This window comes from Pseudomonas sp. VEM90 (genome assembly GCF_054611535.1).
This window is the reverse complement of record NZ_JBTRAR010000018.1, coordinates 57,672-114,873: the sequence shown is the minus strand read 5'-3', so window position 1 is coordinate 114,873 and position 57,202 is coordinate 57,672. Positions and strand designations below refer to the sequence as shown.

Genomic DNA, 57,202 nt, shown 5'->3' with positions numbered 1-57,202 from the left:
GGTTGGCGACCAGTTGTACGGCTTGTTCAGTCAGTTGCTGGTGGTTGTCCGGGTACCAGCTGTCACTGCCCACCAGCACCCCCAGGCGCCCGGCCGGGGTCTGCACGACCTGCAGCGGGTGCTGGCGGCCGTCGTGGATGTAGCGGCGCATTTCACTGTCGGGATATTGCTGACGCTGCGGCTCGCCCAGCAGCGAGCCATCGCCGGCAAACACCACACTGCTGTTGAACAGTGGGCCACGGCCGGCATGCAGCACGCCCTGTTTCACATAGGGTTCGGGCAGCACGATCGAGCCGGCCACCAGGGTGACGCCAAATTCCTTTGCCAGGCTGCCAAACAGTTGCTGGTAGTCTGTGGCCATCTGTTCGGCCTTCATGCGCAAGTGCGCATCGGCACGCCAGTCGTCGCCCTCAGCGCCAAGAACCGCGAGGCCATAGCGAAGCGGGTTGCTCAGTTCCAGCCATTGCAGGGCCTCGCGGCTGTGGCTGACCTGGTACAGCTCGTTCTTCTCACCACGCGCCCACAGCCAGGTACCGATATGCTCCGGCAGTACCACCACGGTGCGCGGCCCCACCAGCCCCTGGGCACGGGCTTGCTCCAGATAAGCGGCGAGCTTGCGGTGCAAGCGCTGCAAGTTCTGATAGTCGCCTGGGAACAGCAGTGGTTCGACACCGAGCAGGTTGCCGTGCTCGCCCGGTACGCCATGGTTAAGCGCCAGTTCGATGCGCAGGTCGGACAGGTAGTGGCCTTCCGGGCGCTGTTGGGTCCAGAAACCGTAGCCGCAGACGGCGGCGATCATCACCAGCGCCAGGGCGCTTGCCAGGAGTTTTCGCATCAAGCGTGGGTATTCGCTAAAAGTGGAGTGGCCATGCGGAGCGATGAAGCCGCAATCTCGCGCCTTTTGATCGGTCTGAGCAGCGCACTGCATTGATCCATGCACAATCGACTTTTGATCATACCAAAGGAATGGCGGTGGGCGTGCAACGAACCCCGGGCATTGAGGCCCGGGGTTGTGTAGGCAAGGTCAGGCGGCCAGCGTCGCCAGGGCGAGGCGTTTGTCCTGGATGCAGAACTTTTCGAGCAACTTGAGCGAGCCACCGAATATCAGCGCACCGGAGTAGGTGATGTCGGTCAGGACAAAGGCATCCGGTTCACTGAATGGCCATTTGACCTGGTTCGCCGCCACTTTGACCATGGGCGCTATGGACGGAATGTTGTTGGTTACCCCACCCGCCACCACGCGCTCGATGATCACGTGGATGACGATGCTGACAATGGCCACCACCAACGCTGCGATGATGCCGACGATCAACGCCATCACCTTGCCGCCCACACCACCAGCCACCGCAGTGGCCACGGCGGCAATCGCGCCTAGAATGGCTTCGGTGACGACCACCCAGGTGGCGATGTCTGTTGTGTTTTGGACATCCGGGTCTCCGACCATGGCATATACCATCACCTGTTCGCCCTTGTCGTTGACGCCCAGTTGTAGCGTCTGCTTGGTGACGATGCGGGTATAGGCCACGATACCGGGTGAGATGTCGGTGCGTACCTTGCATTCGGTACGGATATAAGACTCGTCGAAGTTGATATCGAACTTTTCGGCCACGGGATGATAGGTGATGGCCCCAAACTTGACGCTGTCGAGCTTCAGGTCGTTGGCAGTGATGGATGTGCCCGCCGCATCCAGGGCGAAGTTGGCCTCGGTGGTACCCTCGAAGATGAACGGCAATGCCGCCAGCAACTGGTACTTGACGAAGATCTCCCGGCTGATGAGGAAGTTGGCATTGTTGTCCGCAGCCAGCATCACGGCAGGCAACTGGTTCGGCAACCCGGTGGAGTCACGCTCGTTGGTCATGGCCAGCACCCCGAAGATGCTGCTTTCCTCACTGTTCTTGTCGGTATAGGCATAGCTCATGGAGGTGGCCCGCAGCCATTTGAATTCCTCGCTTTCCTTGCCCATGTTGTTGATCAGGACGGTACTGAACAGGGTGTCGAACTTCTTCAGGTTCTCGGGCTGGTTCAGCCAGTCTTCGAGTACGCCGCGCATCACGCTCTGGTCAATGCCGCTCAAGACGTTGTCCGGGTCCCTCAGGGCAATCACCGCAGCGATCGGGTCGTCCGGGTCCGTTGCCTGGGTGTTGACTTGCAGTTCATACGTGCCGTCTGAAGCCGATACTGGATTGGGCGCCGGGAAGTAGCTGAGCTTGACGTAGACGTCCGCAGACATCCCCTGGACCTGGTAGGTTTTGCCGTTCAGGCCTTTGTATGTCCCTGAGCCGAAGGGGATGCGTACCTTGACGTTGCGTCCGTCGCCGCCGGTGGTAATCGACCAGGCGTCGAAGTCGGCCTTGAGCGAGAAGCTGTCGACCCCGGCGTCGATGTTGGTGGGGTAGGTTTTTTCCAGGGCGATGCGCTGGTTGAGCGCAGAGACCCGGCAGATGCTCACGGTATCCCAGCCATTGGTCGTGACCGTACTGGCCAGCGTTCCGGCATTGGTCAGTAGCTGCGCGGCGCGCAAGGTGTCTTCGGAACTGTGTACAAGCGCCGCGTTGCGGTACAGCGGCGATTCGCGCAGGGTCTGGCGCGCGGTTTCATTGAGGTGATCGAGGCGCAGCGAGATGGGCTGGGCAAACCCGGCCAGCATGACCTTGCTTTCATTGCTCATGATACGGCTCCTTGTGTTGGTGGGGTCACACGTAGTTGATGACAAGGGCCTCGGCGAGGTAGCTCGACGAAGCGGTATGCGTGTCGTTGCTCCAGGACACGCAATCGATGGTGTCGGCCTTGACCGAGCCGCCACGCGCCGCGATGGCGCTGATCAGGTCATCGGAGATCACAGCAGTGACGATGTGGGTGATCAGGCTGACGATGGGCGAGAGCCAGGCCAGGTACCAGGGAATATGCACTTCCTTTCTGAAGTCGGACGACTGCTTGACGAAGGTGATGGTGTTGCCATCGAGCACCAGCTTCATCCTCAGCCAGCCGTTCCACTTCATGTCGATGCCTGCGTGCAGGTCGCAGTCGCCCTGATAGTCGACGGTGATGAAGTCACCGAGCATTCGTGCAGGGTTGCAGCCGGCGAAGACAACGGGGGTGTACCAGATCGCCCCTGATTTGATGGCCTTCATACGCAAGGTCGGTATGTTGACCATTTGCGTATTGTCGACGCGGTAGTCCTGCGCCGTGGCGCCCTGGTAAAGCTGAAGCAGCCCGGGCAGTACCAGGTGCTCCAGTACCAGGCGTGGAGACAGCACGTAGCTCGACTGCCCACCCTGGCTGATGCCTGACACATCGATATCCAGTGGCAGCTCACTGATGTCGCGCTCGGTACATACGGCCATGATCGCCAGGAAACCCGAATCGAGGTAGGCATAGGTGCATTTGCGTGGTCTGGCCCATTCCGGGGCGGTGGCTTTGCTGAAGTTGATGGTCGCGAAGGTGTGGGTGAACTGTAGGGGATGCTCGACCAGGTAGTTGCAGATACAGTCCAGCACCACGGTGGCGAAAGGGCCTAGCGAGCCGTCGGGGTCTTGCAGGGTGATGCCGCGTAGCCAGCCACCTTCGTTGTCCTGAAGGGGTTGAGTGGCTCCGGCCTTGCGCAGGAAGGCCGACTTCAACTGCATCTGGCCGTCGCCTTGTGGCAACAGCGACAGGGTGACCTCGATGATGGCAACCGCGCTGGCCAGCGAGCGGCTGGTGCCACTGGCCTCGAAAAAGCCTGAGCGTATAGGCATGCGCAGGCGCAGCAAGCGACCGCCGCCACCGTTGACGACCGACCAGCAGTCGAACACCCCGTGGCAGGCGTAGCCTTCATCCGAGGTATAGGAAAATTCGTGGTCGAGGCTGTTCCAGCTGGCTGCCAGGTCACTGTTCACGCTCTCTTGGCGAACGATGCTGATGGTGTCCCATCCTTTTGTCAGCATGAGCGAACCCTCCGGGCGCACTGAGTAGGCGCCACGTTCCATGGGTGGATGATCAAACGTGCTTGAAGAGTCTGGCAGAGCCGCGTTGTCTGGCAAATGCGCGGGGAGACTGTTTGGCGATCAAGCCAGGCGAACCTTATAGCGCTGAAGATCTGGAGCCTTCCCGACAGGTGCTGACTCTGCTGTTCATAATGATCATTAACTTGTCAGTTTTGATCATTGAGGCAATTCAAACGGCTGTTTAATGTCGCAGGCAGACAAACGACGGGGCCCGCCACCCAGTGAGGTGCCCGCATTCCGTGATCACGCCATCAGGGGACCTTTCCATGGCCGCCGACCGTTACCCGCACCTGCTTGCCCCGCTGGACCTGGGCTTTACCACCTTGCGCAACCGCACCCTGATGGGCTCGATGCACACCGGCCTCGAAGAGCGCCCCGGCGGCTTCGAGCGCATGGCTGCATACTTTGCCGAGCGCGCCCGCGGTGGCGTTGGCCTGATGGTCACTGGCGGCATTGCGCCCAATGATGAAGGCGGGGTGTATTCTGGTGCGGCAAAGCTCAGCACCGAGGAAGAGGCCGACAAGCACCGCATCGTCACCGAGGCGGTGCACGCCGCCGGTGGCAAGATCTGCCTGCAGATCCTGCATGCCGGGCGCTACGCCTACAGCCCACGCCAGGTGGCACCTAGCGCGGTCCAGGCGCCGATCAACCCGTTCAAGCCCAAGGCGCTGGACGAGGAGGGTATCGAGAAGCAGATTGCCGACTTCGTCAATTGTGCGGTGCTGGCCCAGCGTGCCGGTTACGACGGTGTCGAAATCATGGGGTCGGAAGGTTACTTCATCAACCAGTTCCTCGCCGCGCACACCAACCATCGCACCGACCGCTGGGGTGGCAGTTATGAAAACCGCATGCGCCTGGCAGTGGAAATCGTCAGCCGGGTGCGTGGCGCGGTAGGGCCGAACTTCATCATCATCTTCCGCCTGTCGATGCTCGACCTGGTCGAGGGGGGCAGCACCTGGGACGAGATCGAGCTGCTGGCCAAGGCCATCGAGCAGGCCGGCGCTACCTTGATCAACACCGGAATCGGTTGGCACGAGGCGCGCATCCCGACCATCGCCACCAAAGTGCCGCGTGCGGCCTTCAGCAAAGTCACCGCCAAGTTGCGCGGCGTGGTGAGCATTCCGCTGATCACCACCAATCGCATCAACACCCCGGAAGTGGCCGAGGCGGTGCTGGCCGAGGGCGATGCCGACATGGTCTCGATGGCCCGACCGTTTCTCTCCGACCCAGACTTCGTCAACAAGGCCGCTGCCGGTCGCGCGGATGAAATCAACACCTGCATCGGCTGCAACCAGGCCTGCCTGGACCACACCTTCGGCGGCAAACTGACCAGTTGCCTGGTCAACCCGCGGGCCTGCCACGAGACCGAACTCAACTACCTGCCTGTACGTGCGGTGAAGCGCATTGCCGTGGTCGGCGCCGGCCCGGCTGGCCTGGCGGCGGCCACCGTGGCGGCTGAGCGGGGCCACGCGGTGACCCTGTTTGACGCCGCCAGCGAAATCGGTGGCCAGTTCAACGTGGCCAAGCGGGTGCCGGGCAAGGAAGAATTCTTTGAAACGCTGCGTTACTTCCGCAACAAGGTCAACAGCACAGGTGTCGACCTGCGCCTGAATACCCGCGTCGATGTGCAAGCACTGGTGGGGGGCGGCTTTGATGAAATCATCCTGGCTACCGGCATCGCCCCGCGTACCCCGGCCATTGCGGGCGTGGAGCATGCCAAGGTGCTCAGCTACCTGGACGTGCTGCTCGAGCGCAAGCCGGTGGGCAAGTCGGTGGCCGTGATTGGCGCGGGAGGTATCGGCTTCGATGTGTCCGAGTACCTGGTGCATCAGGGCGTGGCCACCAGTCAGGATCGAGGGGCATTCTGGAAAGAGTGGGGCATCGATACCCATCTTCAGGCGCGAGGTGGCGTGGCCGGGATCAAGGCCGAGCCGCACGCCCCGGCACGGCAGGTGTACCTGCTGCAGCGCAAGAAATCCAAGGTGGGTGACGGGCTCGGCAAGACGACTGGCTGGATTCACCGCACCGGGTTGAAAAACAAAGGGGTGCAGATGCTCAACAGCGTCGAGTACCTGAGTATCGACGATGCTGGCTTGCACATTCGTGTGGACGGCGGCGAGCCGCAGGTGCTGGCAGTGGATAACGTGGTGATCTGTGCCGGGCAAGATCCGCTGCGCGAACTGCAGGAAGGGCTGGCGGCGGCGGGGCAGTCGGTGCACCTGATCGGCGGCGCGGATGTGGCGGCCGAGCTGGATGCCAAACGGGCGATCAACCAAGGCTCGCGGTTGGCGGCCGAACTCTGAGGGCGTCGAGGCTGCGTGAGCCCGATACCTGCACGGTAAACGGAGGGAGCGGGCATGCCCGCGAATTCGATGGCGGTGGCAACGGTGAACGGCGAGTGGAGATTGGCCAGCAGGCCCGGCCCTTTCGCGGGTGAACCCGCTCCTACGACGGTCTGTACCGGGCCGTCGATGCCTGTGTCGAACCACTGATGCGCGTCCACCCTGGCACTGTAATGCCCTGGCGGGGCGAGTTCATCGATTACAAGCGCTTGCGGGATTACCCTGTAAACTGCGATCCATGCATGTATTCGACCTCCCCCAAGCCCCGCTGCAATTTCTGGACTTGCCCTGGCTGAATCAAGCCCAGGTCCAGGCCGCCATTCTGCGCCTGGACCTGATCGACCCACTGATCAGCGGCAACAAGTGGTTCAAACTACGCCACCACCTGCAACAGGCTGGCGCCAGCAATGCCCCGGGCCTGATCAGCCTCGGCGGCAACCATTCCAATCACCTGCACGCCTTGGCCGCTGCCGGCAAGCGTTTCGGCTTCGCCACCGTCGGCCTGTTACGCGGCCATGCCCAGGACACGCCAACCGTGCGTGACCTGCAGGCGCTGGGCATGGAACTGCATTGGCTAGGCTACGGCGGCTACCGTGCACGCAACGAACCCGGCTTCTGGGAACCTTGGCAAGCGCGCTATCCAGGCTGGCACTGCATCCCTGAAGGGGGCGGCGGGCTGGCCGGTGCGCAGGGCTGCGCACTGATCATGCAGCAGGCGCGCGCGCAGATCGCGGGATTGGGCTGGTCAGACCATGACGCCTGGTGGCTGGCTGCCGGAACGGGGACTACCTTGGCCGGCCTTGTACTGGCCGAGGTGGGTGCACATGCCGTACATGGTGCGCTGGCAGTGCCCAGGGATCATGGGGTGCCAGAGACGGTGGCAGCACTGGCCGGCACGCACGGCTACCAGCTACACGACGCCTGCCGTGGCGGTTTCGGAAAATTCGACGATGAGCTACTGACCTTCATCGCCGACTGCGAGCGGCGCACTGGCGTGCCGCTCGAAGCCCTCTATACCGGCAAGGCTCTGCTGGCCTTGCGTGATCAGGTTGCTGCCGGGCTGTTCAAGCCCGGCAGCAACCTGATCTTCGTGCACACGGGTGGCCTGCAGGGCCGACGCGGTTACTTGTAGGGCAGCATGCGCAACAGCGTGTTGTCGCGCTGCACATAGTGGTGGTAAAGCCCGGCCAGTGCATGCAGGCCGATCAGCCAGTAGCCCCAGCTGCCAATACGCTCATGCCACCCTTTGATGAACTTGGCCTGGTCCGGGTTCGGGCCGATCAGATGTGGCAGCTCCAGGCCGAAGAACGGCACCGGTTTGTCGGCGGCGCTGAGGATCAACCAACCGGCCAGCGGCAGACCGATCATCAGCAGGTAAAGCGCCAGGTGCATCAGGTGCGCCAGGCCGGTCTGCCAGGCTGGTGGTTTTGGCACGATGGGCGGAGTCGGACGGCTAAGGCGCATGGCCAGACGCAGCCAGACCAGCACGAACACGCTCAGCCCCAGCATGAAGTGCAGGTCCTTCATCAGGTTGCGTTCGGCGCTGTCCTTGGGGAACAGGCCACGCAGTTCGATAAGGGCATAGACAGCAGCCAGCAACACCAGCATCAGCCAATGCAGGGCGATGGACAGGCGCGCGTAATGGGTCGCGGGGTTGGATGAAACCATGATCGGTCCTCGTCATCAGGTCGGAAAGGCGCTCTTGCTGGCGCTCAGGTGCCATTGTAATGGTTACCAGAAACGAATCTTTGCGCTGGGTCTGTGAAAATTGTGTTGCCAGCCACCGGCCCCTTCGCGGGCACGCCCGCTCCCACAGGTATGGACTGCCCCCAAGAAGTTGGACACCAATCCACCCCTTGGGGGGCAGTCCAGGCACTGCACAGTCTTCAAAGACTGTGCAGTGCCTGTGGGAGATCACCCAGCCCTTCCGGGCTGCGCTGTCGCGCAGCAAACATGAGGTGTACGGCTTTAGATCCGCAGCGACGCTGACATGTTGAAAAAGAAAAGGCGGTTGGCCCGGTAGGGCCAGCCGCCTTTTGCTTTGTTAGGGTTCGTGTGCGCGGGACAGAGATCGTAGCCAGCACTGGTGTGTGTGCGCACACCCGCGTGGGAGAGTGATCCGCACGGTATCGGCGTGAAGTCCCTGTAGGCATCAGCTGATTCAGCTGTGACCACGTATGAGAGAGTGAACCCTTTCGCCACCGTGTGCCCCGCGCGCCCTCTATCCTGCGAGGATTCATCATGGCGCGCAAGCCTTCCAAGCAACGCTTTACCGTCGTCCATCCCGATTGCGCGGCGATCGATGTCGGTGGTCGAGAGCATTTCGTGGCGGTCGATCCCCGGCACGAAAATCCCGTCCAGTCGTTCACGTCCTTTACGGACGACCTGCTCAAGATGGCTAACTGGCTTGAAAGCCTGGGGATCAAGGTCGTTGCCATGGAATCCACGGGAGTTTATTGGATTCCAATTTACGAGATTCTCAGCGAGCGCGGTTTTGAGGTTTATCTCGTCAATGCCAGAGCAACTCGACAAATCACGGGCCGTAAATCAGATGTGCTGGATTGCCAGTGGATTTGGCAGCTGATGACTCATGGACTGCTCAGAGGCGCATTCCGCCCCGATGATCTGACCTGCTGCGTCCGGTCATTGGTCAGGCAGCGTGCTTCCAAAGTGAAAGACCAGGCGCAGACGCTGAACCGGATGCAAAAGGCCATGAGCCAAATGAACATCCAGCTGGCCAATGTCATCAGTGATATTTCCGGCGTAACTGGCATGAAGATTTTGCGAGCCATCTGCGCAGGTGAACGGGACCCAGTGCAACTGGCTGAACTGACCGACCGCCGCATCAAGGCAGGCAAGGAGGCTGTCGCTCGGAGTCTTCATGGCAATTGGCGGCGCGAGCATTTGCATGCGCTAACTCAGGAATTGGCTGCCTATGACTTCCTGGAGCAGCAAATTGCTGATTGTGACGACGCCATAAAAGCCGCGTTAGAGCAGTTACCGGTGCTGCAAAACAAGCCAGAGCCATCCAATAAGCCTTTACGGAGCCCACACCGAAACGGTGCCCGACAGACTGAATTGCATCAGACATTGTGGAAAGTTCTTGGCGTGGACCTAACCGCAATTCCAACCATTGGGGTGGACACTGCATTAGTGCTGGCAGGGGAGATCGGTACAGATCTATCACGCTTCCCGTCCTCACAGCACTTCTGCTCTTGGTTGGGACTGTCTCCCCCTACCCGAATTTCCGGCGGTCATCGACTGGCAGGTGGCGGGCCAAAAATAGTCAATCGAGCAGCTCAAGCACTCAAGCAGGCTGCATCCAATGCCCGTAACGACAAGGGTTTCATTGGTGCATCGCACCGAGCCAGGCTGACTCGAATGGATACCAGCTGCGCCATCAAGGCCACTGCGCATCAGTTGGCACGTCTGGTGTACAACCTTTTAACCAAGAAGCAGGCTTATGTTGAAAAAGGTCTTGAGGAGTTCGAAACCAGAAGCCAAGACCGGCAGGTCCGGGCTTTGCTCCGCAAAGCCCGGAAACTGGGGTATCAGCTGGTGGCCGCTTGAGTGCTTAGAAAACAGTGGGTTGCATTTTGTTTGATGGGAGCGGGCGTGCCCGCGAAGGGGCCGGAACAGGTGACATCAGTTACCGGGCAGATACGGCCAGTCATCAGCCACAAGAAACACCCGCTCCACCTCCTGCCAGGCGCCATCGGACTCCTGCTCCAGTCGCACCAGCAACTGCGCCGGTGCCTGCTGCTCCAGCATATGCAACCAGGCTGCAAACTGCTCCGCCAGCCAGCATTCGCCTGCCTCGAACCGCGCAGGTGCCAGCCAGGCATGCCGTTGCAGCGGCTGCCACCGTTCACTTTCAGCCAGCACCCAGTCCTGCCGTCGCACCCAGCGCCCGTGCAAATGCTGCGGGTTGGCGCCGGTGGGTGGCTTGGCATGGCCCGGCCACGGGTAGAAAAGATAGCCGCCCAGCCACACATGTGCCTGTACCTGCTCAATCCCCAGCTTGGCCAGCATCTCGCGGCTGTGCGCGCCCTTGGACATGGGCAACTGGTGCCCTGCCAGGTGCGCAAGCTTGGTCCCCAGCCGATCATGGCAACCAGGCCCCAGCCAGGCATGCGGGTCGTGCCCGGCGTCTTCCGGGCCCAGGTACAGCTTGATCGCCAGTTCCAGGTGGTGCACGCCGTCGTGGTCGCGCAGCACCACGTCGAGCTCGCCCAGGGTGCGCCCGCCGTCGCGAATCGCCAGGTTGGCGGCCAGCAGCTCGATGCCTGGCGCCTGGCCCAAGGCAAACTGCCACAGGCGTTCGTAGTAATGCCCCAGGCGCCGGCTGCCCAATTGCGCCAGCCACGCGCGCAACGGTCGGTCATCGGCATCCAGGGCCCGCAACCATTGTTCAAGGCGTTGCGGCTGCTGCGCCCACAGGCTGCCCGCCAGCGGGTGTCGCTGGGGGCAGGGCGGGTCGCTGAGCAGGGGCGGTGACAACAGGGTCCATGCCAGGTCACGCACGGTGGCGCGCTGCAATTGTCGGGGCAGGTCGTGGAGCTGGGCGAATGGCGTCATCCTGCGAGCATAGCCGGTTTGCCGCTGCCCGGTGGTTTCGCCCATAATCGGCGCATCGTCACCCGCCGCAAAGCCTTGCAGGAGCCCCATGGAGCAATTTCGCAATATCGGTATCATCGGTCGCCTTGGCAGCTCGCAGGTGCTCGACACCATTCGCCGACTTAAAAAATTCCTCCTCGATCGCCACCTGCACGTGATCCTCGAGGACACCATTGCCGAAGTGCTGCCCGGCCATGGCTTGCAAACGTCCACCCGCAAGCTGCTGGGCGAGGTCTGCGACCTGGTCATCGTGGTCGGCGGCGACGGCAGCCTGCTGGGCGCAGCCCGCGCGCTGGCCCGGCACAACATTCCGGTGCTGGGTATCAACCGTGGCAACCTGGGTTTTCTCACCGACATCCGCCCCGACGAGCTGGAGCAGAAGGTCGCCGAAGTGCTCGACGGCCACTACCTGGTGGAAAACCGTTTCCTGCTGCAGGCCGAGGTGCGCCGCCACCACGAGGCCATCGGCCAGGGCGATGCGCTGAACGACGTGGTGCTGCACCCGGGCAAGTCCACGCGCATGATCGAGTTCGAGATCTACATCGACGGCCAGTTCGTCTGCAGCCAGAAAGCCGACGGCCTGATCGTCGCCACCCCCACCGGCTCCACCGCCTATGCGCTGTCGGCCGGTGGCCCGATCATGCACCCCAAGCTCGATGCCATCGTCATCGTGCCGATGTACCCGCACACCTTGTCGGGCCGGCCGATCGTGGTCGACGGCAACAGCGAGCTGAAGATCGTGGTGTCCAAGGACCTGCAGATCTACCCGCAGGTGTCCTGTGACGGCCAGAACCATTTTACCTGTGCCCCCGGCGACACCATCACGGTCAGCAAGAAGCCGCAGAAACTGCGTCTGATCCACCCGCTGGACCACAATTACTACGAGGTCTGCCGCACCAAGCTGGGTTGGGGCAGCCGCCTGGGGAGCAGTGACGACTGATGCTCGATCCGGCGCGAAGTTTTGACATCATCGGCGACGTGCACGGCTGTGCGCTGACCCTTGAACGCCTGCTCGACGCCCTCGGATACAAGCGCGTGGCCGGCGTGTGGCGCCACCCGCGACGTCAGGTGCTGTTCCTTGGCGATATCGTCGACCGCGGGCCACGCATTCGTGAGGCGCTGCACATCGTTCACGACATGGTCGAAGCCGGCCAGGCGTTCTGCATCATGGGCAACCACGAATACAACGCCCTGGGTTGGGTCACCCCGGCGCTGCCTGGCAGCGGCAAGGCCTATGTACGCGAACACACGCCGCGGCATGCCCGTCTGATCGACGAAACCCTGACCCAGTTTGCCCAGCACCCTGGCGACTGGCACGATTTCGTCAACTGGTTCTACCAGCTGCCGCTGTTCGTCGACGCCGGCCGTTTCCGTCTGGTGCACGCCTGCTGGGACCCGCGGCTGATCGAGCCGCTGCGCCAGCAATACCCCGACGGACGCATCGATGAACACTTCATCCAGGCCTCGGCCGTGAGTGGCAGTTTTGCCGACACGGTGTGCAACCGCCTGTTGCGCGGAACCGACATGCGCCTGCCGGACGGGCTGACGCTGACCGGCGGCGACGGCCTGACCCGCGCGTTCTTCCGCACCAAGTTCTGGGAAGAAGACCCGAAGACCTACGGTGACATCGTCTTCCAGCCCGATGCCTTGCCCGAAGAAGTGGCCAGTACCCCGCTCAGCCACAGCCAGAAGAACGCCTTGCTGCGATATGACGAAGACCAGCCTCTGCTGTTCGTCGGTCATTACTGGCGCAGCGGCCGCCCGGCGCCAATCCGCGCCAACCTGGCCTGCCTGGACTACAGCGCCGTGCTCTACGGCAAGCTGGTCGCCTACCGGCTGGATGATGAAACCCGCATCGACCCACACAAGTTCGTTTGGGTCGACGTTGACCGCCCACAGGCCAACCAATGAACATAATCGAAGTGATGCGCCTGCCGCTGTCGGTCGACCTCAGCGGCTTCGTCCAGCTGTTGCAGCGCCTGCAGGTGCCGCACCGGGTCAGCGAGGAGGGTGATGCCCAGGTCCTCTGGGCCCCCGACACCTTGGCCGAAGATGTGCTGCAGCTCTACCAGCGCTACCCCGACGGCAACGCCGACCTGCCGGCGAGCGCCGACCCTGTAGGGGCGGTTTCACCCGCGAATGCCCCCACACAGCCTTCTCTGGCAGCCCAGGCCAAGGCCTGCAAAATCACCACCCTCACCCTGCTGCTGTGCTTCATCGTCGCCGGCCTGACGGGGCTTGGTGACAACTTCACCACCATCAGCTGGTTCACCTTCCTCGACTTCCGTGTCCAGGGCGACTACCTGTACTTCACCTCGCTGGCGCAAACCCTCGACCAAGGTCAGTGGTGGCGACTGGTGTCGCCCATGCTGCTGCATTTCGGTGTGCTGCACCTGGCCATGAACAGCCTGTGGTACTGGGAGCTGGGCAAACGCATCGAACTGCGCCAGGGCCCGTGGGCGTTGCTGTGCCTGACCCTGCTGTTCAGCCTGGTGTCCAACCTGGCCCAGCACTACACCAGCGGGCCGAGCCTGTTTGGCGGCCTGTCCGGCGTGCTGTACGGCCTGCTCGGGCACATCTGGCTGTACCAGTGGCTGGCGCCCGACCGTTACTTCACCCTGCCCAAGGGCGTGCTGGTGATGATGCTGATCTGGCTGGTGGTGTGCCTGACCGGCGTGGTCGGCACCCTCGGCCTTGGCCAGATCGCCAATGCCGCCCACGTCGGCGGGCTGCTCATCGGATGCCTGACCGGGCTCTTGGGTGGGGCGCTGGCCCGGCGTAAACTGTCGGCTTGAATCAGGAGACACTATGTCCACTTTCGCGCAAATGATTGAAAACATCACCCCGGAAATCTACCAGAGCCTGAAACTGGCGGTGGAAATCGGCAAATGGTCCGACGGCCGCAAGCTCACGGCCGAGCAGAAAGAACTGTCGCTGCAGGCGGTCATCGCCTGGGAGATGAAGAACCTGCCCGAAGACCAGCGCACCGGCTACATGGGCCCACAGGAATGCGCGTCGAAGTCCGCGCCCATCGCCAACATTCTGTTCAAGTCGGACTCGGTACATTGATCGAACTCGCTCGTGGCTCGTTGAGCAAAATGGCCGTCAGCCTGCAGGCACCGGTGGTGCAGTACAGCTTCCGCCTGGATGACACGCAGGTGCCGGTCAACCCCATGATCGGCCAGCGCCTGCGCCTGGAATACCTCGGCGCCATTCATTGCAGCCATTGCGGCAAGCGCACCAAGACCAGCTTCAGCCAGGGTTACTGCTACCCGTGCATGACCAAGCTGGCCCAGTGCGATGTGTGCATCATGGCCCCGGAAAAATGCCACTACGACGCCGGCACCTGCCGGGAGCCGTCGTGGGGGGAACAGTTCTGCATGACCGACCACATCGTGTACCTGGCCAATTCGTCGGGGATCAAGGTCGGCATTACCCGTGCCACCCAGCTGCCCACCCGCTGGCTCGACCAGGGTGCCAGTCAGGCGTTGCCGATCATGCGCGTGGCCACCCGGCAGCAATCGGGCCTGGTCGAAGACGTGCTGCGCAGCCAGGTGCCGGACCGTACCAACTGGCGCGCGCTGCTCAAGAGCGATGCCGAGGTGCTCGACCTGCCGGCCATCCGGGAGCAGGTCTTCGAAGCCTGCGCCGACGGCCTGCGCGAGATGCAGGGGCGCTTCGGCCTGCAGGCGATCCAGCCGCTGCCGGACGCCGAAGTGGTGCAGATGAACTACCCGGTCGAGGCGTACCCCAAGAAGATTGTCAGCTTCAACCTCGACAAGGACCCGGTGGCCGAGGGCACGCTGCTGGGCATCAAGGGCCAGTACCTGATCTTCGACACCGGTGTGATCAATATTCGCAAGTACACGGCCTACCAGTTGGCCGTGCTCCAGTAAAAAGGACCTGCACATGCGTACCGAACAACCGCAAGTGATCTACCTCAAGGACTACCAGGCGCCGGAGTACCTGATCGACGAGACGCACCTGACCTTCGAGCTGTTCGAGGACCACACGCTGGTTCACGCGCAACTGGTCATGCGCCGCAACCCGGCACGCGGTGCCGGCCTGCCGCCACTGGAACTCGATGGCCAGCAGCTGGAACTGCTGCGCGCCTCGCTGGATGACCAGGAACTGCAGCCAGGCGACTACCAGCTCGACGCCGACAGCCTGACCGTACAGCCCAAGGCCGAGCGCTTCACCCTCGACACCAGCGTGAAGATCCACCCGGAAAGCAACACCGCCCTGGAAGGCCTGTACAAGTCGGGCAAGATGTTCTGCACCCAGTGCGAGGCCGAGGGCTTCCGCAAGATCACCTACTACCTCGACCGCCCGGACGTGATGAGCACCTTCACCACCACGGTCATCGCCGAGCAGCATCGCTACCCGGTATTGTTGTCGAACGGCAACCCGATCGGCAGCGGGCCGACCGAAGATGGCCGCCACTGGGCGACCTGGGAAGACCCGTTCATGAAGCCGGCCTACTTGTTCGCTCTGGTGGCCGGTGACCTGTGGTGCGTTGAAGACAGCTTCACCCGTCAGTCCGGCCGTGATGTGACCCTGCGCATCTACGTCGAGCCCGAGAACATCGACAAGTGCGACCACGCCATGGTCAGCCTGAAAAAGTCCATGCGCTGGGACGAAGAAGTCTATGGCCGCGAGTACGACCTGGACATCTTCATGATTGTTGCGGTCAATGACTTCAACATGGGCGCCATGGAAAACAAGGGCCTGAACATCTTCAACTCCAGCTGTGTGCTGGCCCGTGCCGAAACCGCCACCGATGCTGCGCACCAGCGCGTCGAAGGCGTGGTCGCCCACGAGTACTTCCACAACTGGTCGGGCAACCGCGTTACCTGCCGTGACTGGTTCCAGTTGTCGCTGAAGGAAGGCCTCACAGTATTCCGCGATGCCGAGTTCAGTGCCGACATGAACTCGCGCACGGTCAAGCGCATCGAAGACGTCGCCTACCTGCGCACCCACCAGTTCGCCGAAGACGCCGGCCCCATGGCCCACCCGGTGCGCCCGGACAGCTTCATCGAAATATCCAACTTCTACACCCTGACCGTCTACGAGAAGGGCGCCGAAGTGGTGCGCATGGTCCGTACCCTGCTGGGTAGCGAAGGCTTCCGTAAAGGCAGCGACCTGTATTTTGAGCGTCATGATGGCCAGGCGGTAACCACCGACGACTTCATCAAGGCCATGGAAGACGCCAACGGCGTCGACTTCACCCAGTTCAAGCGCTGGTACAGCCAGGCGGGCACCCCACGCCTGGAGGTCAGCGAAGCGTATGACGACGCCGCGCAGACCTACAGCCTGACGTTCCGCCAGAGCTGCCCGCAGACCCCGGAAAAGGCCGAGAAACTGCCGTTCGTGATCCCGGTGGAACTGGGCCTGCTGGATGCCGCCGGCAACGACCTGCCGCTGCAACTGGCTGGTGAAGACGCCGCTCAAGGGACCAGCCGCGTGCTGTCGGTGACCGAGGCCGAGCAAACCTTCACCTTCCAGGGTATCCAGGCCAAACCGCTGCCGTCGCTGCTGCGTGGCTTCAGCGCCCCGGTGAAGCTGAGCTTCCCGTATGGCCGCGACCAGCTGATGTTCCTGATGCAGCACGACAGCGACGGCTTCAACCGCTGGGAAGCGGGCCAGCAGCTGTCGGTGCAGGTACTGCAGGAACTGATCGGCCAGCATCAACGCGGCGAAGCCCTGAAGCTCGACCAGCGCCTGATTACCGCCTTGGGCACTGTGCTGGGCAATGCATCGCTGGACCCGGCCATGGTGGCCGAAATGCTCTCGCTGCCAGGTGAGGCGTACCTTACCGAGATCAGCCAGGTGGCCGACGTCGACGCCATCCACGCCGCCCGCGAGTTCGCACGCCAGCAGATCGCCGAACACCTGTTCGACGCCCTGTGGGCGCGTTACCAGGCCAACCGTGAGGTGTCGCGCAGCACTGCCTATGCGGCCGAGGCCAAGCACTTTGCCCGCCGCAGCCTGCAGAACATCGCCCTGTCGTACCTGATGCAGAGTGGCAAGCAACAGGTGCTGGAGGCGACCCTGGAGCAGTTCGAGCACTGCGACAACATGACCGAGCGCCTTACCGCGCTGGCGGTACTGGTCAACTCGCCGTTCGAGGCCGAGCGCGCGAAAGCGCTGGAGGCGTTTGCCGAGCACTTCAAGGACAACCCGTTGGTCATGGACCAATGGTTCAGCGTGCAGGCGGCCAGCACGCTGCCGGGCGGGCTGGCGCGGGTCAAGGCATTGATGCAGCACCCGGCCTTCACCCTGAAGAACCCGAACAAGGTGCGTGCGCTGATCGGTGCCTTTGCCGGGCAGAACCTGGTCAACTTCCATGCTGCCGATGGCTCGGGGTATCGCTTCCTGGCGGACCTGGTGATCGAGCTGAATGCACTGAATCCGCAGATTGCATCGCGGCAACTGGCGCCGCTGACCCGCTGGCGCAAGTATGACGATGCGCGTCAGGCGCTGATGAAGGGTGAGCTGGAGCGCATTCTGGCTTCGGGTGAGTTGTCCAGTGATGTGTATGAGGTTGTGAGCAAGAGTCTGGCGTAATTCTTGTGAATTGGGGCTGCTTTGCAGCCCTTCGCGGGTGAACCCGCTCCTACAGGGGGATGAAACCTTTGCAGGAGCGGGTTTACCCGCGAAGGGCCGCCCAACGGCCCCGGCTTTCCCCGGCCGACAACAAAACATAACACCCCGCCCGTTGTACTCCCGCAAACATCCCCGCTACGATCCCCTCAAGCTATTGCAGGCCTCTAGATCAGGCGTTCGCAAAGCCTGCAATGCATTGACCCACCAAAAAGAACACAACAAGGGGGCAGTCATGAGGGAACAGTTACGTACGCCAGCCAGGCGTGGTGCCTGGCCATGGGCAGCCAGCGCGATGCTGGCACTGGCATTGGGGGTGTGGGCCGACAGCGCCCAGGCCGCGGCAGCCGACGAATACTCCACCGAATCGGCCAAGGCCAGTGAAAGCCTGTTGATCGACACCACCCATGCCGGCAAGCGCCTGGTGGTGGTCGGTGATCGCGGCCACATTCTGTTCTCCGACGACCAGGGCAGCACCTGGACCCAGGCCCGGGTACCCACCCGGCAATTGCTCACTGCCGTGTTTTTCCTCGACGACAAGCGTGGCTGGGCCGTCGGCCATGACGCGCAGATCCTCACCAGCAGCGACGGCGGCGCTACCTGGAGCAAGCAGTTCGAAGACCTGGCCCGTGAAGCGCCCTTGCTCGATGTGACCTTCCTCGACGCCCAGCACGGGTTTGCCGTGGGGGCCTATGGCGCCTTGCTGGAAACCACCGATGGCGGGCAGCACTGGCAGGACGTGGCCGAGCGGCTGGACAACCCGGATCAGTTGCACCTGAACGGTATCGCCCAAGTGCGCGATGCCGGCCTGTTCATCGTGGGTGAGCAGGGCGGTATGTACCGCTCCGCCGACAAGGGCCAGACCTGGGCCAAGGTCCAGGGCCCCTACGAGGGCTCGCTGTTCGGCGTGATCGGCACCGCCAGGCCGCAGACCCTGCTGGCCTACGGCCTTCGCGGCAACCTGTTCCGCTCCAGCGACTTCGGTGACAGCTGGCAGCCGATCGAACTCAAGGCCGCGCGCGGTACGCTGGAGTTCGGCCTGGCAGGCGCTACGCTTGTCGATGATGGCACTCTGGTGCTGGTCGGCAATGGTGGCAGCGTGCTGCGCAGCACGGACGACGGCCAGACTTTCAGCGTGTACAACCGTGCCGACCGCCTCGCCCTGGCCGGCGTCAGTGGCCTGGCCAACGGCGGCCTGCTGCTGGTAGGGCAGGGTGGTGTGCACCTGACCAGCGCCGAAGGGGCTGATCAGGCTGCCCGGGAGGTGCGTCCATGACCAGCAGGGAGAGCATTGCCATGCACCCGCATCATCAGGATCAAGCCACGCTGCTCGAACGCCTGATCTTCAATAACCGCCCAGTGGTCATCGCCCTGTGCGTGCTGGTCAGCATTTTCCTGTTCTGGCAGGCCACGCAGATTCGCCCGTCCACCAGCTTCGAGAAGATGATCCCGCTGCAGCACCCGTTCATCGAGCAGATGATGGAGCACCGCAACGACCTGGCCAACCTCGGCAACACCGTGCGCATCTCGGTGGAGGCGGTGAACGGTGACATCTTCGACAAGGACTACATGGAGACCTTGCGTCAGATCCATGACGAGGTGTTCTACATTCCCGGTGTCGACCGGGCCGGGTTGAAGTCACTGTGGAGCCCCAGCGTGCGCTGGAGCGAGGTCACCGAGGAGGGCTTTTCCGGTGGCGAAGTAATCCCTAACACCTACAACGGTTCGCAGGACAGCCTCGATAGCTTGCGCGACAACGTGCTCAAGTCAGGCCAGGTGGGGCGCCTGGTAGGCAACAACTTCAAGTCCAGCATCGTCGACGTACCGCTGCTGGAGAGCTACCCGGACCCGCAGGACCCTGGCAAACAGGTGAAGCTGGACTACCAGCAGTTCTCTCACCTGCTGGAAGAGAAGATCCGCGACAAGTTCCAGGCGCAGAACCCCAATGTAAAAATCCACATCGTCGGCTTTGCCAAGAAGGTCGGTGACCTGATCGATGGCCTGGTGATGGTGGCGATGTTCTTCGGCGTCGCCCTGGCGATCACCTTGGTGTTGTTGTACTGGTTTACCTGGTGCATCCGCAGCACTGTCGCCGTGCTCATTACCACGCTGGTGGCGGTGGTCTGGCAGTTGGGGCTGATGCATGCGGTGGGCTTTGGCCTGGACCCGTACTCGATGCTGGTGCCGTTCCTGATCTTCGCCATCGGCATTTCCCACGGGGTGCAGAAGATCAACGGTATCGCGCTGCAGTCGAGTGATGCCGACAATGCCCTAACCGCTGCCCGGCGCACATTCCGTCAGTTGTTCCTGCCGGGAATGATCGCCATTCTTGCCGACGCAGTGGGCTTCATCACCCTGCTCATCATCGACATCGGGGTGATTCGCGAACTGGCCATCGGCGCCTCCATCGGTGTGGCGGTGATCGTGTTCACCAACCTGATCATGTTGCCGGTGGCCATCTCCTACGTCGGCATCAGCAAGAAGGCCATCGAGCGCAGCAAGAAAGACGCGACCCGCGAGCACCCGTTCTGGCGCCTGTTGTCGAACTTCGCCAGTGCCAAGGTGGCGCCGGTGTCGGTGGTGCTGGCACTGCTCGCCTTCGCCGGCGGCCTGTGGTACAGCCAGAACCTGAAGATCGGTGACCTCGACCAGGGTGCACCGGAGCTGCGCCCCGACTCGCGCTACAACCAGGACAACAACTTCATCATCAGCAACTACTCGACCAGTTCCGATGTGCTGGTGATCATGGTCAAGACGCCGTCGGAGAAGTGCTCGGTCCACTCGACCATGGCGCCGATCGACGAGCTGATGTGGACCATGGAAAACACCCCTGGCGTGCAGTCGGCGATTTCCCTGGTCACCGTTTCCAAACAGGTGATCAAGGGCATGAACGAGGGCAGCCTGAAATGGGAAACCCTGTCGCGCAACCCGGACATCCTCAACAACTCTATCGCCCGAGCCGATGGCCTTTACAACGGCGACTGCTCATTGGCACCCGTGCTGGTGTTCCTCAATGATCACAAGGCTGAAACGCTGGAGCGCGTCACCGCCGTGGCCAAGGCGTTTGCCGACAGCCATGACAAGGAAGGCCTGCAGTTCCTGCTGGCGGCGGGCAACGCGGGCATCGAGGCCGCGACCAACGAGGTGATCAAGTCGGCCGAGCTGACCATCCTGATCCTGGTGTACATCTGCGTGGCCGTGATGTGCCTGATCACCTTCCGCTCGTTCGCCGCCACGCTGTGCATCGTGCTGCCCCTGGTGCTGACCTCGGTGCTGGGCAACGCGCTGATGGCCTACATGGGCATCGGGGTGAAAGTGGCGACCTTGCCGGTGGTGGCGCTGGGTGTGGGGATTGGTGTGGACTATGGCATCTATATCTACAGCCGCCTGGAAAGCTTCCTGCGTGCCGGTTTGCCGTTGCAGGAAGCGTATTACCAGACCCTGCGCTCGACCGGCAAAGCGGTGCTGTTCACCGGGCTGTGCCTGGCCATTGGGGTATGCACCTGGATTTTCTCGGCGATCAAGTTCCAGGCGGACATGGGTCTGATGCTGACCTTCATGCTGCTTTGGAACATGTTTGGTGCGTTGTGGCTGCTACCGGCATTGGCGCGGTTCCTGATCAAGCCTGAGAAGATGGTGGGCAAGGAGGGTGGGTCGATCTTTGCCCATTGATTGAAGGGGCCGCAATGCGGCCCCAAGGTTATACTGCCAATCCATTTCAGATTGGTACCCCTATGTCCCCCCTCGCTACCGCCCTGCAGGCCTGCGATATGCTTCTGATCGACGGCCTGCACGCCTTCGACTTCACCGCCGATGAAGCCGGCCTCACTGTCGAATGCATGGACGGCCGCCAATTGCGCCGCTGGTCGTTCACGCCTGAGCAAATCGCTGCCGCCATCGCCACCGGAGACGAGTGGCAACTCGACGATGCCAACGGCGCGCATCGACTAGTCTGTATGAGTGCCTTTCGCGCCCCGGATGATGAGCAAGATGAACCGCACCTGGACTAACCTGCTGACCGCTAGCCTGATGAGCCTGACTATCCACGCCCACGCCTCGACGTTGCTGGTGGGCAGCTACACCGATGGCGCCAGCCAGGGTATCTACCGCTACCAGTTCGACGACAAGGCCGGCCGCATCGACCCCACACCGCAACAAGTGGTCAAGAACGTCAACCCTTCCTGGCTTGTGCTGTCGGCCGACCAGCGTCAGCTGTTCGTGGTCAATGAAACCCCGGGTGGCCATGCCAGTAGTTTCAGCGTCAGCACCAAGGGCGAAATCAAGCCGCTCAACCAGATGGTCACCCAAGGTGACGAACCGACTCACGCCAGCCTCAGTCGTGACCAGCGTTATCTGTTCGTGGCCAACTACGCGGTCAAGCCTGACCCCGGCGGCAGCCTGGTGGTCATCCCGGTGGCCAGGGACGGCAAACTCGAGCCCGCGGTGCAACAGGCCCGGCACAAGGCGAGTGGCGTCAACCCCGAGCGCCAGGCCGGTGCCCATGTGCATGCACTGGTGCTGTCGCCCGATGGCCAGCATGTCTATGCCTGCGACCTGGGCGCGGACAAGGTATTCATCTACCGCTACGACGGCGCCAGTGTGGACAAGCCGTTGAGCCCGGCAATCCCGGCCTCGGTGGCCTTGCCGCCAGGCAGTGGGCCCCGTCACCTGCTGTTCGACGCCAAGGGCCAGCATGCTTACCTGACGTTGGAGATGAGTGGCGAAGTGGTGATGTTCGACGTCGAGGACGCTGCTTTGCTTGAGCGTCAACGCCTGCCGCTGACCGAGCAGCAGGATGCAGCGGCCAAGGCAGCGGGAGGCCTGCACCTGTCGGCGGACGGCCGCTTCCTGTACGTGAGCAACCGTGGCACGGCGAATGAAATCCTGGTGTTTGCGGTTGGCAAGAATGACGGCCAGTTGACGTTCGTGCAGCGCCGCTCCGTGGAAGGCGATCACCCCCGTGAATTTGCCCTGGACCCTAGCGGCAATTTCCTGCTGGTAGCCAACCAGAAGAGCAACCAGATCGTGGTCATGCGCCGTGATCTCTTGACTGGCAAGTTGGGGGAGACCGTGCAGACCATGGCGCAGGACGCGCCTTCGGACCTGAAGTTCATCGATTAAGAGGTTGGGAGGGTTCGCTCATAGGTGAACTGGCCAGACACACCGTGCAAGAAGTGGATTTACCCGCGAAAGGGCCGGCCCTGCTGGCCAATTGTCACGCGCCGTTCACCGTTGCCGCCGCCACCGTATTCGCGGGTAAACCCGCGCCTACACGCAGATCGGTGGTGGACACAGGCCGTCGTAGGAGCGGGTTCACCCGCGAAAGGGCCGGCCCTGCTGGCCAATTGTCACGCGCCGTTCACTGTTGCCGCCGCCACCGTATTCGCGGGTAAACCCGCGCCTACACGCAGATGGTGGTGGACACAGGCCGTCGTAGGAGCGGGTTCACCCGCGAAAGGGCCGGCCCTGCTGGCCAAATTTCCACCCTGTTCAGCGAACCATGATCGCTTTGAACAGCTCCGAAGCCAGCCACCCCTCCAGCCAGCTCCGCACCCGCGGATAAGCCGCCTCGGCGAACCACTGCGGTTCGACCCCGGCAAACTGGCGCATCAGGGGCAGCAACGCGGCATCGGCCATGCTCGGGTGGTCGGCCAGCAGGTAAGCCCGCCCCACCAGCAAGCCTTCGAGCTCCGCCAGCCAGGCCTCGGCCTGCTGGCGGTAATGTTCGCGGGAATGCTCCGGGTAACGTTCGGCATACTTGTACAGGTTCACGTGCGCCTTGAACGTGGTGTCATTGCGCGCAATCAGCGTTTCAGCCTGCTGTGCAGCCACAGGGTTGGCCTGTAGCCGCCAGTCCTGCGGGTCGTTTTGCGTCAGCGCCCAGCGCATGATGTCCAGGCTCTCTTCCAGTACCCCGGCACCGGTGTCCAGCACCGGTACCGTGCCCTTGGGCGACAAGGCCAGCAGCTCCGCCGGCTTGTTCTTCATCGCCACTTCGCAGATCTCCACCTCGCAGCCGGCATAGCGCAGGGCCAGGCGCGCGCGCATGGCCCACGGGCAGCGGCGGAACGAGTAGAGGATCACCCGCACACCTCCACGTCACTCAGGCCATTACCCTGGCGCCGTACCTGGATCTGTACCGGAATGCGCTCGTGCATTTCCTGTACGTGGGAAATCACCGCCACTTTGCGGCCCTGGGCTTGCAAGCCGTCGAGGGCGTCCATTGCCAACTGCAGTGACTCGGGGTCGAGGCTGCCGAAGCCTTCGTCAATGAACAACGATTCGATACGCAGGGTACTGGAAGCCATCGACGCCAGGCCCAAGGCCAGGGCCAGCGACACCAGGAAGGTTTCCCCGCCCGACAACGAGTGCACCGAACGCAGTTCGTCGCCCATCTCGGTGTCCAGCACCAGCAGGCCAAGGGCACTGCCGCCGCGCTTCAGGCGGTAGCGGCGGGCCAGCTGACGCAGTTGGGCGTTGGCGTGGTGCAGCAGCAGGTCGAGGTTGTAGCCCTGGGCGATCTTGCGGAACACATCGCCCGAGGCCGAACCGATCAGGGCATTGAGGCGGGCCCAGCGTTGCCACTGCTGGTGGGCCTGTTCGATTTCTGCCGTCAGCGCCTGGTGGGCCTGCTGCCGGCGCTGGTCGTCGGCCTGTTGCGCGCGCAGTTCGGCGCACTGCTGCTCATGGTTGGCCAGGCGCCCGCGCAGTTCGGCCAGGGCCTGCTCCAGGGCTTCGGCCGAGGTGTCCACGGTCATTTGTGCGGCGTGTTGTTGCAGGCGCTGCTCACGTTCCTGCAGCAGCACGCGGCCTTGTTCAATGGCCTTCTCGGCGCCTTGCACGCGCTGACGCAGTTCGTTCACCTGGGCGTCATCCATGGCCAGCAGGCGATCCAGCCCGGCGTCGTCCAGTTCCGGATGCTGGCTGCGCCATTGTGCGATCTGGCCTTGCAGTTGCTGACACTCGCTGTCCAGCGCTTGTTGCTGCTGAGCATTGGCCTTAAGTTCGCTGGCCAGTTGTACGCCCTGGGTGCGCAGCGCCTGCAGGCGCTGGGCGGTGTCGGCGTCAAGGGCGCGGGCGTGTTCCAGCGCGGTGTCCATGTGCTGTTGCCAGGCTTCGGCACTGGCATGTTCGCCGAGCAGTTCGCCGAGTGAGGCCAGGGCTTGCTGGCGTTGATCGTCGAGGGTGGCCAGTTTCTGCTGCAACTGCTGCAGGCCTTCCACGCGCGCCTGTTGTTGGTCACGCAGTTTGTCCAGCTGGGTTTGGCGGGCTTGCTGTTCTTCCAGTTCGTCCTTGCGCTGTTCCAGTTGCTGCAGGCGCTGGGCAATCTGCTGGTCGAGGGCGAGGAAGGCATTGGCCGGGTCTTCGTTCAGGGCCTTGAGGGCTTCCTTGGGCAAGACGCCGGCCAGGTCGTCAAGGCCTTGCTGCAACTGTTGCTCATCGTTGGCCAGGGCCTGGTGCTGTTGCTCCAGATGGCGCTGGGCCTGTTGCTGGGCGTCGTGGGCCGCCTGCAATTGCTGGTTCAGGCGGGCGGCGTCTTTTTGCAGGGCCAGCAGAGCGCTCTGGCGTTTCTCGTCCTGGCTGATTTCTTCATCCAGGCGACGCAGCTGGCTGTCGAGCCAGGCGCGACGGGCCTTGTCGTCCTGCGGGGCGAGGGCTGGCCACAGGCTGTGTGCCTGTACCTGAGCCACCAGCGGTTGCAACTGTTCGCCCAGTTGCTGCTGTTGCTGCTGGAAGTCCTTGAGCTGGGCATTGACCACACCCAGTTGGGTACGCAGTTCCACCAGCTTGCTGTTGAGCGTTTCGACCTGCTTCTGCGCGGCGTGCTCTTCGGCCTGGTCATGGCGACCCAGGCTCTGCAGCAGCGCTTCTGGCTGATGGAACGGGTGTTCGGCGCTGCCACAGACCGGGCAGGGCTCGCCGTCACGCAGTTGGCCACGCAGTTCTTCGACGCTGGTGTTGCGTGCCAGACGTTGCCGTTCCAGCAGTTGACGGGTGAGCGTCAACGCCTGTTCGGCGGCCTCCAGCTCGGCCTTGGCGGCGGTGCCTTCGGTAATCAGTTGCTGGCGTTGCAACATGGCCTGCTGCTGCCGTTCACGCAGGTCATCCAGCTGCTGGCGCAGCTCCTGTTCACGGCCGTGCAGGCGTGACATTTCCTCTACGGCGCGCTGCTGTTTGCGGTTGTCCTGCAGCATACCGCCGAGCAGGTCGATCTGCTCGGCAAGGGCCTGGGGTTCGGCCTTGGCTTCACGGAACAACAGGTCGTAGGCGTCGCGCTCGGCCTGCAGGTGCGCATTGGCCTGGCTGGCCCGGGCCTGCAGGCCGGGTAACTCTTCTCGGCCCTTGGTCAGGCGGCCACCGATCAGCATTACCTGCTTCAGTTGCGGCAGGTAGGCGTGCCAGGCATTGGCCAGGCCCGCCAGGTGCTGGCTGTCGGCAAGCGCGGTTTCGATCTGCGCCAGTTGCTGCACGCTGCGCTGCTGGTTGTCTTCCAGCTGCTGCAGTTGCTGCTGGCCGTCAGCGAGCTGCTGTTGCGCCTGCTGGCTGATGTTGCGCTCGGCGGCCAGTTCCTGGTCCAGGCGTGCCAGACTGTCCTGCGCGGCAAAAGCCTGGCGCAGGCGCGGCGCGTTCTCGACGTGCTGGGCCTGGCGCTCGGCAAGCGCTTGGCGCGCATGGTCCAGCGCCTGTTCGAGCTCGCGGGTACGCACCTGCAGTTCGGCTTGTTGCTGTTGCTGCTCGGCAATTTTTGCCGCCACTGGCGCCAGCTGTGCGCTCAGTGCCTGTCGGCGGTGGAACTGGTGACGCTGTGGGGCCAGGCGCTCCAGGCGTGCCAGGTCCAGGCGTGGTTCGGCCAGTTGTTGCCAGTCCAGTTCGGCGGCCTGCAGCGTGGTGCTGGCTTCGGTGTGTTGGGCCTGTAGCTGGCGTTGCTCATTCAGCCAACTGCGTTGCTGCTCCAGCTGACGCTCGCCGGCCTGGTCGGCCTTGAACTGCTGCTGCGCCTGCTCCAGGCGCTGGTCGAGCTCGGCACGGGCCTCGGCAGCCATCGGCAGCAGGTGGCTGGCGCGTTCTTTCAGGGCGTTGTGTGCCTCGCCGGCTTCGCGTGCCTTGCTGAAGGCACGCTGGCCCAGGCGGGTGTAGATGGCAGTGTTGGTGAGCTTTTCCAGCAGCTCGCTGCGGTCTTTGTCATCGGCCTTGAGGAACGCGCCGAACTCGCTCTGGGCCAGCATCACCGCACGGGTGAACTGTTCGAAGTTCAGGCCCAGGCGGGCTTCGACCAGTTGCTTGTATTCGTTCTTGCCACTGCCGAGCACCTGCTCGCTGTCGAGGTCGTAGAAGCTCTGGCGGCTGTGCTGCAGTTTGCCGTTGGCCTTGTCGCGGGCACGGTTGGCTTCCCAGCGGGCGCGGTAGCGGCGGCCGTCGATGCCGACGAAATCGACCTCGGCAAAACCGCTGCCGGTGCCACGGCGCAGCAGGTTGCGCGGGTCGGAAGTGGGGATTTCGCCGTCGGCGTCTGGCACCTTGGCCTCACGGCCAATGTCATTGAGGCGCGGCACGGTGCCAAACAGCGCCAGGCACAGGGCGTCGAGCAGGGTGCTCTTGCCGGCGCCGGTAGGCCCGGTGATGGCGAACAGGCCAGCGCTGGCCAACGGTTCTGCGGTGAAATCGATGTCGATCGGACCGGCCAGCGATGCCAGGTTCTTCAGGCGGATGGCGAGAATTTTCATGGCTGTTCCTCCTCCTGCAGCACGTCCTGCAACAGCAGGGCGAAGTCGGCCAGGGTCTGCTCGTCGGCGGGGTTGCCGTAGGCTTGCTCCCAGGCGCGACTGAACAGGTCTTGCGGGGTCATCTGGGCCAGCTCGACAAAGGCCAGGCCATCGTCTTCGGCGTTGTTGCGGCCAGCGTATTCGGCGCTGATGCGGATCAACCGTACCGCCTTGCCTTCAAGCGCGGTTTCGATCTGCTGGCGCAGGTCGGGTTGCGGCTCGTCGAGCATCACCCGCACCTCCAGCCAGGGCTGGCGGTTGGGGTCTTCAAGCAGGTCGATCACTGGCAGGTCGGCCAGTTGCTGCAACAGCTCGCCCAGCGGTGCCGGGCCCACCCGTTGCAGGGCCACGGCGCGTGGTACGGGGCGTGGCTCGACGCTGACCAGGCCGTTGCCGTCCAACTCCACTTCCAGGACCTGGTGCGGGTAGTTGATTTCGGCGAACGACAGCGGGATTGGCGAGCCGCTGTAGCGGATGCGTTCTTCGCGGTTGACCTTCTGCGGCTTGTGCAGATGGCCCAGGGCGACGTAGCTGATAGCCTTGTCGAACAGCTTGGCCGGCAGCGCCTCGGCGTTGCCGATGATCAGGCTGCGTTCGGAGTCTTCCGACACCGCGCCACCTGCCATGTGAGCATGGCTGATGGCAATCAGCGCCTGGTCTTTCTTGCGCTTCTTCTGCGCGGCGGCGATCAGTTGCTGGTGCACCTGGGTGATGCCTTGCAGGTAGTCGTCACCCAACTGCGGGCCGGTCACTTCGGCCGGGCGCAGGAACGGCAGGGCCAGGCACCAGGCGGCCACCTTGCCACGGCCGTTGGTCAGCGGAATCAGCAGGCGCTCGGCATCCAGCTGGCCCTCGTCCAGCCAGTGCACACGGCCCAGGGCATGGGTGCGCAGGCGGCGCATGAGCGCGGCGGGCAGCTCGATGCGCGAACCGGAGTCGTGGTTGCCGGCGATCATCACGATGTCCAGCTTGGGCTGCTGCTCGTGGGCCTGGACGATGAAGTCGTAGAGGCGTTCCTGGGCTTTGACGGGCGGGTTGACGGTGTCGAAGATGTCGCCCGCAATCAGCAGCGCATCCGGCTGGCGCAGGTGTAGCTGGCCGAGCAGCCAGTCGAGGAAGCAGGCGTGTTCGAAATCGCGTTCCTGGCCGTGCAGGCTTTGGCCCAGGTGCCAGTCGGAGGTATGAAACAGACGCATGGATGACCTGTTGGTGTCGAGTCGAGCAAGCGAGGGCTTGGCTTGGGTGATGGGTGTTGCGCAAGGGCGGTATGGTAACCCATGCACGGGGCCGCTGTGCGGCCCGAAAGTTCAGCGCTTGATCTCATGGGCGCACGGTGCTGGTTGTCCTGCAGGCAAGCCCGCGCATTGAACCCCTTGTTCATGGATGGCATTGGCTTATCGCAGTAGCGTCCTGCGACTCCAGGCGTTGACGCGGGTTGCCACGTTGGTTCCATGAAAAGCTGACATTGATAGCAGGGTGTCGCGCATCTCGGTTTGCCCCACGGACGTGTCGCGGCAAAGCATCGAGCACACGCTCGGCGACTTCCGCCTTGAACGTTCTGTGAGCTGGCTCTCGCTTTGCACCAGGGATCAAGCTTGCCCTCAAAAGTATGCTGATTTACCCTCCGAAACGGCCATGATCACGGCTATTCGAAACCCACGGACGACAATCACAGGAGTCACCAATGGAAGGCATCCCTCAGACCCAATCTTCCCCGGATAACCTCAAGCCAAAATGGCGGGAGCGTTTCGCCTTCTTCGATCAGTACGGCGCCCCCACCTCCGAGTCATACAAAGCCGCATTCCGCGCCTTGCCGTTCGGGAAGAAGTTGCTGATCAACAACAATTTCATAGCCTTTTTCTTCGGCCCGATCTATTGGTTCGTGCTGGGGCTGTGGAAGAAGAACCTGGTCATGCTGGCCATCATCATCGGCATCGGGCTGCTGCTGAGCGTCTATGAGGTCGCGACGGGCAGCGAAATCCCGCGTCCTCTGGATAACGGTATCAGCATGGGGTTTGCGTTTTTGTACAGCTTCCTGACCAACCGGGCCTATTACCTGAAGCAGGGCAAAGGGCAGCAGAGCTGGAACCCGTTCGAGGGGCAGCGGTTCATCTGACTCGGCTGGTACATTCGGCAAGTGCTGTCAGGGGCGGCCATGAGCTGAAAATTCGCAACCAGCCACTGCGCATCACTTGGGGTAGAGCGGCGGCAAACTGCCGTTCTCACCCGCCGGCAGCAATACCTGCTCCGCCGGCGGAATGGTACCAATCGCCCGCCACAAATCCTCCCCCTGCCAATACTGCCCGCTCTCGCTGTACAACGCCCCGTTCAAACCATCCAGCGCATCCGACAACGGTACGAAGCGCGCCGCCATCTCGGCCAGGGTTTCCGGTTGTTGCCGGGCCCAGGCATCTAGCGCCTGGCGCGTAGCCTGAGGGTCGTTGGCCTGGCACGCGCGCTTGAGGTCGTCCAGCAAGGTGCGTGGGCTTGGCCCGTTCTGCGCCGTGCGCAGCACCGCTGGCCGCGACCGGGCGCGCCACCACAGGGCAAAGCCCAGCACGGTGGTCAGGGCGAACACCAGTGTGGACAGCTGCCAGGGCCACAGCAGGGTGCTGGCGCTGCTGTTGTCGCCCACCGGGGTGTCGGCGCTCAGTGCCGGGTTGTCCTGCACGTTCAGCGTGCGTGCCGGCAGGCTGCTGTGTTCCAGGTGGTCTTCGCGGGTGTTCCACCAGGCCACTTCCAGCGCCGGCAAGGCCAGCGTGCCGCTGTGGGTCGGCACCAGGGCCTCGCGCTCTTCGCGGTTGGCGGTCATGCCCCGTTCGCTGATTTCGTTGCGCAGCAGTGGCTGGTCAGGGTAGCGGCGCAGGCCGATGATTTCTGTGGCCGGCAGCGGTGGCAGTTGGGTGCTGGACAAGCCTTCGGCACGCAAGGTGATGCTGCGCGTCAGCGAGTCGCCAATCTGCACCTGCTGGCTGCCGGGGTCGGGGCTCCAGTGCTCTTCCAGGGTCAGGCTGCTGGTTGGCAACCACGGCAAGCCAGCCGGCCAGGCTGCCGGAATCGGCCGTACGTTAAGGCGCAAGGGCAGCGAGCTGACCTGGACCTGATGGCCGGCGCGGGCCGCGCCATTGGCCTGCGCTGCTGCGTCGTTGCTGGCGGCTGCCGTGGCGGTGAATGTCAGTGGCGGGATGTCGAGGGTACCGCTTTGCTGGGCATACACCGCATAGCGGGTTTCGATCACGCCATGACGCACGCCGTTGATTTCCTTTTCATACGTGCGCGACTCGCCCAGCGGCTCGACCTTGGCGTTCTCCAGTTGCAGGGGGCTGAGGCTGCTGTCGTCGTACAGCGCGACCGAGTGATAGATGCGCAGGGTCAGCACGGCTTGGGCCTGGACATAGACGTCGTGGTTGTCGAGGGTCGCTTCGATGAATACCTGAGCGTTTTCCTGGCGGCTGTCATCGGCCTGCAGCACTTGCAGTTCGATGGCCTGGCTGTGCGACTGGCCCAGTTGCAGCTCGGGGATGCGCAGGCTACCGCTGCGCCGTGGCAGCAGGGTAATGATCCAGCGGGTGCTGGCGCGGGTTTCGCCGTCGAGGGTGTGCAGGCTGTTCAGCTGGCGCGTGCCCCGCACTTCGAAGTCACCTTCCAGGGCGCGCAGGTCGGGCTTGCCGAACTGGGTGACGTCCTGGCTTTCCAGGGTCAGTTCCAGGCTTTCGCCAGCTTCCAGGCGGGTGCGGTCGACACTGGCCTGCAGCAGCGGCTCGGCCTGGGCCAGCACGGCCCACAGCAGGGTGAGGAGAAAGACGCCGAAGCGACTCATCGTGATTTTTCCTGATGCAATTGCTGTTCATACCAGAATTTGCGTCGCAGCAGCTCTGCCGGGTTGTCGGGGATTTCCCGCAGCCATTGTTCCAGGGCTTGGCGCTGTTCGCCGTCGAGGCTGGTCGACACTGGGCGCTGGGGCGGCTGGATGACGCTGTCGTCGCCCCCGGCCTGGTTGCCGGGGGCGGCCTGGCTGTTGCTGCTGCTTTCGCCGGGTTGTTCGGGGCTGGCCTGTTGGTCGTTGCCGGGTGTGCCTTGGGCCGGGCTGCTGGCCGAGCTGCTGTTGCCTTCGGTTTCGCTGCCGGGCGGGTCTTGGGCATCGCTGCCGGGTGGCTGTTCCTCGGCCTTGGCTTCACGCTGCTGCAGCAGTTGCTGCACCAGCGCCTGGTTGTCCAGCGCGGCTTGCAGGTCGGGCTGGCGCTCCAGGGCTTGTTCGTACGCATCCAGGGCGGCTTCCAGCTCGCCACCATGGGCCAGGGCATTGCCCCGATTGTAGTGGGCTGCTGCTGTGTCGCCTTGGGAAAATGCCTCGGCAGCACCGGCGTAGTCGCCGGCCTGGTACAGGGCCATGCCGCGCCATTGCGGGTTCTGGAAGTGACGCGCAGCGCTGGCCGGGCGGTTTTGCTCCAGCAGCTTCTGGCCTTGCTGGTCGGGGCGCAGCCACAGGTCGTTGAACTCGAAAGCGTGGCCGGGCTGCGGCAATGCCAGCAGCAGTGGCAGGCAGAACAGCCAGCCGCGCCGGCCTGCGCAGGCGGCCAGCAGCAACAACGGAATCAGCAGCCAGTAACCTTGGTCGGCCCAGCTGTCCAGTTGCAGGGTCTGGCCGTCATTGCGCCCGCTCCGCGGGTTGTCGAACAGGCCCAGGCCACGCAGGTCGAGGTCGTCGATGCGGGCGTGCCGGTAGCGACCACCCGTGCCGCTGATAAAACCTTTCAGGCTGGCACTGTCCAGGCGAGGCAAGAGGATGCCGCCCTGGTCGTCTTTAAGGTATTCGCCATTGGCCTGGCGCACAGGGGCGCCTTCGCGGCTGCCGATGCCCAGCATCAGCAGGCTGGGGCCCTGGCGGCCGAGGGCCTGGGTGATGCCCTGGCGCTCGGCGTCGCTGAGCGCCGAGCCTACCAGCAGCAGGCGGCCTTGGCCGAGGCCGCTCTGGGCCAGCAGCGCCAGGCCTTTTTGCACAGCCAGGTCGGCACGCTGGCCGGGTTTTGGCATGATCGACGGGTCGATGGCCTCGAGCAAATTGCGGGTGGTGGCCAGGTCGTCAGACAGCGGCACCAGGGTGTGCGCGGAGCCGGCATACACCACCAGCGCCGTCTGGCTGTCGCGGCGGTGTTCAAGCAGGTCGAGGATCTTGCGCCGCGCCTGTTCCAGGCGGTTGGGCGGGCTGTCCTCGGCTAGCATTTGCGGGGTCAGTTCGAGCAGGATCACCAGGGGGTCGGCCGGGCGCTGACGGCTTTCTTCCAGGCGCTGCCAGCTGGGCCCGAGCAGCGCCAGGACCACCAGCAACCAGGCAAGGCCCAATGCCACCCACGGCAGTTTGCTGGTGCTGCCGCTGCCGCCACCCAGCAGTACGCCATGGAAGGCTGGCGGCAGAATCATCTGCCAGCGCCCGGCACGTTTGCGCCGGTGCCACAGCTTGTACAGCAGCCAGCCGAGCACGGGAACTGCCAGCAGCCAGAGTGGGCGCAGCCATTGGGGCCACAAGTCGATCATCGCCGCCTCCTTAAACGCAAACGCTTCAAGCGTTGGCGCCATTCCGGGTGCGGCTGCAGGAAGCGCGGCTTGCGCAGCACGCGTTGCAACAGGTTGTCGGGCCACTGCACGGCCACCACCAGCAGCACGCTGAGCAGCAGCGCCAGCGCCAGGGGCCAGGCGTAAAGAGCCTGGGCTGTGCGTGCCTGGGTCGGTTGCTGGGCCACGGGCTCCAGTTGGTCGAGGGTATCGCCGATAGCGTCCAGTTCGGCGCCGTCATGGGCGCGAAAGTAGGCGCCGTGGGTGATGTCGGCAATTTCCTTGAGCGCGGCTTCGTCCAGGTCCAGGCTCGGGTTGAGGCCGAGCAGGCCTGGGGTGCCACTGGCTTCGGGGTTGGCGCCGATACCGATGGTGTAGATGCGTACGCCTTCCTGGGCCGCCAGGCGGGCGGCTGTCAGCGGGTGAATCTGCCCGCCGTTGTTGGCGCCGTCGGTGATCAGCACCAGCACCCGGCTTTGTGCCGGGCGCTCGCGCAGGCGTTTGACCGCCAGGCCAATGGCGTCGCCGATGGCGGTGTTCTTGCCGGCGATGCCGATCTGCGCCTCGATGAGGAAGGTGCGCACGGTGCGCCGGTCAAAGGTGAGCGGCGCCTGCAGGTAGGCCTGGCTGCCGAACAGGATCAGGCCCACGCGGTCGCCTTCACGGTCTTGCAGGAAGTCGCCCATCAGCGCCTTGACCAGATCGAGGCGGCTGATGTCCTCGTTCTTCCACTGCATGTCGGGGAAGTCCATCGACCCGGACACGTCCACCGCCACCAGCAGGTCGCGGCCGCTGGCGGCGATCGGCACCGGTTCGCCCAGCCATTGCGGGCGAGCGGCGGCGCACAGCAGCAACAGCCAGATGACGACGAACGGTGCCTGCTGGCGCCAGGTGGGCAGATTGAGCCGCGCGCGGCGCCCGGCCAGGCCTTCCAGCTCGCTGAGGAAACCCACCCTGAGCACCGGTTCACCGCTATCGGCTGCAGGCAGCAGCAGGCGCGCCAGCCATGGCAGCGGCAACAGGGCGAAGACCCACGGCCAGGCCAGTTCAAACATGCTTGCGGATCCAGGTTTCGACGGCTTGGCTGAGCCCGGCGATGGCCTTGTCGTCGAGCTTGCACTCGGGTTTATAGGCGCCTTCGACCAGTACCATCCAGCGGGTCAGGCCGGCGGCCGGGCAGCGGTTGTCGAGAAAGGCCAGCCACTGGCGGCCGTTGAGGGTGTGGCTGTTGGCGCCTGGGTAGTGGTTGCGGCACAGGCGCTTGAGCAGGGCGTTGATCTGTTGCAGCCAGGCGCCTGCCGGGGCGCCGTCATACGGACGTGGCAGGCGTGCCAGCTCGGCCAAGGCCTCCAGGCGCACCGGGTCCAGGGGTTGTTCGGCGCGCACGATGCGGCGTTTGCCAGGGCGCCAGCGGCGCAGCCGCCACAAGCCCCAGCCCAGTAGCGGCAGGACGGCCAGCAGCAGCCACCAGCCCGGTGCGGGAGGCCACAGGCTGACCGGTGCCGGGGCGATCAGTGGGTGCAACTGGTCGAGCGGGTTCATGACGCGCTCCGTGGCCGCTGGGCGCTCAGGTACTCGCGCAATTGTTCGACCATTTCGCTTTGCGTGCTCAGTGGCATCAGTACCACCCTCAGCTTTTGCGCCATCAGCTCCCAGCGCTCGATTCGGGCTTCAGCCTGCTGTCGGTAGGCCTGGCGCAGGTTGGCGTCGAGGGTATCGAGCTCCAGCTGGGCGCTGCGCTGAGCGAAGCGCAGCAGGCCGGCGGCGGGCAATGCGTGGTCGAGCGGGTCGGATACCGGCAGTAATAGCAGGTCGCAATGCCGTGAGAGCATGGCCAGGTGCTGTTCCACCTGGGCGCTGAGCGAGCGTTCATCGCAGATCACGATCGCCAGGCTGCCGGGGCGCAGCACTTCGCGGGCGCGGCGCAGGGCCAGGCCGAGGCTATCGGCCCCCGGTACGGCTTCGGTGTGCAGTGACTGGTTGACCTTTGCCAAGCGGTTGAGCAGTTGCAGCAGGCTCTGTTTGCTGCGCCGGGGTTTGACTTCGTGGTGTTCGTTGTCGCCGAACACCAGGCCACCGATGCGGTCGTTGTGGCCCAGCGCTGCCCAGCCGAACAGCGCCGCCGCCTGGGCCGCCAAAACGGACTTGAACATCAGCCCCGAGCCGAAGAAAAGCCTTTGGCTTTGTTCGACGAGGATGAAGATCGGCCGCTCGCGTTCTTCGTGGAACAGCTTGGTGTGCGGCTCCTGGGTCCGCGCAGTGACACGCCAGTCGATGTTGCGCACATCATCGCCGGCCTGGTAAACGCGCACCTGGTCGAAGTCGACGCCGCGCCCGCGCAGCCTCGAATGGTGCAGGCCAACCAGCGGGCTGCGTTGGCCGGGCTTGGAAAACAGCTGGATTTCGCGCACGCGGTGGCGCATGTCGATCAGATCGGCAAGGTCAATGCGGATGCCATGTTCGGCCAGCTGCGCAGTGGGCATGGGCTCAGGCAACGGCGACGACGTCAAGGATGCGCTGGATCACGCGGTCCTGGTCGATCCCTGCCGCCTCGGCCTCGAACGAGAGGATGATACGGTGGCGCAGTACGTCGAACAGCACGGCCTGGATGTCTTCGGGGCTGACGAAGTCGCGCCCGGCCAGCCAGGCGTGGGCGCGCGCGCAGCGGTCCAGCGAGATGGAGCCGCGCGGGCTGGCGCCGTAGGCGATCCAGTCGGCCAGCTCGGTGTCGAACTTGGCCGGAGTGCGGGTGGCCATGACCAGCTGCACCAGGTATTCCTCCACTGCGTCGGCCATGTACAGGCCAAGGATTTCCTTGCGCGCGGCGAAGATGGCCTGCTGGCTGACCCGGCGCTCAGGCTTGGTTTCGCCGCCCAGAGCTTCACCCCGGGCCTGCGCCAGGATACGCCGCTCTACGGCGGCATCGGGGAAACCGATTTTTACATGCATCAGGAAGCGGTCGAGCTGGGCTTCGGGCAGCGGGTAGGTGCCTTCCTGCTCGATCGGGTTCTGCGTGGCCATGACCAGAAACAGCGGCGACAGGTCGTAGGTGCTGCGGCCCACGCTGACCTGGCGCTCGGCCATGGCTTCGAGCAGCGCCGACTGCACCTTGGCCGGCGCGCGGTTGATTTCGTCGGCCAGCACCAGGTTATGGAAGATAGGCCCCTGCTGGAACACGAAGCTGCCGGTTTCCGGGCGGTAAATCTCCGTGCCGGTGATGTCGGCCGGGAGCAGGTCGGGGGTGAACTGGATGCGATGGAACTGCGCTTCGATGCCTTCTGCGAGTTCTTTGATGGCTTTGGTCTTGGCCAGGCCAGGTGCCCCTTCGACCAGCATGTGGCCGTCGGCCAGCAGCACGATCAACAGCCGTTCGACCAGTTTTTCCTGGCCTAGGATCTGGGTAGAAAGAAAAGTGCGCAGCGCGATCAGCGCTTCACGGTGTTCCATCGGCGACGGTTCCTGGTAGGGGGCCTGAGGCGGCGTGAGGCAGCAGCCTTGGCAAGGGGTGATACTTTAATCTATCCGGGGGGGCGGCGACCAATGGCGGCGGGTAAATTTATCGTTGCAGTCGGGCATGCGGGTAAAGAAATGTCCCACGTATGGCTGGCCATTGCCTGATGTTCCGTGACGGCGTGCTGGCGCCTGCTTGTGCTTTTTGGACAAGCAGAAGGCACGATGATGAAAATGAGCAGCGGCAGCACGCCAAACCTTACGCCGGTCACCCTGCGTTTTGGCGTGTTCTTCGATGGCACCGGTAACAACCTGCACAATGCCACGACGGTGGGTGAGCAGGAGGACAAAGGCGGCAGCTATGGCAACGCCTTGAGCAATGTGGCCCTGTTGCATGCGCTGTATCCGGCTGATGCGGTCAGTGCCGACGGGGCCCAGGCGTTCTTGAAGCGCTATGTGGAAGGCGTGGGCACGTTGGCGGGTGAAGCCGACCATGTCTACGCCTCGGCCACCGGGCATGGGCGCACGGGTGCCGAGGCGCGGGTGGCCGAGGCGTTGCAGGGGATGGCCGAGCAACTGCAGGCGTGGCGCCGGGTGCATCCGCAGGCAACGCTGGAAGGGGTCGAGTTCGACCTTTTCGGTTTCAGCCGCGGCGCGGCAGCGGTGCGGCATCTGGCCAACCTGCTGCACGATGGCGCGGGCGGGCTGTTGTCGGTGGCGTGCGAAACCTCGATCAACTTTATTGGCCTGTTCGACACCGTGGCGGCAATCGTCGCGCCCCTACAGGGTGACTTCGACCCTGCAGACGACCGCCACGGTGGCCTGCGCCTGGGCCTGGGTGCGGATATTGCCCGGCACGTGGTGCAGTTGGTGGCCGAGGACGAGCGGCGGCATAACTTCCCGCTGGTGCGCAGTGGCCACGACATCGTGCTGCCGGGCGTGCACTCGAACATTGGTGGTGGTTACCCGGAGACCCTCCTGGAGCAGGTGCTGCTGTGCAAGCCGCAGTCCCAGCGGGTGCCCGCAGGCATGTGCGTCGAGCAGTGCCGCGTACATGCCAAGGTGAGTGCCTTGCTGGCTTCGGCGTTTGCCGACATGGGCGAACCCAGGCCGCGCGTGATGACCTGGGAGGAGCCGATTGCCGGTGGGCGGCGGGACGAGGCGCAAAAGCAGGTCTATGCGGCGGTGTACCGGGAGCGGCAAGTGGCGGGGCACCTGTCCCGGGTGTACTTGAGCGTGATGCGGGCGTTGGCGGTGCGCGCTGGCGTGCCGTTTGCGCCGTTGGGGGCGCAGGCTGAGCATCGGCTGCCGGAAGAGTTGTCGGGCATCAGCCGAAAACTGCATGCCTTCGCCTTGGGGGAAACTGGCCAGGTGGGGTTGAGCGAGGAAGAACAGCGGCTGTTGCGCGACAGATACGTGCATACGTCAGCGAACTGGAATGCACTGAAGGGCTTGCGCAACAGTGTGCTGGATGTGCTGTTCGTCAATCGGCCGGGGGCAGGCGGGCGCGTGGTGCATGCCAACCCGGCGCAATGAATGACTGATCCTGGCCTGGCAATGCTGCACCGGGCCTACAGGGCGCGCGCCAGCTGTTCAGTCGCGCGCCTTCTGGCTGAATACATCTCCTGTGCCAGGGTCAGCAGCACCGTCAGCAGCATGAACACCACCGATGCGACGAAAATCCCGTTGGGCAGGCGCTGATCGAGCATCCAGCCGAACGCCACCGGCCCGATGGCACCGCCGACGTTGAACCCGGTCGACACCAGGCCGAAGGTTTTGCCCTCGGCCCCGGGTGGCGCCGCCGCCTTGACCAGCATGTCCCGTGATGGGGCGATGACCCCGGTGAGCAAGCCGATGGCACCCAGTACGGCCACCAATGCCCAGCCCTGCAGCAGCCCCAGCGCCACCAGTGCAGTCAGCGCAGCCGCCAGCGCGAAGGCCAGTGCCGCCACCAGGCCGTGGCGCCGGGTACGGTCGGCCAAAGCGCCCCCGCATAGCACGCCGGCTGCGCTGCTCAGCAGGAAAGCGGTGAGCGCGGCGTTGGCCCAGGCCAGTGTCAGGCCTTGGCCCTGGACCAGGGCCGCTACGGAGAACTTCTCGATGGCACTGGTGCTCAGGTTGAGCAGGATGAACAGCACCGTCAGCACGCCGATCATGGGGGTGAACAAGCGTACGCGGCCTGTAGCTGCGGCCGGGCCTGCGCCTTGTTGGTTGGCAGGCCTGGCGACCCGGTAAACGCCACTGCCTGGTATCGATATCAGCAGCAGCGCGGCTACCCCGAATACTGCGCCCGCCGCCAGGGCTGCCCGCGTGCCCAACGCTGCGGCGATGCCGAGAAATACGGCTGGGGTAACGGCCGAACCGAGGAAACCGGCAAAGGTATGAATAGAGAACGACCGCCCCAGGCGTGCTGGCTCGATGCCGTTGGCCAGCAGCGCATAGTCGGCCGGGTGATACACACCATTGGCCAGGCCAGCCATGGCCATCGCCACCAGCAATACCGCGTAACCGGGGCTGGCCGCCAGCAGCACAAAGCTGAGGCTGCCCAACAGCAGCCCGGCCTTGAGCATTTTACGTGCACCGTAGTGGTCGACGGCGTAACCCAGCGGGGCCTGCACCAGCGCGGAGACGATGTTGAACACTGCCAGGGCTGCGCCGAGCTCTACGAAGCCCACGCCCAGCAGGCCGGGCAGCACCGGCAGTAGCGCCGGGATCAGCATGATGTGCACATGGCTGACGAAATGCACGGCAGCAATTTGGGTCAGCAGTTTGGGGCCAGGGTGGGGCATGTCGATACCTGTTGAGCGGTATGCGCCATTGGCGCACTACAAAGTGGTGGAGAGCTCGCTTAGCGGGAGGTGCCCCTCAAACCGGGCAGGCGACCGTTCAGTACAACATGGGCCAGCAGACCAATGACCAGGCCCCAGAAAGCCCCGCCAATGCCGAACAGGCTGATGTTGGCCGCCGCCGCCAGGAAGGTGATCAGTGCTGACTCGCGTGAACGGGCATCGGCCATGGCGCTGGCCAGGCTGGCGCCGATGGTGCCCAGCAGGGCAAGGCCCGCCAGGGTGGTGATAAAGGTGCCCGGCAGGGCCATGAAGACACTCGCCAGCGTGACCCCGAACACCCCGACGAGGATGTAGCAGACACCGGCAGCGATGCCCGCTACCCAGCGCTTGTCCGGGTCTTCATGGGCTTCCTTGCCGGTGCAGATGGCCGCGGTGATGGCGGCGATGTTGAACGCGTGTGAACCGAAGGGCGCCATCAGCAACGAGCCGATGCCGGTGACGGCGACAATCGGGTTGGCGCTGGTCTTGAAACCATCGTTGCGCAGCACCAGCATGCCGGGCATGTACTGGCCGGTGAGGGTGATCAGGAACAAGGGTAGGGCCACGCTGAGGGCCGCGTTGAGGGAGAAGGTGGGCGCAGTGAAAACCGGTGAGGCGAATTCCAGCCGCAACGTCGTCAGGCCCACTTGCCCCTGCAGCAACAGGTAGCCCAGGCCCAGCAGCAGTATGGCGACCACGGCGTAACGGGCGGTGAAGCGTTTGAAGGCCACATAGGCTGCAATCAGCAGCCCGGCGAGGACGGGGTCGACCGACAGGCTGGCAAAGGCACCGATGCCGAACTGCAGCAGGATGCCGGCCAGCAGGCCGGCGGCAATGCCGCCGGGCACGACGCGCACCAGGCGCTCGAAGCACCCGCTAAGCCCCAGCACCACGAAGCCGGCGGCCGACAGCAGGTAGGCACCTATGGCCTCGCTGTAGGGCACGCTGGCAAGCGCGGTGACCAGGAACGCGGCGGCTGGCGTGGACCAGGCTGTGATGACCGGCTCGCGGGTGTACCAGGACAGTGCCAGGCCGCTGAGGCCGACGCCGATCGACACCGCCCAGACCCACGATGACGTCAGCTCCGGGCTCAGCCCGGCCACTTTGGCCGCCTGGAACACCAGGATGAACGTGCCGCCGTAGTTGACGATCACCGAAACGAGTCCGGCAATCACCGGGTGAAGGATGTCTGTCAGCCTGAGCGGGGTTGCAGAGCTTTGAGCAGGCGCGTCCATGGTTGCCTCTGGTAATGGTCAGATGAGGAGCAGTTTTGTGCGGCGAAGGGGTAAACCGACTGCAGCGTCATTGGCCCTTTCGCAGCCCAAGGCTGTTCCTGAAGAAAAAGGCTGCCCGACAGCGACAGGCTGCCGGGCAGGTTTGTGCATCAGTTGGTCAGCGTCACCAGCAGGTTTTTCAGGTGGTTGCTGCCTTGCGCATCCAGCGGCTGCAGGGGCAGGCGTGGGGCGCCGACATCCTGGCCGAGCATTTTCAGGCCGGCCTTGATGGTGGTCGGCAGGCCACGGCGGGTGATGTACTCCAGCAGCTCGTACTGGCGGTAGAACAACGCACGGGCTTCGGCCAGATCGCCTTGTTGTACGGCGTCCCACAGCGCCAGGTTGAGTGCCGGGATCAGGTTGGGCGCGGCGGTACACCAGCCCGTGGCACCGGCCACCAAGGCTTCCAGGGTCAGCGGGTTGCAACCGTTGTAGAACGCCACCTGCCCATCCGTAGCCTTGAACAGGCGGTGCATGCGCTGGATGTCACCGGTGCTTTCCTTGACCATGGTCACATTGGGCACCTCGCCGAGGATACGCAGGATCAGCTCGACCGACAGGTCGGTGCCGCTGGTGCCCGGGTTGTTGTAGAGCATGATCGGAATGTCGATGGCGGCGCCGACCGCCTTGTAGTGGGCGACCACTTCGGCTTCGGTGAGTTTCCAGTAAGAGATGGGTAGCACCATCACCGCCGTAGCGCCGCAGGCCTGTGCCAGGCGGGCACGCTGCACGGTGCGGGCGGTGGTCAGGTCGGAGACGCTGACCACGCTGGGTACGCGCCCGGCAATGCGTGCCTGGCTGAAGCGCACCACGGTTTCCCATTCGCTATCGGACAGATAAGCCCCTTCGCCGGTGCTGCCCAATGGCGCGATGGCGTGCACGCCGTCTGCGATCAGGCTATCGATGGACGTGCCCAGGGCATCCAGGTCGAGTGTGCCGTCTGCCGTGAAGGGGGTGATGGTGTAGCCGATAACGCCGCGAATTACAGATGTAGACATGACCAGGCACCTTTGCCGTTGTTGAGGAAAGAGTACAGCTTCGATCAGCCCAGGCAGTCGCCATGGGCACGCAAGGCACGGCGCGCGTAGTAGCTGAAGGCGGCGCCGTGACGTTTGGGGGTGGAAATCCAGTCGTGGGCTTCTTTGCCCAAGGCTTCGGGGATGGGGCGGATGTCACCGGCGCCCATGGCCAGCAGTTGCATCTTTGCTGCGCGCTCGAACAGCAGGGCGAGCACGCAGGCTTCCTCGATCGAACGGCCAGCGATCAGCAGGCCATGATGGGAAAGCAGGATTGCGCGCTTGTCGCCAATCGCCTTCGCGATGATTTCGCCTTCTTCGTTGCCCACCGGCACACCGGGCCATTCCTTGAGGAATGCACAGTCGTCGAACAGTGGGCACAGGTCCATGTGCGAGATGGCCAGCGGAACTTCCAGCATCGACAAGGCGGCGCTGTGCAGCGGGTGGGTGTGGATGATGCAGTTGACGTCGGGGCGGGCGCGGTACAGCCAGCTGTGGAAGCGGTTGGCCGGGTTGGCCATGCCACGGCCTTGCAGCACCGTCAGGTCTTCGTCCACCACCAGCAGGTTGGAGGCGGCGATTTCGTCGAAGCCAAGCCCCAGTTGTTGGGTGTAGTAGGTGCCAGGTTCCTGCGCGCGGGCAGTGATCTGCCCGGCCAGGCCTGAGTCGTGGCCGCCGTCGAACAGGATACGGCAGGTGAGGGCGAGCTTTTGTCGCGCGGTGTAGGTGTTGTCGGCCAGCGCCGTCAGCATCTGTTGCTGGGCGAGTTTGACAAGCTGGTCCTTGGGGGTGTGCATGGTGGTCGTCATGGGCGGTACCTGCTTGAGGAAAAGATGAAGTGACATCGGGATGTCGTCAGGACACTTGGCGATCATAATGACACTTTGTGTCATGTTCAAGCGTGGCGTGACACAAAAGCGCGACGCCTTTGCAGCATCTCGCTCGCCGGGTATTCATCTCTCGTGTGCAGGGGGCAGCGTTGAACAAGTGGAAGCGGCTTTAGCCGCGAAGCATCCAACTCGGTGGATGGCACCGGCTACGCCGGTGTTCGCTGCTAAAGCCGCTCCTGAAGGGGTTTAGGCAGGCGTGCGGGTTTTGCGCAAGGCCGTTCTGCTCCATCGATGGCTCATGCGCCTATACAAAGGCCGTCCAGATTGGTTGCCGGATCTCTTCGCGGGTACTGCCGGAAGGCATCTGAAATTGCAGTGATCAGTTGTGCGTCACGTATCGGGTGCAACCCTGGAAAGCCTTTACCATTGCAGTTGCCGTCATGGGTAAGCACGGCCTCGACACTGGCATCGTGGTCTAGATAAACCTGCCTGATCGCCTGAGCTTCCTGATCCTTGTCGTCTTCGCATCGCAGGGCATGGTGAATGGCCAGGGCTGCGCCAAACGCCAGGGCCGGGGTTGCAATACCGTGCTTGCGGGCAAGGTCGATGCTGCTGAGGATGCGTTCGTTGCGTTGCAGCTTGCGCAAGGGGTCGCGGCCTACCCGGGCGCACGGGTCTTTGAACGAGGTTTTGCAGCGTTCGAGGAATGCCTCGGCAAAGCGGCTGACCACCTCGGCCATCTGTGGGTATTCGGCCACCAGTGCGGGCGCGACCTCCTGGCGAATCAGGCGCTCGGCCAGTTCACTCACTCGCGTATCGCCCATGCCCTGGCCGACCCAGGCATGGCCCAGCAGGCTGGCGTACCAGGCCACGATGGCGTGCGGGCCGTTCCACAGGCGGTTCTTGATGATCTGGATCTGGGCAATGTCTGGGACTGTCTTCACCTGGCGCAGGCGTTCGAGCAGATCGCTGCCGCGCTCGGCGTAAAGCGGCATGTCGGCTTCGCTGTTGAACAGCACCAGATGCAGCTGGCTCATGGCGCTGCTGGGCTGTGCAAAGGGCCTGAAGTGGCCGATCAGCCGTTCGTACTCTGGTAGCGGCGCCGAGGGCTTGCGGGTGCTTGCAGGCTCGTCTTCCAGGCTGTTCTGGAACATCTGCGACTTGATGCGCAGTTGCCTTACCAGCGCGTCGTTGCCCAGTTTGGACACGATACGGCTGACCACCGTTTCGGCGAAATGGGTCTTCTGCAAAACCTGCTCGCTGATCGCAGGCGGGCACAGTAATGCCAACTCGGCTTGCACATGACGCCGCACGAACGCCGCACCGCCAACCTTGTTCAGCACGATCAACAGGGTCAGCTCGCGGCCTCGGCGCTCGAAGCGTTGCAGCAGGCCTTGGGCGATCACCCTGGCCTGGCTTCTGATGGCCTGCTCGGGCAGGCTCAGGCCAATGATTTCGGCAGTGGTGTACATGCCGATGACGGCGTCGTCATCGTCCATGTCGATCATGCGCACGTTGTCGATGGTCTGGTCGAACGACGTGGCACCGTAGCGCACGCTGTAGCGGCCGAAGGCGCTGACGCTTTCGCGCAGCATGCGCGAGCGGGTTGCGGCAATGATTTCACGCGGTCGGGTGTAGCCGTCCCAATGGGAAAATACCTGTGTCAGGTAACCGCCGCCGATGGCGCCGAAACCATGAATGCCCACGCTGAACTGGTTCATCGAGGCCGGAAACGGCTCGCTCAATGCAGGCATGCCCAGGTCGGGTACGCACTCGCTCAGGTCGGCGAGAAATTCATGCATGCTGCGGTAGGCTTTTAGCGCGCCCGCCTTGATTTCCGGCGCAGGCGGCTTGATGTCCTCGATCAGGATCGCCTGCCCTTCAGCACGCATCGCCGACAGCATGCCGTTTTCCGAGTCCTCGACCATGAAGCACTGGCCTGGCTCGCAATTGAGCGCGCGGGCGGCTTTCAGGAAAATCTCGGGGTGGGGTTTGCCTTGGCTGACTTCATCGCCACAAACGGTGATGTCGAAGTACTTCAGCACGTTGGCGTTGATCAGGTACTCCTCGGCAATGGCACGGCGGCTGGAGGTGGCCACCGCCATGGTCAGGCCCGACTTGCGCAGGCGCTCCAGCACCTCCAGCAGGCCGGCCTTGATCGGTACGCCGTGATTGCGCACGTACTCCAGTTCAAGTTGATCGGCGCGTTGGCGGATTTCGGCGTACGGGAAGTCTTCGCCGTTATGCGCCTTGGCAAGGGCCTCGGCCTTCTTTGCGCTCAGGCCCAGCGAGCCAATCAGGGTGTGCTCGCTCAGCGCTTTGCCGAAGATTTCCAGAGACGCTTGCTTGAGTGTCTTGAAGCGCAGGCGCTCGGTGTCGAAGAGGGTGCCATCCATATCGAAGATGGCGCTGAAAATGTGTTTACCGTGAAAGAAAAGCATTGGCTGTTGCCCCTTGTCGTTGCGTCAGGCACTCCGCCTGCAACAGGCGAGTACGGTGTGTGAGCTGCAGAGGAGGCAGTCAGGTCGGGGGCACACGTTCGACAGCGGGACGCTCAGGGGTGACACAGAGGTAAGGCGGGGCGGAGCGGGGGGTGCAGAGAAGGTTGGCAACCTTCGAGGCGAGGCGGGTGGCGCGTTTGGCCTTGAGTTCACGCCCACTGGCTGCGGTCGGTTTCGCAGGCAGTGGGCGCAAATAGCGATGGATACGTGTGATTCCAAGCATGAGGTGCTTTGCTTCCTTTTCGTCATGGGTGATCCCTTTTTAGCCTTGCACGTCTGCGCAACCCGATGCAAGGACAAGGCTGTCGTTACCGAGCCGAGTAATGACTCGAGCTGTCAGCAAGGCTCCCCCATGACCTCGCCGTTCCTGCGTACAATGCGGGCAAGGCAGGGGCATCGAGAGGTCAATGTGGAGTTACGCCAGTTTCGCTACTTTTTAAGTGTGTTGGAGCACGGCAGCCTTGGCAGGGCCGCGCTCGAGCTTGGCGTGGGCGCCTCCGCCCTGAGCCAGCAACTGTCGAAGCTGGAAAACGAGCTCAGCACCCGGCTGTTGACGCGCTCGAGTACCGGCGTCGTCCCGACAGCGGCAGGTCTGGCCTTCGAGTACCATGCCCGGCTGGCGCTGCGTCAGGCCGAACACGCCATGCTTGCCGCGCAGAGTGGACGCATGAGCGGGTATGTAAGTGTCGGCCTTGCCCCGACTACGGCATCGGTCCTGGGCCTTGCCCTTATCGACCGCATGCGCCAGCGCTATCCGGACATCCACTTGCACCTGGTGGAAATGCTGTCGGGCTATCTGGTCAGCCAGCTTAACGCCCGGCACCTGGACCTGGCTGTGTTGTTCCAGCCGGACGCGGGGGCGCGCCTGGATGTGCGTCCGCTGTTGCAGGAACGGCTGTTCGCGCTGGTTCCGCTGGCATTGGTGCAAAGTGGCTGGGGCGAATCGCTGACGTTGCAGCAGATCGCGACGTTGCCGCTGGTGATGCCGAGCAGTCAGCATGGCTTGCGCGCCACGTTACAGGCAATCCTGGCCAGGGCGGGGCTGGAAGCCAACATCGTCATGGAGGTCGATGGCCTGTCATTGCTCTTGGATTGCGTAGCGGCGGGCCACGCCGCCACCCTGCAGCCCGGTGCGGCAGTAGCCCGGGCAACGCAAGCAGGCATGCGCGTATTCGCCATCGACGATGCCCAGGCGCAGCGCCGCAATCTGGTGGTGAGCCTGAGTGAGGATGAGCTTTCGCCTGCTGCGCTTGCGACCCGGGTCGTGTTGCATGAGGTCGCGCGCGAGCGGGTTGCCTGCGGTCAATGGCCCGGGGCGCGCCTGCTCTGAGGCCGCCTGGGCACCATCAGCCTTTAGAAAAACTGAACACCTACCTTCGGTAATCGCGTTTCGTCACCCGCCAGGTCTCACTAGAGTCCGTGGTCCGCGAGGAGCACCCCGAACGTTCTGGCTCCTCGAGACCTGGAGGCAAAATGATCGATGTGCTTGTCATTGGCGGCGGGAATGCTGCCCTTTGCTCGGCGCTGATGGCCCGCGAGGCGGGGGCCAGTGTGCTGCTGCTGGAGGCTGCGCCACGTGAATGGCGTGGTGGCAACTCTCAACACACCCGCAACCTGCGATGCATGCACGATGCGCCGCAGGATGTACTGGTTGACGCGTACCCGGAAGAGGAGTTCTGGCAAGACCTGCTCAAGGTCACGGGCGGGCAAACCGACGAGAAACTGGCACGGCTGGTGATCAGGGCTTCTGCCAATTGCCGGGACTGGATGCGGCACCATGGCGTGCATTTTCAGCCGTCGCTCTCTGGCGCGTTGCACACGGCGCGCACCAACGCCTTTTTCATGGGCGGTGGCAAGGCACTGGTCAATGCCTATTTCCGTAGTGCCGAGCGGTTGGGTGTTGAGGTTCGCTATGACACGCCAGTGTGCGATATCGAGCTGGACGGCGACCGTTTCGTTGCGGCCCATGTACCGGCTCGTGATGTCGCAGGGCGCCGCTTGCCGGCCGAACGCATCCAGGCGCGAGCCTGTGTGCTGGCGGCTGGAGGCTTCGAGTCGAACAGAAGCTGGTTGCGCGAGGCGTGGGGGCAGAACGAACGCGGTGAGTGGCCAGCGGACAATTTTCTGGTCCGTGGCACCCGCTTCAACGATGGTGTACTGCTGCGACGGATGATCGATCTGGGGGCCGATACTATCGGTGACCCGACCCAGGCGCACATGGTAGCCATAGACGCCCGCGCGCCCTTGTACGACGGCGGTATCTGCACGCGTATCGATTGCGTTTCGCTGGGTGTGGTGGTCAACCGTGAAGGCTTGCGCTTCTATGATGAAGGGGAGGACTTCTGGCCCAAGCGCTATGCGATCTGGGGCAGGTTGGTAGCCCATCAGCCGGGGCAGGTGGGGTTCTCCATCATCGACCAGAAAGCGTTGGGGCGGTTCATGCCGCCGGTTTTCGGGGGTATCACGGCCAATACCCTGGAAGAACTGGCGCAGCTTCTGGGCCTTCCGGTAGCGACCTTCCTTGACACGGTTCACGCCTACAACCGGGCGTGTCAGGCGGGCAGCTTCGATCATACCCGCCTGGACAACTGCCACACGCAAGGCGTGACACCGGTCAAGAGCCACTGGGCACGACCGATCGATACGCCACCATTCTATGGATATCCGTTGCGTCCAGGGGTGACTTTCACCTACCTGGGGCTAAGCACGGATGAGACCGCTGCCGTTCATTTCGCTGGCCGGCGCAGCCCGAACCTGTTCGTTGCGGGCGAAATGATGGCGGGCAACGTGCTGGGCAAGGGCTACACCGCTGGCGTCGGCATGTCCATAGGCACCGCCTTCGGCCGTATCGCCGGCACCCATTCCGCGGCTGCTGCTGCACGTATTTCATCCCCAAACGAGGCCTGTCATGACCGCGCAATTGCCTGAACCCCACACGTATGACCCGGCGGGCCGGGCCGAACTGATTCCGGTATTGAACATGGATGAAACGGAAGTCGACCGGCAGATGCGCATCTGCAATGCCTGTCGCTACTGCGAAGGCTTCTGCGCCGTGTTTCCGGCCATGACCCGAAGGCTGACATTTGCCAAGGCGGATATCCATTACCTGGCCAACCTGTGCCATAACTGCGGCGCCTGCTTGCATGCCTGCCAGTACGCCGCGCCTCATGAGTTTGCTGTCAACGTGCCTCAGGCCATGGCCAAGGTCCGTGGCCAGACGTACGCTGACTATGCCTGGCCGGCCGCGTTCGGCCGTCTTTACCGGCACAATGGCACCTATGTGGTCACTGCGCTGGCGATTGCCTTGTCGCTGTTCTTGCTACTGGCCTTGCAGGTCAACGGAACCCTGTTGCCTGGTCGTCTGGGCGGCGACTTCTATGCGGTTTTTCCGCACAACATGCTGGCGCTGTTGTTCGGCAGTGTCTTTTGCCTGAGCGGTGTCGCGCTGGCGGTGGCGATAAGGCGGTTCTGGCGCAGCATTTCGCCGGCCGAGCCTCAGGCTCCGCCTGTTGACGGGGCAATCCTTGAAGCTTCAACAGCTGTGCTGACCTTGAAGTACCTCGACGGAGGGCATGGCCAGGGCTGTAACAACGAGGATGATCGCTACACCCTGTGGCGGCGCCGTTTCCACCACTTGACCTTCTACGGATTCTTGCTGTGCTTCGCGGCTACCTTGGTCGCCACGGCATATCACTACGTACTCGACCTTCAAGCGCCTTACCCCGTGCTGAGCCTGCCTGTGCTGCTGGGTACGGTCGGGGGGATCGGCCTGGTCATTGGCCCCGCCGGGCTGCTTGTGCTGAACCTGCGCCGAGCGCCGGAACAGGGTGACCCCAGGCAGCGGCCAATGGACAGGGCCTTCATCCTGCTCCTGCTGTTGATCAGCCTCACCGGGCTCGCCCTGTTGGGCCTGAGGGATACCGGGGCCATGGCGGTGCTGTTGGCCGTTCACCTGGGCACGGTCATGGCGCTGTTCATCACGTTGCCTTACGGCAAGTTCGCCCACGGCCTGTTCCGCAGCGCGGCGCTGCTCAAGTTCGCGCTTGAAAAGCGCCGCCCCGACACACTCGGCCTGGGCAGCGACTGATTGATGGTCGCAGCAGCACAGGGTGGATGTCGGCGGTCTGACGGGCACGCCCAGTCAACGATTGGGCCATTTCTCCAGCAGGATCGACACGAATTTTTCAGCTGCAGGCGAAAGCGAGGCGCCGCGTCGGTAAACCAGACCGAGTGTTCGGGTGACCTGGGGTTCGATCAACGGAACACTGACCAGGGTTGGATGGTCGGCGGTGGGCATAGCCAGGCTGGGCATGGCCGATACCCCCAGCCCGGCCTCCACCATGCCGAGCGAGGTCGAGAGGTGTTGTACCTCGTAAAACCACTTGGGGCGCAAGTTGAGCCCGGATAACGCGTGGTCGAGCAGCATGCGATTACCGCTCAGTCGGCCTACGCCGATCAGGCGGTAATCGGCAAGCTCGGTCCAGGTGACGGCGTCACGGCCTGCCAGTTTGTGGTCGCGCCGGCAGGCCAGGACGAAGTGTTCCTGCACCAGCGAGACGAACTCGATGTCCGGGTGTTGCCCGCTCATCATGTTGATGCCGAAGTCAGCTTCACCCCGCAGCACCGCTTCAAGCCCGTCGTTGGCGCTTAGATCGAGCAGGCGAATACGGATTTTCGGGTACTGCTCGTTGTAGTCGCGGATCACCGACGGCAGGAAGTAGAACGCTGCTGTGGGGATGCAGGCAAGGGTGACCTGGCCGGTTTGTCGTTCTGCCAGTTCGCGGATGCTGAGAATGGAGTCTTCGAAGTCGTCCAGTAACCGTCTGGCTTTGGGCAAAAAGTCGCGCCCGACGCTGGTCAGGCTGACGCGACGGGTGGTGCGCTCGAGCAAGGAGGTACCTAGGCCTTCCTCCAGCTTCTTAATGCGCCGGCTTAGCGCTGGCTGGGAGAGATGCAGTGCTTCGGCAGCTTCGTGGAAGCTGCCGAGTTCGGCGATTTTCACGAAAGATCGGATATCTTGCAGCTCATATTCCATATAAAAGCCTTGGCCCGTTCAAAGAGGAATTATTTTGTGAAAGGCAATAATCGCTACGATATTTGCATTGGATTGATTTATCCATCCCTGTCACTCTTTTGCCCACAGCATCAATGATGTCCATTGATCAACAAGAGTGCGAAATCATGCAACGAATTCCTTGCGTACTCATGCGCGGCGGTACCTCCAAAGGGCCGTTCTTCCACGCCTGGGACCTGCCTGCCAATGTGGTCGAGCGCGACGAGTTGCTGATCAACCTCATGGGCTCTGGCCATGAGCTGGAAATCGACGGTATCGGTGGCGGCAGCCCGCAGACCAGCAAGGTGGCGATCATCAGCCCGTCACTGCACGCCGACGCTGACGTCGACTACCTGTTCGTGCAGGTCATGGTCGCACAGCGCCGCGTCGATACCGCCCCCAACTGCGGCAACATGCTGTGTGCTGTTGGGCCATTCGCCATCGAACAGGGGTTGGTAAAAGGCCAGGAAGGCAAGACCTTGGTGCGCATTCGCAACCTGAACACTGGCACCTTCGTCAATTCGCTGGTCGAAACGCCCGGCGGGATCGTGCGCTACGAAGGCCGCACGGCGATCGATGGGGTACCGGGCACCGCCGCCCCGGTGCACCTGACTTTCCTCGACGCGGTCGGCAGCAAGACCGGCAAGCTGTTCCCCACGGGCAAGGCCCAGGACGTGATTGATGGCGTGCCGGTGACCTGCATCGACATGGCCATGCCGATGATGGTGGTAGAGGCTAGCCAACTGGGGATCAGTGGCTCGGAAACCCCTGCTCAGCTGGACGCCGACAGCGCGCTGCTCGAACGCCTGGAAGCGTTGCGGCTGAAGGCCGGAAAGGCCATGGGCCTGGGTGATGTCAGTGGCATGGTCATCCCCAAGCCAGTGCTGGTGTCCAAGCCTCGCTATGATGGCACGCTGCAGGTTCGCTATTTCATGCCGCACAACTGCCATCGTGCCTTGGCGATCACTGGCGCCGTGGGGCTGGCGACTGCCTGCGTCAGCCCTGATACCGTGATTGCCGACCTGTTGGGCGAAGGTGCACAGCAACTGGCCGAGGTCCGCCTGGAGCATCCAAGTGGCGGCATCGATGTTGCGCTGACGCGCAGCGGTGCCGATGGCCAGACGATCCAGGCTTCGGTGGTGCGAACCGCCCGGCGGCTCTTCTCAGGGTTCGTCTACGCCCCTACATTCCGCAGGTTGGCCGGGTAGCTCCAGGCGCTGATCCAGACCTGCACATTCGTAACAAGCGCATCCGCACAATTTCAACAATGGGTGATGCCTCATGAGACTCGCCAAATCGCTGTATTTCCAGATTCTCTGCGCCGTCCTGCTGGGCGTGGTGGTCGGCCACTTCTGGGCGCAACAGGCCGTGGCCCTCAAGCCGCTGGGTGATGCGTTCATCAAACTGATCAAGATGATGATCGCGCCGGTGGTGTTCTGCACCATCGTCACCGGCATCGCCGGCATGACCGACAAACGTTCCCTGGGGCGCTTGATGAGCAAGACCCTGCTGCTGTTCCTGGGCCTGACGGTGGTCAGCCTGGTGATCGGACTGGCGGCGGTCTATCTGTTCAAGCCAGGTGCCGGCATGAACATCGATCCCGCCACCCTGAGTACGGCGGGCCTGAGCCAGTACACCGCCTCGGCCGCCAAGCTGAGCGTGGTGGACTTCTTCATGCACATCATCCCGGACACCTTCGTAGGTGCCTTCAACAAGGGTGAGGTCTTGCCTGTACTGTTCATCGCCGTACTCAGCGGGTTCGCCCTTTCGTCGATGGGCGAGAAAGGCAAGCCGGTCCTGGACGTGCTGGAGTCGGCCTCGACCATGGTGTTCCGCATCTTCGGCTACCTGATGCGCTTTGCCCCGGTCGGCGCTTTTGGCGCACTGGCATTTACCGTGGGTCAGTACGGCATTACGTCCCTTGGCGCGCTGGCCAAGCTGGTGGGGACGTTGTACATCGCCTGCGCGTTCTTCGTGCTGGTGGTGCTCGGTGGCATCTGCCGTGCCCATGGCTTCAGCCTGTGGAAGCTGCTGCGCTATTTCCGCGAAGAGTTCCTTGTGGTGCTGGGGACTTCTTCAACCGAGCCGGTGCTGCCGCGAATGCTCGAAAAACTCGAGAAGCTTGGGTGCAAAAAAGGCGTGGTTGGCCTGGTGCTGCCCACTGGCTACTCGTTCAACCTGGACGGTACTGCCATCTATCTGTCGTTGGCAGCCGTGTTCATCGCACAGGCCTGCAACATCGACCTGAGCCTGGGCCAGGTGGTCACCATGCTGGCGATCATGTTGCTGTCCTCCAAGGGCGCGGCAGGTGTCACCGGCAGCGGTTTCGTGGCCTTGGCCTCGACCCTCACCGTGATCCACGACATTCCCCTGGCCGGCCTGGCCCTGTTGATCGGGGTCGACCGCTTCATGTCGGAAGCCCGTGCGCTGACGAGTCTTGCCAGCAACGCAGTGGCTACGGTGGTGGTTTCGCTGTCGGAAAACGCCTGTAACCGCCAGACGCTGCACAGCCGCCTGAACGGCGAGCCGGTGGTCAGCCCCGTCGCTGAAACAGCCGACTGGGTCGCCGAACCGCGCCGTCACGGCTGAGCCCCGACACCCTCAAGCTTTTCACAGACCCCCACCAGGCGTTGCCGGGTGGGGTCAGGGGGCCGTCTGCGCTGCAGGTGGCCACATAGACAATAAAAACAAGAGAACAAACCATGCTCGCACTTCTGGGCCTGATCATGGTGGTGACCTTCACCTACCTGATCATGAGTAAACGCCTGTCCCCTATCGTCGCGCTGACGATCGTGCCGATTGTTTTCGCCCTTATTGGCGGTTTCGCGCCAGATCTGGGCAAGATGATGCTCGATGGGCTGAAAATGGTCGCACCGTCTGCCGCGCTGCTGCTGTTCGCCATCCTGTTCTTCGGCCTGATGATCGACGCCGGCCTGTTCGACCCGTTGATCCGCAAGATTCTCAAGCGGGTGAATGGCGACCCGATAAAGATCGCTATCGGCACCGCCCTGCTGTCGCTGCTGGTTGCGCTGGACGGTGATGGCACCACGACTTACATGATTACCTGTGCCGCCATGCTGCCGCTTTACAAGCGCATCGGCATGAACCCGATGATCCTGGCTACCGTATCGATGCTGTCATTGAGCATCATGAGCGGCATGAGCCCGTGGGGCGGCCCCGCCACCCGCGCCATTGCCGCGCTTGGTCTGGATGCGACCGAGTACTTCATTCCGATGTTGCCCACCGTCATCGGTGGGGCGGCGTGGGTCGTGTTTACCGCTTATCTGCTTGGCCGTGCCGAGCGTCGGCGTATCGGCAATATTGCCCTGGAGTCCGGCGGAGGCAACTGCTACATCAAGGAAATCCTCGGCGACAACCCGCACAAGCGCCCGCGTCTGGCCTATGTGAACCTGGTGTTGGTGATTGTCGTCATGACTGCGCTGGTGCTGGGCCTGATGCACGCAGCCATCCTGTTCATGATCGGTTTCGTCGCCGCGCTGATGATCAACTACCCGCAGCTGAATGTGCAGAAAGAACGCATTCTCGCCCATTCGGGCAACGCCATGACTGTGGTGCTGCTGGTGTTCGCCGCAGGCATCTTTGCGGGTATTTTCTCGGGCACCAAGATGGTCGACGCACTGGCGCAGACCCTGGTGGACTGGATTCCGGCAGCCTGGAGCCACTGGTTCCCGCTGGTGGTGGCGCTGACCAGCATGCCGCTGACCTTCGTGCTGTCCAACGACGCCTACTACTTCGGCGTTGTGCCGATCCTGGCGAACGCCGCTGCCGCCTATGGTATCGACCCGGTGGAAATTGCCCGCGCCTCGGTGCTGGGGCAGCCTGTGCACCTGATGAGCCCTCTGGTGGCCTCCACCTTGTTGCTGGTGGGCATGGTCGACCGGGATATCGGTGACTTCCAGAAAGCCACCGTGAAATGGGCCGTGCTCACCTCTTTGGTGATCACTGCGCTGGCACTGCTGACGGGCGCCTTGTCCTTCATGGTTTGAAGCACCCAGGGCGCCGCTCGGCGCCCCTCTGAATCACCCAAGAACAACAACAGAGTAACCATCATGTCCCGATTTCTTTTCCGTGGGGCCACTTGTGGCCTGCTGTGCGGCTGGCTGCCTGTGGCCGGTGCCGCCGGTTTCATCGAAGACAGCAAGCTCAAGCTGCAGTTGCGCAACGTGTATTTCAACGAGAATTTCCGTGACGAGCAGGGTATGAGTGCCCGCGCTGCCGCCACGGCCAAAAGCGAACGGGTGGAATGGGCTCAAGGCTTTCTGCTCGACTACCAGTCAGGTTTCACCCAAGGTACGTTGGGTGTGGGGCTTGATGCACTGGGCCTGCTGGGCGTACGCCTTGATTCCGGCCGCGGGCGCAGCGGTACCGGGTTGTTGCCGGTGCACGACGATGGCCGTGCGGCGGGTGAGTTCGCCAGTGCCGGAGTCACGGCCAAAGCCCGCCTGGGCAGCACCGTGGTCAAGCACGGCACCTTGCTGCCAAAGACACCGGTGCTGGTCTACAACGATGCGCGGGTGCTGCCACAGACCTATCAGGGCACTCAGCTGACCAGCACGGATATCGACGGGCTGACCCTGACGGCCGGGCACCTTGACCGTTTCAAGCAGCGTGACTCGTCCAACAGCACCGGCATTTATCTGGATGGCTATGGGGGCGGCAAGTCGGGTGACTTCAGCTTTGCCGGTGCCGACTATGCCGTCAGCAAACAGCTGCGCCTGAGTGTCTACCATGGCCAGCTAGAGCACTTCTATCGCCAGGATTTTGCCGGGCTGGTACATGACCTGCCGCTGGCCGGCGGGGTTCTGACCACAGACCTGCGCTACTTCAAAAGCCGCGACAGCGGGGCGGCCTACGGCGGCGGCATCGACAACCAGATGTTCAGTGGCCAGGTGGCGTATGCGCATTCCGGCCATACCTTGGGGGCCGGTTATCAGGTGCTCGATGGAGATGCCGGTTTGCCGTATATCAGCGGTGCGACCGTTTATTCGTTCAGCAACGTCGGCATCGGCAAGTTCATCGAGGAGGAAGAGAAAACCTGGATGGCCAGCTATGCCTACAACTTCGCTGCCGCCGGGGTGCCGGGGCTGACCTTCATGACGCGCTACCTGAGTGGTGACAATGGCCGTTCAGGTGGCGAGGGCATCAAAGAATGGGAGCGTGACGCCGAGATTGCCTACGTGGTGCAGGGCGGGCCACTGAAAGGTCTGGGCGTGAAACTGCGCAACTATGTCTATCGTTCGGATTTTGCTCGCGGCCGCGACAGCAACCGCCTGTACCTTACCTACGATATCGCCATCTGGTGATGGCGCGGGCCGGGTCACATACCCGGCCCAGGCCTTGCTTGCGGTACCCCGCTCAGCGGCGCAGCAGGCGAGAGACCAACAGTGTGACGGCGGCTGTGATGGCCAGTGCGGCGAAAGGCTTTTGCTTGACGTATGAAGACACCGTGTCCAGCGTGTCACCATAGGACTTGGTCAACTGACCTGCGGCCTGACGCCCATCGCCTTCGGCCTCCAGTGCCGGATCTTCGACCAGTCGGCCTACAGCGCTCTGCGCCTTGCCTGCGAGGTTTTCAGCAACACCTTCGATCTGTTCACGTTTCATGATGTTTGTGTTCCTTCCTGTGAGCGACTGAGTGTCAACAACACAGGCTTAGGGCGGTGGCGCGTCGCAATGGTTCCAACGCAAGCAAGATCGAAGACAACCAGGCAGGCTTATCGAGCATTTTGATCGTTACGTACTGGGCAAGTTTGTAGCCTGGCGGGCCTTCTTCTCGAGTATCCGCGCCCCGGTTCCTTCTTTGGCCAGCACATCCTCGGGGTTGCGCAGCGGGCAGTCTTCAAGCGACAGGCAACCGCAGCCAATGCAGTTGTCCAGGCTGTCGCGCAATGCCTCCAGTGTGCGAATGCGGGCATTCAGGTCTTCACGCCAGGCCGTGGACATCTCGCTCCATTGTGCTGCCGTGAGCTTGCTGTTGGGGGCATAACGGCTGAAGGCCTGTTTGATTTCCTCAAGCGGAATTCCCGTGCGCTGGGCTACCTTGATGATCGCCAGGGTACGCAGCACCAGCGAGGGATAGCGGCGCTGGTTGCCTGCCGTACGGACGCTGGCGATCAGTCCCTTGGTTTCGTAGAAGTGCAGCGCAGATACCGCCACGCCGCTGCGCTTGGCTACTTCACCCACTGTGAGCATCCGTGTGTTGTCCGCTGCCATGCCTGTTGACCTAAAGTTAAGTTGAGCTCTTATAGTCCTGCCCGATCTTTCCTGCAACCGCTTTCCCTGTGATCGGAGCAGTGCATGAACAAACGGACGTTACTGGCCTGGGCACGTCTCGCCTTGCAACCGCCGGGCGCATCAGGGACAGTCCCTAGGCGCTGGCGATACCATCGTCAGCCTGGCCGACATCAGCCAGTTGGCGCGCCAGGAGCGACGGCCTTGTTCAAAACTGATCAGGCAGGGGAGCGGTCGCGGCGCATCTGGGTGACCAAGGTAAAGCGGTCATCCGGGTGCACGGTCTCTGAAACCGCCATCAAATCACCATTTTCCTCGCGGTAATGGCGGATGATCTTCAGCGCTGGCGAGCCCGCCTCGGCCTTCAGCGCCCGGGCTATTTCCGCTGTCAGCAACACCGCGCGCACCTGCTGGTCGACCACTGCGATTGCCCGGCCATAGTGTTGTTCGATCAACCCGATAATCAGTTGGTCAGGGTGCTCGCGTGCGAGCTCGATGACCGCGGTGTAATCGCGCGGCGCATACACGTCAGTCCAGCACATTGGCGCGCCATCGTGCTGCCGGTCGACGCGGAGGCTCGACACGCAGAAGTAATGCTCCCCTGGCACCAGCCCCAGCCTCGCCGCCTCGCTCAGGTCGGCGACAAAGTGGCGCACGCCCTGGACTTCCCGCTGCTGGGTGTCTGCCAGGTGCGCCAGGTCGGCCACGCTGGCCAACGATTGCGAATAGCCCCCGCGCGGGCTGCTGGCCTCCACGCGGGTGCCCACCCGCTTGCGCCGCGACACCAGCCCCTGAGTGAGCAGCTGGTTGATAGCGGCACGCACCGTGTGCCGGCTCACATTGTAAAGGTCGCACAGCTCGAACTCGGTGGGCAGCAGGCTGCCCACCGGGTAGCGGCCGCTGGCAATGGCTTGCATCAAGTCCTTTGCCACGGTGGAGTAGCGCGTCGGGTTCATACCTTTGCTCGGGCTCGTAAAACTCATCGGTTGACAGTGTAACAGCGGCACAATGCCGAGCGCTCCAGCCGCCCGCAGAGGTCGATACCGCCGTCAATGCGGCTGCCTGGCCCGCAGCAGCAACGCTGCCAGTGCACACCCGACCAATGCCAGGCACGCCAGGTAGAACGCATCACT

Annotated in this window: 46 protein-coding genes (2 of these 46 only partly in view); 22 read left to right on the top strand and 24 right to left on the bottom strand. The window is 63.2% G+C overall.

The annotated features are described in order from the left end of the window. From ACYCCG_RS17925 to ACYCCG_RS17915, 3 genes are all read right to left on the bottom strand, one after another. Positions 1–835 carry the 5' portion of a nitrilase-related carbon-nitrogen hydrolase gene (locus ACYCCG_RS17925; protein ID WP_209969741.1) on the bottom strand. 284 nt of this gene lie to the left of the window's left edge, so 835 of the gene's 1,119 nt are visible here — the first part of the coding sequence; the start codon lies at positions 833–835; its stop codon lies off the left edge, out of view. 189 nt (positions 836–1,024) lie between these two features. Then, positions 1,025–2,668: a TULIP family P47-like protein gene (locus ACYCCG_RS17920; protein WP_252459667.1), complete on the bottom strand. Its 1,644-nt coding sequence runs from the start codon at positions 2,666–2,668 to the stop codon at positions 1,025–1,027. A gap of 25 nt (positions 2,669–2,693) precedes the next feature. Then, positions 2,694–3,926: a TULIP family P47-like protein gene (locus tag ACYCCG_RS17915; protein ID WP_459671364.1), complete on the bottom strand. Its 1,233-nt coding sequence runs from the start codon at positions 3,924–3,926 to the stop codon at positions 2,694–2,696. A 326-nt stretch (positions 3,927–4,252) separates the two neighbouring features. Between ACYCCG_RS17915 and ACYCCG_RS17910 the strand changes: the two genes are divergently transcribed. Together ACYCCG_RS17910 and ACYCCG_RS17905 are read left to right on the top strand one after the other, a co-directional pair. Continuing rightward, positions 4,253–6,289, top strand: coding sequence for an oxidoreductase (locus ACYCCG_RS17910; RefSeq protein ID WP_459671362.1), 2,037 nt, complete (start codon positions 4,253–4,255; stop codon positions 6,287–6,289). A gap of 277 nt (positions 6,290–6,566) precedes the next feature. After that, positions 6,567–7,460 (top strand): 1-aminocyclopropane-1-carboxylate deaminase/D-cysteine desulfhydrase, encoded by an 894-nt coding sequence (locus ACYCCG_RS17905; RefSeq protein ID WP_209964490.1) that lies wholly within the window; start codon positions 6,567–6,569, stop codon positions 7,458–7,460. On the opposite strand, the gene ACYCCG_RS17900 is transcribed toward ACYCCG_RS17905, so the two are convergent. Further along, entirely contained in the window at positions 7,451–7,996 is a 546-nt protein-coding gene (locus tag ACYCCG_RS17900; RefSeq protein ID WP_339444505.1) for a cytochrome b, read from the bottom strand. The genes ACYCCG_RS17905 and ACYCCG_RS17900 overlap by 10 nt on opposite strands. 573 nt (positions 7,997–8,569) lie before the next feature. On the opposite strand from ACYCCG_RS17900, the gene ACYCCG_RS17895 reads away from it, so the two are divergent. Beyond that, entirely contained in the window at positions 8,570–9,898 is a 1,329-nt protein-coding gene (locus ACYCCG_RS17895; RefSeq protein ID WP_209963902.1) for an IS110-like element ISPpu9 family transposase, read from the top strand. A gap of 75 nt (positions 9,899–9,973) precedes the next feature. On the opposite strand, the gene ACYCCG_RS17890 is transcribed toward ACYCCG_RS17895, so the two are convergent. Continuing rightward, positions 9,974–10,996, bottom strand: coding sequence for a DUF1853 family protein (locus ACYCCG_RS17890; RefSeq protein WP_459671359.1), 1,023 nt, complete (start codon positions 10,994–10,996; stop codon positions 9,974–9,976). On the opposite strand from ACYCCG_RS17890, the gene ACYCCG_RS17885 reads away from it, so the two are divergent. The 10 genes from ACYCCG_RS17885 to ACYCCG_RS17840 all read left to right on the top strand — a co-directional run bounded on the left by ACYCCG_RS17885 (position 10,995) and on the right by ACYCCG_RS17840 (position 22,669). Further along, the gene (locus tag ACYCCG_RS17885; protein ID WP_003247220.1) at positions 10,995–11,885 is read left to right on the top strand and encodes an NAD(+) kinase; all 891 of its coding nucleotides are present in this window, start codon (positions 10,995–10,997) and stop codon (positions 11,883–11,885) included. The two genes, ACYCCG_RS17890 and ACYCCG_RS17885, sit on opposite strands and share 2 nt — an antisense overlap. Further along, positions 11,885–12,856: a metallophosphoesterase gene (locus ACYCCG_RS17880; RefSeq protein ID WP_459671357.1), complete on the top strand. Its 972-nt coding sequence runs from the start codon at positions 11,885–11,887 to the stop codon at positions 12,854–12,856. Before ACYCCG_RS17885 ends, ACYCCG_RS17880 begins: the two co-directional genes overlap by 1 nt. Further along, positions 12,853–13,740 (top strand): rhomboid family intramembrane serine protease, encoded by an 888-nt coding sequence (locus tag ACYCCG_RS17875; RefSeq protein ID WP_339444508.1) that lies wholly within the window; start codon positions 12,853–12,855, stop codon positions 13,738–13,740. The genes ACYCCG_RS17880 and ACYCCG_RS17875 overlap by 4 nt, the downstream gene beginning before the upstream one ends. Positions 13,741–13,753: 13 nt before the next feature. Next, entirely contained in the window at positions 13,754–14,014 is a 261-nt protein-coding gene (locus ACYCCG_RS17870; protein ID WP_003247224.1) for a YeaC family protein, read from the top strand. Beyond that, complete coding sequence (locus ACYCCG_RS17865; protein ID WP_459671353.1) at positions 14,011–14,841, top strand: DUF2797 domain-containing protein; 831 nt, start codon at positions 14,011–14,013, stop codon at positions 14,839–14,841. The genes ACYCCG_RS17870 and ACYCCG_RS17865 overlap by 4 nt, the downstream gene beginning before the upstream one ends. 13 nt (positions 14,842–14,854) lie before the next feature. Further along, positions 14,855–17,512, top strand: coding sequence for an aminopeptidase N (pepN, locus tag ACYCCG_RS17860; RefSeq protein ID WP_459671352.1), 2,658 nt, complete (start codon positions 14,855–14,857; stop codon positions 17,510–17,512). 271 nt (positions 17,513–17,783) lie between these two features. Further along, positions 17,784–18,824 (top strand): WD40/YVTN/BNR-like repeat-containing protein, encoded by a 1,041-nt coding sequence (locus tag ACYCCG_RS17855; RefSeq protein WP_459671351.1) that lies wholly within the window; start codon positions 17,784–17,786, stop codon positions 18,822–18,824. After that, a complete protein-coding gene (locus ACYCCG_RS17850; protein ID WP_176684485.1) occupies positions 18,821–21,220 on the top strand; it encodes an efflux RND transporter permease subunit in 2,400 nt (799 codons plus the stop codon). The genes ACYCCG_RS17855 and ACYCCG_RS17850 overlap by 4 nt, the downstream gene beginning before the upstream one ends. A 62-nt stretch (positions 21,221–21,282) precedes the next feature. Next, the gene (locus tag ACYCCG_RS17845; RefSeq protein WP_176684484.1) at positions 21,283–21,558 is read left to right on the top strand and encodes a DUF5629 family protein; all 276 of its coding nucleotides are present in this window, start codon (positions 21,283–21,285) and stop codon (positions 21,556–21,558) included. Then, complete coding sequence (locus tag ACYCCG_RS17840) at positions 21,539–22,669, top strand: lactonase family protein (protein WP_245354939.1); 1,131 nt, start codon at positions 21,539–21,541, stop codon at positions 22,667–22,669. Before ACYCCG_RS17845 ends, ACYCCG_RS17840 begins: the two co-directional genes overlap by 20 nt. A gap of 369 nt (positions 22,670–23,038) precedes the next feature. Here the strand turns inward: ACYCCG_RS17840 and ACYCCG_RS17835 are convergent, their stop codons facing one another. From ACYCCG_RS17835 to ACYCCG_RS17825, 3 genes are read right to left on the bottom strand one after another with little or no spacing between them, the layout of a single operon-like run. Then, on the bottom strand, positions 23,039–23,632 hold the full coding sequence (locus tag ACYCCG_RS17835) for a glutathione S-transferase (protein WP_209964514.1): 594 nt from the start codon (positions 23,630–23,632) through the stop codon (positions 23,039–23,041). Beyond that, a complete protein-coding gene (locus ACYCCG_RS17830; RefSeq protein ID WP_459671347.1) occupies positions 23,629–27,273 on the bottom strand; it encodes an AAA family ATPase in 3,645 nt (1,214 codons plus the stop codon). Before ACYCCG_RS17830 ends, ACYCCG_RS17835 begins: the two co-directional genes overlap by 4 nt. Beyond that, positions 27,270–28,508, bottom strand: coding sequence for an exonuclease SbcCD subunit D C-terminal domain-containing protein (locus ACYCCG_RS17825; protein WP_176684480.1), 1,239 nt, complete (start codon positions 28,506–28,508; stop codon positions 27,270–27,272). Before ACYCCG_RS17825 ends, ACYCCG_RS17830 begins: the two co-directional genes overlap by 4 nt. Before the next feature lie 488 nt (positions 28,509–28,996). On the opposite strand from ACYCCG_RS17825, the gene ACYCCG_RS17820 reads away from it, so the two are divergent. Continuing rightward, positions 28,997–29,428 (top strand): DUF2628 domain-containing protein, encoded by a 432-nt coding sequence (locus ACYCCG_RS17820; RefSeq protein WP_459671345.1) that lies wholly within the window; start codon positions 28,997–28,999, stop codon positions 29,426–29,428. Between the two features lie 72 nt (positions 29,429–29,500). Here the strand turns inward: ACYCCG_RS17820 and ACYCCG_RS17815 are convergent, their stop codons facing one another. From ACYCCG_RS17815 to ACYCCG_RS17790, 6 genes are read right to left on the bottom strand one after another with little or no spacing between them, the layout of a single operon-like run. After that, a complete protein-coding gene (locus tag ACYCCG_RS17815) occupies positions 29,501–31,132 on the bottom strand; it encodes a BatD family protein (protein WP_459671343.1) in 1,632 nt (543 codons plus the stop codon). Continuing rightward, positions 31,129–32,847: a tetratricopeptide repeat protein gene (locus ACYCCG_RS17810; protein ID WP_339534341.1), complete on the bottom strand. Its 1,719-nt coding sequence runs from the start codon at positions 32,845–32,847 to the stop codon at positions 31,129–31,131. The genes ACYCCG_RS17815 and ACYCCG_RS17810 overlap by 4 nt, the downstream gene beginning before the upstream one ends. Then, on the bottom strand, positions 32,844–33,920 hold the full coding sequence (locus tag ACYCCG_RS17805) for a vWA domain-containing protein (RefSeq protein ID WP_209964524.1): 1,077 nt from the start codon (positions 33,918–33,920) through the stop codon (positions 32,844–32,846). The genes ACYCCG_RS17810 and ACYCCG_RS17805 overlap by 4 nt, the downstream gene beginning before the upstream one ends. Next, positions 33,913–34,407, bottom strand: a complete 495-nt coding sequence (locus ACYCCG_RS17800) for a DUF4381 domain-containing protein (RefSeq protein ID WP_003247240.1) — start codon at positions 34,405–34,407, stop codon at positions 33,913–33,915. Before ACYCCG_RS17800 ends, ACYCCG_RS17805 begins: the two co-directional genes overlap by 8 nt. Beyond that, on the bottom strand, positions 34,404–35,348 hold the full coding sequence (locus ACYCCG_RS17795; RefSeq protein WP_459671341.1) for a DUF58 domain-containing protein: 945 nt from the start codon (positions 35,346–35,348) through the stop codon (positions 34,404–34,406). Before ACYCCG_RS17795 ends, ACYCCG_RS17800 begins: the two co-directional genes overlap by 4 nt. Positions 35,349–35,352: 4 nt before the next feature. Beyond that, positions 35,353–36,312 carry an AAA family ATPase gene (locus ACYCCG_RS17790; RefSeq protein ID WP_176684475.1) on the bottom strand — a complete coding sequence of 320 codons (960 nt, stop codon included), beginning with the start codon at positions 36,310–36,312 and terminating at the stop codon, positions 35,353–35,355. 228 nt (positions 36,313–36,540) lie between these two features. Between ACYCCG_RS17790 and ACYCCG_RS17785 the strand changes: the two genes are divergently transcribed. Continuing rightward, positions 36,541–37,851 (top strand): T6SS phospholipase effector Tle1-like catalytic domain-containing protein, encoded by a 1,311-nt coding sequence (locus ACYCCG_RS17785; RefSeq protein WP_459671339.1) that lies wholly within the window; start codon positions 36,541–36,543, stop codon positions 37,849–37,851. Between the two features lie 35 nt (positions 37,852–37,886). Here the strand turns inward: ACYCCG_RS17785 and ACYCCG_RS17780 are convergent, their stop codons facing one another. From ACYCCG_RS17780 to mtlD, 5 genes are all read right to left on the bottom strand, one after another. Then, positions 37,887–39,104, bottom strand: a complete 1,218-nt coding sequence (locus tag ACYCCG_RS17780; RefSeq protein ID WP_459671338.1) for an MFS transporter — start codon at positions 39,102–39,104, stop codon at positions 37,887–37,889. 59 nt (positions 39,105–39,163) lie between these two features. Then, a complete protein-coding gene (locus ACYCCG_RS17775; RefSeq protein ID WP_459671336.1) occupies positions 39,164–40,378 on the bottom strand; it encodes a benzoate/H(+) symporter BenE family transporter in 1,215 nt (404 codons plus the stop codon). A 149-nt stretch (positions 40,379–40,527) separates the two neighbouring features. Then, positions 40,528–41,415, bottom strand: coding sequence for a dihydrodipicolinate synthase family protein (locus ACYCCG_RS17770; RefSeq protein WP_459671334.1), 888 nt, complete (start codon positions 41,413–41,415; stop codon positions 40,528–40,530). A 44-nt stretch (positions 41,416–41,459) separates the two neighbouring features. Then, positions 41,460–42,242 carry an aldolase gene (locus tag ACYCCG_RS17765; protein WP_021784050.1) on the bottom strand — a complete coding sequence of 261 codons (783 nt, stop codon included), beginning with the start codon at positions 42,240–42,242 and terminating at the stop codon, positions 41,460–41,462. A 317-nt stretch (positions 42,243–42,559) separates the two neighbouring features. Continuing rightward, the gene (mtlD, locus tag ACYCCG_RS17760) at positions 42,560–44,704 is read right to left on the bottom strand and encodes a bifunctional mannitol-1-phosphate dehydrogenase/phosphatase (RefSeq protein ID WP_339534349.1); all 2,145 of its coding nucleotides are present in this window, start codon (positions 44,702–44,704) and stop codon (positions 42,560–42,562) included. A gap of 469 nt (positions 44,705–45,173) precedes the next feature. Between mtlD and ACYCCG_RS17755 the strand changes: the two genes are divergently transcribed. From ACYCCG_RS17755 to tcuB, 3 genes are all read left to right on the top strand, one after another. Continuing rightward, positions 45,174–46,094 (top strand): LysR family transcriptional regulator, encoded by a 921-nt coding sequence (locus ACYCCG_RS17755; RefSeq protein ID WP_028698041.1) that lies wholly within the window; start codon positions 45,174–45,176, stop codon positions 46,092–46,094. A gap of 143 nt (positions 46,095–46,237) precedes the next feature. Next, complete coding sequence (gene tcuA, locus ACYCCG_RS17750) at positions 46,238–47,692, top strand: FAD-dependent tricarballylate dehydrogenase TcuA (protein WP_339444103.1); 1,455 nt, start codon at positions 46,238–46,240, stop codon at positions 47,690–47,692. After that, positions 47,673–48,851, top strand: a complete 1,179-nt coding sequence (gene tcuB / locus ACYCCG_RS17745) for a tricarballylate utilization 4Fe-4S protein TcuB (RefSeq protein ID WP_339444104.1) — start codon at positions 47,673–47,675, stop codon at positions 48,849–48,851. The genes tcuA and tcuB overlap by 20 nt, the downstream gene beginning before the upstream one ends. A gap of 54 nt (positions 48,852–48,905) precedes the next feature. Here tcuB and ACYCCG_RS17740 read toward each other — a convergent pair whose 3' ends face one another. Continuing rightward, positions 48,906–49,799: a LysR family transcriptional regulator gene (locus tag ACYCCG_RS17740; RefSeq protein WP_252459537.1), complete on the bottom strand. Its 894-nt coding sequence runs from the start codon at positions 49,797–49,799 to the stop codon at positions 48,906–48,908. A 146-nt stretch (positions 49,800–49,945) separates the two neighbouring features. On the opposite strand from ACYCCG_RS17740, the gene ACYCCG_RS17735 reads away from it, so the two are divergent. From ACYCCG_RS17735 to ACYCCG_RS17720, 4 genes are all read left to right on the top strand, one after another. Continuing rightward, positions 49,946–51,025, top strand: coding sequence for a 4-oxalomesaconate tautomerase (locus ACYCCG_RS17735; RefSeq protein WP_209964539.1), 1,080 nt, complete (start codon positions 49,946–49,948; stop codon positions 51,023–51,025). A 73-nt stretch (positions 51,026–51,098) separates the two neighbouring features. Next, positions 51,099–52,406 (top strand): dicarboxylate/amino acid:cation symporter, encoded by a 1,308-nt coding sequence (locus ACYCCG_RS17730; RefSeq protein ID WP_209964541.1) that lies wholly within the window; start codon positions 51,099–51,101, stop codon positions 52,404–52,406. Between the two features lie 113 nt (positions 52,407–52,519). Beyond that, complete coding sequence (locus ACYCCG_RS17725) at positions 52,520–53,824, top strand: CitMHS family transporter (protein ID WP_252459538.1); 1,305 nt, start codon at positions 52,520–52,522, stop codon at positions 53,822–53,824. 63 nt (positions 53,825–53,887) lie between these two features. Beyond that, positions 53,888–55,141, top strand: a complete 1,254-nt coding sequence (locus tag ACYCCG_RS17720; protein ID WP_209964546.1) for an OprD family porin — start codon at positions 53,888–53,890, stop codon at positions 55,139–55,141. Between the two features lie 52 nt (positions 55,142–55,193). Here ACYCCG_RS17720 and ACYCCG_RS17715 read toward each other — a convergent pair whose 3' ends face one another. From ACYCCG_RS17715 to ACYCCG_RS17700, 4 genes are all read right to left on the bottom strand, one after another. Continuing rightward, positions 55,194–55,442, bottom strand: a complete 249-nt coding sequence (locus ACYCCG_RS17715) for a CsbD family protein (protein WP_209964548.1) — start codon at positions 55,440–55,442, stop codon at positions 55,194–55,196. A gap of 129 nt (positions 55,443–55,571) precedes the next feature. Further along, the gene (gene soxR / locus ACYCCG_RS17710) at positions 55,572–56,051 is read right to left on the bottom strand and encodes a redox-sensitive transcriptional activator SoxR (protein ID WP_252459539.1); all 480 of its coding nucleotides are present in this window, start codon (positions 56,049–56,051) and stop codon (positions 55,572–55,574) included. Positions 56,052–56,287: 236 nt separating this feature from the next. Further along, positions 56,288–57,025, bottom strand: coding sequence for a GntR family transcriptional regulator (locus ACYCCG_RS17705; RefSeq protein WP_209964553.1), 738 nt, complete (start codon positions 57,023–57,025; stop codon positions 56,288–56,290). Between the two features lie 93 nt (positions 57,026–57,118). After that, on the bottom strand, positions 57,119–57,202 hold the 3' end of the coding sequence (locus ACYCCG_RS17700; RefSeq protein ID WP_209964556.1) for a DHA2 family efflux MFS transporter permease subunit. Its footprint extends 1,431 nt past the window's final position; only the last 84 of its 1,515 coding nucleotides appear in the window; its start codon lies beyond the right edge, outside the window; it ends in the stop codon at positions 57,119–57,121.

Coding starts and splice junctions, on each gene's coding strand:
- ACYCCG_RS17740 (WP_252459537.1), bottom strand. CDS start 49,799: ATGGAATATGAGCTGCAAGATATCCGATCTTTCGTGAAAATCGCCGAA.
- ACYCCG_RS17805 (WP_209964524.1), bottom strand. CDS start 33,920: ATGTTTGAACTGGCCTGGCCGTGGGTCTTCGCCCTGTTGCCGCTGCCA.
- ACYCCG_RS17725 (WP_252459538.1), top strand. CDS start 52,520: ATGCTCGCACTTCTGGGCCTGATCATGGTGGTGACCTTCACCTACCTG.
- ACYCCG_RS17780 (WP_459671338.1), bottom strand. CDS start 39,104: ATGCCCCACCCTGGCCCCAAACTGCTGACCCAAATTGCTGCCGTGCAT.
- tcuB (WP_339444104.1), top strand. CDS start 47,673: ATGACCGCGCAATTGCCTGAACCCCACACGTATGACCCGGCGGGCCGG.
- ACYCCG_RS17795 (WP_459671341.1), bottom strand. CDS start 35,348: ATGCCCACTGCGCAGCTGGCCGAACATGGCATCCGCATTGACCTTGCC.
- ACYCCG_RS17770 (WP_459671334.1), bottom strand. CDS start 41,415: ATGTCTACATCTGTAATTCGCGGCGTTATCGGCTACACCATCACCCCC.
- ACYCCG_RS17870 (WP_003247224.1), top strand. CDS start 13,754: ATGTCCACTTTCGCGCAAATGATTGAAAACATCACCCCGGAAATCTAC.
- ACYCCG_RS17920 (WP_252459667.1), bottom strand. CDS start 2,668: ATGAGCAATGAAAGCAAGGTCATGCTGGCCGGGTTTGCCCAGCCCATC.
- ACYCCG_RS17900 (WP_339444505.1), bottom strand. CDS start 7,996: ATGGTTTCATCCAACCCCGCGACCCATTACGCGCGCCTGTCCATCGCC.
- ACYCCG_RS17875 (WP_339444508.1), top strand. CDS start 12,853: ATGAACATAATCGAAGTGATGCGCCTGCCGCTGTCGGTCGACCTCAGC.
- mtlD (WP_339534349.1), bottom strand. CDS start 44,704: ATGCTTTTCTTTCACGGTAAACACATTTTCAGCGCCATCTTCGATATG.
- ACYCCG_RS17815 (WP_459671343.1), bottom strand. CDS start 31,132: ATGAGTCGCTTCGGCGTCTTTCTCCTCACCCTGCTGTGGGCCGTGCTG.
- ACYCCG_RS17895 (WP_209963902.1), top strand. CDS start 8,570: ATGGCGCGCAAGCCTTCCAAGCAACGCTTTACCGTCGTCCATCCCGAT.
- ACYCCG_RS17775 (WP_459671336.1), bottom strand. CDS start 40,378: ATGGACGCGCCTGCTCAAAGCTCTGCAACCCCGCTCAGGCTGACAGAC.
- ACYCCG_RS17885 (WP_003247220.1), top strand. CDS start 10,995: ATGGAGCAATTTCGCAATATCGGTATCATCGGTCGCCTTGGCAGCTCG.
- ACYCCG_RS17910 (WP_459671362.1), top strand. CDS start 4,253: ATGGCCGCCGACCGTTACCCGCACCTGCTTGCCCCGCTGGACCTGGGC.
- ACYCCG_RS17855 (WP_459671351.1), top strand. CDS start 17,784: ATGAGGGAACAGTTACGTACGCCAGCCAGGCGTGGTGCCTGGCCATGG.
- ACYCCG_RS17785 (WP_459671339.1), top strand. CDS start 36,541: ATGATGAAAATGAGCAGCGGCAGCACGCCAAACCTTACGCCGGTCACC.
- ACYCCG_RS17765 (WP_021784050.1), bottom strand. CDS start 42,242: ATGACGACCACCATGCACACCCCCAAGGACCAGCTTGTCAAACTCGCC.
- tcuA (WP_339444103.1), top strand. CDS start 46,238: ATGATCGATGTGCTTGTCATTGGCGGCGGGAATGCTGCCCTTTGCTCG.
- ACYCCG_RS17800 (WP_003247240.1), bottom strand. CDS start 34,407: ATGAACCCGCTCGACCAGTTGCACCCACTGATCGCCCCGGCACCGGTC.
- ACYCCG_RS17880 (WP_459671357.1), top strand. CDS start 11,885: ATGCTCGATCCGGCGCGAAGTTTTGACATCATCGGCGACGTGCACGGC.
- ACYCCG_RS17705 (WP_209964553.1), bottom strand. CDS start 57,025: ATGAACCCGACGCGCTACTCCACCGTGGCAAAGGACTTGATGCAAGCC.
- ACYCCG_RS17915 (WP_459671364.1), bottom strand. CDS start 3,926: ATGCTGACAAAAGGATGGGACACCATCAGCATCGTTCGCCAAGAGAGC.
- ACYCCG_RS17735 (WP_209964539.1), top strand. CDS start 49,946: ATGCAACGAATTCCTTGCGTACTCATGCGCGGCGGTACCTCCAAAGGG.
- ACYCCG_RS17905 (WP_209964490.1), top strand. CDS start 6,567: ATGCATGTATTCGACCTCCCCCAAGCCCCGCTGCAATTTCTGGACTTG.
- ACYCCG_RS17890 (WP_459671359.1), bottom strand. CDS start 10,996: ATGGGGCTCCTGCAAGGCTTTGCGGCGGGTGACGATGCGCCGATTATG.
- ACYCCG_RS17845 (WP_176684484.1), top strand. CDS start 21,283: ATGTCCCCCCTCGCTACCGCCCTGCAGGCCTGCGATATGCTTCTGATC.
- ACYCCG_RS17810 (WP_339534341.1), bottom strand. CDS start 32,847: ATGATCGACTTGTGGCCCCAATGGCTGCGCCCACTCTGGCTGCTGGCA.
- pepN (WP_459671352.1), top strand. CDS start 14,855: ATGCGTACCGAACAACCGCAAGTGATCTACCTCAAGGACTACCAGGCG.
- ACYCCG_RS17825 (WP_176684480.1), bottom strand. CDS start 28,508: ATGCGTCTGTTTCATACCTCCGACTGGCACCTGGGCCAAAGCCTGCAC.
- ACYCCG_RS17715 (WP_209964548.1), bottom strand. CDS start 55,442: ATGAAACGTGAACAGATCGAAGGTGTTGCTGAAAACCTCGCAGGCAAG.
- ACYCCG_RS17850 (WP_176684485.1), top strand. CDS start 18,821: ATGACCAGCAGGGAGAGCATTGCCATGCACCCGCATCATCAGGATCAA.
- soxR (WP_252459539.1), bottom strand. CDS start 56,051: ATGGCAGCGGACAACACACGGATGCTCACAGTGGGTGAAGTAGCCAAG.
- ACYCCG_RS17730 (WP_209964541.1), top strand. CDS start 51,099: ATGAGACTCGCCAAATCGCTGTATTTCCAGATTCTCTGCGCCGTCCTG.
- ACYCCG_RS17840 (WP_245354939.1), top strand. CDS start 21,539: ATGAACCGCACCTGGACTAACCTGCTGACCGCTAGCCTGATGAGCCTG.
- ACYCCG_RS17720 (WP_209964546.1), top strand. CDS start 53,888: ATGTCCCGATTTCTTTTCCGTGGGGCCACTTGTGGCCTGCTGTGCGGC.
- ACYCCG_RS17830 (WP_459671347.1), bottom strand. CDS start 27,273: ATGAAAATTCTCGCCATCCGCCTGAAGAACCTGGCATCGCTGGCCGGT.
- ACYCCG_RS17820 (WP_459671345.1), top strand. CDS start 28,997: ATGGAAGGCATCCCTCAGACCCAATCTTCCCCGGATAACCTCAAGCCA.
- ACYCCG_RS17790 (WP_176684475.1), bottom strand. CDS start 36,312: ATGGAACACCGTGAAGCGCTGATCGCGCTGCGCACTTTTCTTTCTACC.